At 60.6% G+C, this 56810-nt stretch carries 52 protein-coding genes and 8 tRNA genes (2 of these 60 running past the window's edge); 45 read left to right on the top strand and 15 right to left on the bottom strand.

Annotated features, from left to right (window positions below):
• The 3 genes from HCF10_RS21720 to HCF10_RS21710 all read right to left on the bottom strand — a co-directional run.
• Positions 1-219, bottom strand: partial view of a response regulator gene (locus tag HCF10_RS21720; RefSeq protein ID WP_131699747.1) — the 5' portion only. Its footprint begins 138 nt before the window's first position; the window shows 219 of its 357 coding nt (coding positions 1-219); the start codon lies at positions 217-219; its stop codon lies off the left edge, out of view.
• Positions 220-242: 23 nt separating this feature from the next.
• On the bottom strand, positions 243-1685 hold the full coding sequence (locus HCF10_RS21715) for an ATPase domain-containing protein (protein ID WP_131699746.1): 1443 nt from the start codon (positions 1683-1685) through the stop codon (positions 243-245).
• Positions 1686-1758: 73 nt separating this feature from the next.
• The gene (locus HCF10_RS21710) at positions 1759-3150 is read right to left on the bottom strand and encodes an aldehyde dehydrogenase family protein (RefSeq protein WP_167656369.1); all 1392 of its coding nucleotides are present in this window, start codon (positions 3148-3150) and stop codon (positions 1759-1761) included.
• A 103-nt stretch (positions 3151-3253) separates the two neighbouring features.
• Between HCF10_RS21710 and ptrR the strand changes: the two genes are divergently transcribed.
• Entirely contained in the window at positions 3254-4141 is an 888-nt protein-coding gene (gene ptrR, locus HCF10_RS21705) for a putrescine utilization regulator PtrR (protein ID WP_167656368.1), read from the top strand.
• 6 nt (positions 4142-4147) lie between these two features.
• Here the strand turns inward: ptrR and HCF10_RS21700 are convergent, their stop codons facing one another.
• Positions 4148-4357 (bottom strand): hypothetical protein, encoded by a 210-nt coding sequence (locus tag HCF10_RS21700; protein ID WP_074847327.1) that lies wholly within the window; start codon positions 4355-4357, stop codon positions 4148-4150.
• Between the two features lie 111 nt (positions 4358-4468).
• Positions 4469-5665: an amino acid aminotransferase gene (locus HCF10_RS21695; protein WP_167656367.1), complete on the bottom strand. Its 1197-nt coding sequence runs from the start codon at positions 5663-5665 to the stop codon at positions 4469-4471.
• Positions 5666-6007: 342 nt separating this feature from the next.
• On the opposite strand from HCF10_RS21695, the gene uvrB reads away from it, so the two are divergent.
• From uvrB to HCF10_RS21630, 13 genes are all read left to right on the top strand, one after another.
• The gene (uvrB, locus tag HCF10_RS21690; RefSeq protein ID WP_131699742.1) at positions 6008-8023 is read left to right on the top strand and encodes an excinuclease ABC subunit UvrB; all 2016 of its coding nucleotides are present in this window, start codon (positions 6008-6010) and stop codon (positions 8021-8023) included.
• Positions 8024-8222: 199 nt separating this feature from the next.
• Positions 8223-9704, top strand: coding sequence for a glutamate--tRNA ligase (gene gltX / locus HCF10_RS21685; RefSeq protein ID WP_046068947.1), 1482 nt, complete (start codon positions 8223-8225; stop codon positions 9702-9704).
• Positions 9705-9851: 147 nt separating this feature from the next.
• A tRNA-Ala gene (locus HCF10_RS21680) sits at positions 9852-9927 on the top strand.
• Positions 9928-10005: 78 nt separating this feature from the next.
• Positions 10006-10081, top strand: a tRNA-Glu gene (locus tag HCF10_RS21675).
• A gap of 50 nt (positions 10082-10131) precedes the next feature.
• A tRNA-Ala gene (locus tag HCF10_RS21670) sits at positions 10132-10207 on the top strand.
• An 80-nt stretch (positions 10208-10287) separates the two neighbouring features.
• A tRNA-Glu gene (locus HCF10_RS21665) sits at positions 10288-10363 on the top strand.
• Positions 10364-10544: 181 nt separating this feature from the next.
• On the top strand, positions 10545-11084 hold the full coding sequence (locus HCF10_RS21660; RefSeq protein WP_167656366.1) for a TetR/AcrR family transcriptional regulator: 540 nt from the start codon (positions 10545-10547) through the stop codon (positions 11082-11084).
• Positions 11085-11098: 14 nt separating this feature from the next.
• Positions 11099-11932, top strand: a complete 834-nt coding sequence (locus HCF10_RS21655; protein ID WP_131699740.1) for an alpha/beta hydrolase — start codon at positions 11099-11101, stop codon at positions 11930-11932.
• A 40-nt stretch (positions 11933-11972) separates the two neighbouring features.
• Entirely contained in the window at positions 11973-12407 is a 435-nt protein-coding gene (locus HCF10_RS21650) for an acyl-CoA thioesterase (RefSeq protein WP_042571801.1), read from the top strand.
• Between the two features lie 55 nt (positions 12408-12462).
• Positions 12463-13422, top strand: coding sequence for a tRNA dihydrouridine synthase (locus HCF10_RS21645; protein ID WP_131699739.1), 960 nt, complete (start codon positions 12463-12465; stop codon positions 13420-13422).
• 481 nt (positions 13423-13903) lie between these two features.
• A complete protein-coding gene (locus HCF10_RS21640; RefSeq protein WP_167656365.1) occupies positions 13904-15181 on the top strand; it encodes a hypothetical protein in 1278 nt (425 codons plus the stop codon).
• Between the two features lie 294 nt (positions 15182-15475).
• Positions 15476-16258, top strand: a complete 783-nt coding sequence (locus tag HCF10_RS21635) for a hypothetical protein (protein WP_443200916.1) — start codon at positions 15476-15478, stop codon at positions 16256-16258.
• Between the two features lie 87 nt (positions 16259-16345).
• Positions 16346-17602 (top strand): hypothetical protein, encoded by a 1257-nt coding sequence (locus tag HCF10_RS21630; RefSeq protein ID WP_167656363.1) that lies wholly within the window; start codon positions 16346-16348, stop codon positions 17600-17602.
• 3 nt (positions 17603-17605) lie between these two features.
• On the opposite strand, the gene HCF10_RS21625 is transcribed toward HCF10_RS21630, so the two are convergent.
• Together HCF10_RS21625 and HCF10_RS21620 are read right to left on the bottom strand one after the other, a co-directional pair.
• Positions 17606-20884 carry an EAL domain-containing protein gene (locus tag HCF10_RS21625; protein ID WP_167656362.1) on the bottom strand — a complete coding sequence of 1093 codons (3279 nt, stop codon included), beginning with the start codon at positions 20882-20884 and terminating at the stop codon, positions 17606-17608.
• A 66-nt stretch (positions 20885-20950) separates the two neighbouring features.
• The gene (locus HCF10_RS21620; RefSeq protein ID WP_131700512.1) at positions 20951-21841 is read right to left on the bottom strand and encodes a LysR family transcriptional regulator; all 891 of its coding nucleotides are present in this window, start codon (positions 21839-21841) and stop codon (positions 20951-20953) included.
• A gap of 140 nt (positions 21842-21981) precedes the next feature.
• Here HCF10_RS21620 and leuC point away from each other — a divergent pair, with 140 nt between their 5' ends.
• The 19 genes from leuC (at position 21982) to HCF10_RS21525 (ending at position 40829) form a co-directional block, all read left to right on the top strand.
• Entirely contained in the window at positions 21982-23400 is a 1419-nt protein-coding gene (leuC, locus tag HCF10_RS21615; RefSeq protein WP_090406677.1) for a 3-isopropylmalate dehydratase large subunit, read from the top strand.
• Between the two features lie 10 nt (positions 23401-23410).
• Positions 23411-24055, top strand: a complete 645-nt coding sequence (gene leuD / locus HCF10_RS21610; RefSeq protein WP_090406674.1) for a 3-isopropylmalate dehydratase small subunit — start codon at positions 23411-23413, stop codon at positions 24053-24055.
• A 126-nt stretch (positions 24056-24181) separates the two neighbouring features.
• The gene (locus HCF10_RS21605; protein WP_131700513.1) at positions 24182-24946 is read left to right on the top strand and encodes a class I SAM-dependent methyltransferase; all 765 of its coding nucleotides are present in this window, start codon (positions 24182-24184) and stop codon (positions 24944-24946) included.
• Between the two features lie 53 nt (positions 24947-24999).
• Positions 25000-26082, top strand: a complete 1083-nt coding sequence (leuB, locus tag HCF10_RS21600) for a 3-isopropylmalate dehydrogenase (protein WP_017530190.1) — start codon at positions 25000-25002, stop codon at positions 26080-26082.
• Positions 26083-26146: 64 nt separating this feature from the next.
• A complete protein-coding gene (gene asd, locus HCF10_RS21595; protein ID WP_027604071.1) occupies positions 26147-27259 on the top strand; it encodes an aspartate-semialdehyde dehydrogenase in 1113 nt (370 codons plus the stop codon).
• A gap of 250 nt (positions 27260-27509) precedes the next feature.
• Positions 27510-28520, top strand: coding sequence for an aspartate-semialdehyde dehydrogenase (locus HCF10_RS21590; RefSeq protein ID WP_145336303.1), 1011 nt, complete (start codon positions 27510-27512; stop codon positions 28518-28520).
• Between the two features lie 163 nt (positions 28521-28683).
• On the top strand, positions 28684-31245 hold the full coding sequence (locus tag HCF10_RS21585) for a FimV/HubP family polar landmark protein (RefSeq protein ID WP_167656361.1): 2562 nt from the start codon (positions 28684-28686) through the stop codon (positions 31243-31245).
• Between the two features lie 141 nt (positions 31246-31386).
• On the top strand, positions 31387-32211 hold the full coding sequence (gene truA, locus HCF10_RS21580) for a tRNA pseudouridine(38-40) synthase TruA (protein WP_131700548.1): 825 nt from the start codon (positions 31387-31389) through the stop codon (positions 32209-32211).
• A gap of 64 nt (positions 32212-32275) precedes the next feature.
• Entirely contained in the window at positions 32276-32908 is a 633-nt protein-coding gene (locus HCF10_RS21575) for a phosphoribosylanthranilate isomerase (protein WP_131700517.1), read from the top strand.
• Between the two features lie 243 nt (positions 32909-33151).
• Positions 33152-34072, top strand: coding sequence for an acetyl-CoA carboxylase, carboxyltransferase subunit beta (gene accD, locus HCF10_RS21570; RefSeq protein ID WP_027604076.1), 921 nt, complete (start codon positions 33152-33154; stop codon positions 34070-34072).
• On the top strand, positions 34069-35376 hold the full coding sequence (folC, locus tag HCF10_RS21565) for a bifunctional tetrahydrofolate synthase/dihydrofolate synthase (protein ID WP_167656360.1): 1308 nt from the start codon (positions 34069-34071) through the stop codon (positions 35374-35376). The genes accD and folC overlap by 4 nt, the downstream gene beginning before the upstream one ends.
• The gene (locus tag HCF10_RS21560; RefSeq protein ID WP_131700519.1) at positions 35360-36013 is read left to right on the top strand and encodes an SPOR domain-containing protein; all 654 of its coding nucleotides are present in this window, start codon (positions 35360-35362) and stop codon (positions 36011-36013) included. Before folC ends, HCF10_RS21560 begins: the two co-directional genes overlap by 17 nt.
• A gap of 161 nt (positions 36014-36174) precedes the next feature.
• Positions 36175-36732, top strand: coding sequence for a CvpA family protein (locus HCF10_RS21555; protein WP_003192538.1), 558 nt, complete (start codon positions 36175-36177; stop codon positions 36730-36732).
• Positions 36733-36773: 41 nt separating this feature from the next.
• Entirely contained in the window at positions 36774-38279 is a 1506-nt protein-coding gene (gene purF / locus HCF10_RS21550) for an amidophosphoribosyltransferase (RefSeq protein WP_027604079.1), read from the top strand.
• Positions 38280-38344: 65 nt separating this feature from the next.
• Complete coding sequence (locus HCF10_RS21545) at positions 38345-39556, top strand: O-succinylhomoserine sulfhydrylase (protein ID WP_131700520.1); 1212 nt, start codon at positions 38345-38347, stop codon at positions 39554-39556.
• Between the two features lie 11 nt (positions 39557-39567).
• Positions 39568-40332, top strand: coding sequence for an SDR family oxidoreductase (locus tag HCF10_RS21540; protein WP_167656359.1), 765 nt, complete (start codon positions 39568-39570; stop codon positions 40330-40332).
• A 107-nt stretch (positions 40333-40439) separates the two neighbouring features.
• Positions 40440-40515: transfer RNA gene (locus tag HCF10_RS21535), tRNA-Val, on the top strand.
• A 55-nt stretch (positions 40516-40570) separates the two neighbouring features.
• Positions 40571-40647 (top strand) — tRNA-Asp (locus HCF10_RS21530).
• 105 nt (positions 40648-40752) lie between these two features.
• A tRNA-Asp gene (locus HCF10_RS21525) sits at positions 40753-40829 on the top strand.
• A gap of 157 nt (positions 40830-40986) precedes the next feature.
• Here HCF10_RS21525 and HCF10_RS21520 read toward each other — a convergent pair.
• Positions 40987-42270 carry an NAD(P)/FAD-dependent oxidoreductase gene (locus HCF10_RS21520; protein WP_145336297.1) on the bottom strand — a complete coding sequence of 428 codons (1284 nt, stop codon included), beginning with the start codon at positions 42268-42270 and terminating at the stop codon, positions 40987-40989.
• A 184-nt stretch (positions 42271-42454) separates the two neighbouring features.
• Here HCF10_RS21520 and HCF10_RS21515 point away from each other — a divergent pair.
• Positions 42455-42531: transfer RNA gene (locus tag HCF10_RS21515), tRNA-Val, on the top strand.
• A gap of 163 nt (positions 42532-42694) precedes the next feature.
• Positions 42695-43129: a hypothetical protein gene (locus HCF10_RS21510; protein ID WP_131700523.1), complete on the top strand. Its 435-nt coding sequence runs from the start codon at positions 42695-42697 to the stop codon at positions 43127-43129.
• 30 nt (positions 43130-43159) lie between these two features.
• Here HCF10_RS21510 and HCF10_RS21505 read toward each other — a convergent pair whose 3' ends face one another.
• A complete protein-coding gene (locus HCF10_RS21505; RefSeq protein WP_167656358.1) occupies positions 43160-44590 on the bottom strand; it encodes a DHA2 family efflux MFS transporter permease subunit in 1431 nt (476 codons plus the stop codon).
• A 348-nt stretch (positions 44591-44938) separates the two neighbouring features.
• Between HCF10_RS21505 and HCF10_RS21500 the strand changes: the two genes are divergently transcribed.
• The 5 genes from HCF10_RS21500 (at position 44939) to HCF10_RS21480 (ending at position 48536) form a co-directional block, all read left to right on the top strand.
• On the top strand, positions 44939-45655 hold the full coding sequence (locus HCF10_RS21500; protein WP_131700525.1) for a DUF969 domain-containing protein: 717 nt from the start codon (positions 44939-44941) through the stop codon (positions 45653-45655).
• Positions 45652-46602, top strand: coding sequence for a DUF979 domain-containing protein (locus HCF10_RS21495; protein WP_065927250.1), 951 nt, complete (start codon positions 45652-45654; stop codon positions 46600-46602). Before HCF10_RS21500 ends, HCF10_RS21495 begins: the two co-directional genes overlap by 4 nt.
• Positions 46603-46609: 7 nt before the next feature.
• On the top strand, positions 46610-47215 hold the full coding sequence (pcp, locus tag HCF10_RS21490; RefSeq protein ID WP_167656357.1) for a pyroglutamyl-peptidase I: 606 nt from the start codon (positions 46610-46612) through the stop codon (positions 47213-47215).
• Positions 47216-47278: 63 nt separating this feature from the next.
• A complete protein-coding gene (locus tag HCF10_RS21485; protein WP_145336287.1) occupies positions 47279-47725 on the top strand; it encodes an anti-virulence regulator CigR family protein in 447 nt (148 codons plus the stop codon).
• Positions 47726-47858: 133 nt separating this feature from the next.
• Complete coding sequence (locus tag HCF10_RS21480) at positions 47859-48536, top strand: HAD-IA family hydrolase (protein WP_131700528.1); 678 nt, start codon at positions 47859-47861, stop codon at positions 48534-48536.
• 19 nt (positions 48537-48555) lie between these two features.
• Here the strand turns inward: HCF10_RS21480 and HCF10_RS21475 are convergent, their stop codons facing one another.
• From HCF10_RS21475 to csrA, 3 genes are all read right to left on the bottom strand, one after another.
• Complete coding sequence (locus HCF10_RS21475) at positions 48556-48852, bottom strand: hypothetical protein (protein WP_131700529.1); 297 nt, start codon at positions 48850-48852, stop codon at positions 48556-48558.
• A gap of 99 nt (positions 48853-48951) precedes the next feature.
• Positions 48952-49197, bottom strand: a complete 246-nt coding sequence (locus HCF10_RS21470) for a hypothetical protein (protein ID WP_167656356.1) — start codon at positions 49195-49197, stop codon at positions 48952-48954.
• Between the two features lie 212 nt (positions 49198-49409).
• The gene (csrA, locus tag HCF10_RS21465) at positions 49410-49604 is read right to left on the bottom strand and encodes a carbon storage regulator CsrA (protein WP_003192511.1); all 195 of its coding nucleotides are present in this window, start codon (positions 49602-49604) and stop codon (positions 49410-49412) included.
• A 263-nt stretch (positions 49605-49867) separates the two neighbouring features.
• Between csrA and HCF10_RS21460 the strand changes: the two genes are divergently transcribed.
• Entirely contained in the window at positions 49868-50233 is a 366-nt protein-coding gene (locus HCF10_RS21460; RefSeq protein ID WP_167656391.1) for an SPOR domain-containing protein, read from the top strand.
• 30 nt (positions 50234-50263) lie between these two features.
• Here the strand turns inward: HCF10_RS21460 and HCF10_RS21455 are convergent, their stop codons facing one another.
• From HCF10_RS21455 to HCF10_RS21445, 3 genes are all read right to left on the bottom strand, one after another.
• Complete coding sequence (locus tag HCF10_RS21455) at positions 50264-50953, bottom strand: endonuclease (protein ID WP_131700532.1); 690 nt, start codon at positions 50951-50953, stop codon at positions 50264-50266.
• A 4-nt stretch (positions 50954-50957) separates the two neighbouring features.
• Positions 50958-51209 (bottom strand): DUF1654 domain-containing protein, encoded by a 252-nt coding sequence (locus HCF10_RS21450; protein ID WP_178116737.1) that lies wholly within the window; start codon positions 51207-51209, stop codon positions 50958-50960.
• Positions 51210-51400: 191 nt separating this feature from the next.
• Entirely contained in the window at positions 51401-52489 is a 1089-nt protein-coding gene (locus HCF10_RS21445) for an asparaginase (RefSeq protein ID WP_131700534.1), read from the bottom strand.
• A 552-nt stretch (positions 52490-53041) separates the two neighbouring features.
• Here HCF10_RS21445 and HCF10_RS21440 point away from each other — a divergent pair.
• The 4 genes in view from HCF10_RS21440 to HCF10_RS21425 are tightly spaced (at most 57 nt apart) and all read left to right on the top strand, a layout consistent with a single transcriptional unit that may run on beyond the window.
• Positions 53042-54001: a sugar ABC transporter substrate-binding protein gene (locus HCF10_RS21440; RefSeq protein ID WP_131700535.1), complete on the top strand. Its 960-nt coding sequence runs from the start codon at positions 53042-53044 to the stop codon at positions 53999-54001.
• 57 nt (positions 54002-54058) lie between these two features.
• On the top strand, positions 54059-55612 hold the full coding sequence (locus HCF10_RS21435) for a sugar ABC transporter ATP-binding protein (protein WP_131700536.1): 1554 nt from the start codon (positions 54059-54061) through the stop codon (positions 55610-55612).
• Positions 55609-56586 carry an ABC transporter permease gene (locus HCF10_RS21430; protein ID WP_167656355.1) on the top strand — a complete coding sequence of 326 codons (978 nt, stop codon included), beginning with the start codon at positions 55609-55611 and terminating at the stop codon, positions 56584-56586. Before HCF10_RS21435 ends, HCF10_RS21430 begins: the two co-directional genes overlap by 4 nt.
• Positions 56587-56589: 3 nt before the next feature.
• A protein-coding gene (locus tag HCF10_RS21425; protein WP_167656354.1) for a LacI family DNA-binding transcriptional regulator crosses the window boundary here: on the top strand, positions 56590-56810 show its beginning. The gene runs 802 nt beyond the window's last position; only the first 221 of its 1023 coding nucleotides appear in the window; it begins with the start codon at positions 56590-56592; its stop codon lies off the right edge, out of view.

The raw sequence follows: 56810 nt of genomic DNA, 5'->3' as shown, positions 1-56810 counted from the left end.
GACGGTCGGCAGCGCGCGCACCGTTTCGGCGAACTCCTCACCGTCCATCACCGGCATCATGAAATCGGTGATGATCAGCGACGGCCGTTCTCGCTCCAGCACCTCCAGCGCCTTTTTCCCATTGCCAGCTGTGACGACCATGAACCCCTCATCTTCCAGTGCATAGGCAAGGATATCGGCGATCAAGTACTCGTCATCGACGACCAGGATGGTGGCCATGTCAATTCAACCTACCCAAAGACTTAAAAAGCTGAACCAGGCAGCGCTGAATTGGATGCAACTGAGGGGGCATTTCTTGAGACCTTTCTTAAGTCAACGGCTTGGTCACGGATCACCACCTCCAATAATGAGGGGTCATAAAAGCTGTCTCTGACCTTAAGAATGGAAAGCGTCCTTCTAAGTTCAGACTGAATCTCGAAGAAACGCATAAGCATGAGGTTGTCGGCAATGCTCGACAGTTCAGATGCGGGTGAAGTGACCTCCGCTCCGAACAGATCATGCATCTCCCACGTGGCAAACACCGTGACGCCCCTGGCGCGCAGTTCGTTCATCAGTGCGCTGTAGAAATCGGTGATCCGCGCCGGGTTGTTGGAGACGCGGGTCATGCCGCTCAAGCTGTCGATGAACAGGCGCTTGATGCCCTTTTCCTCGACCAGGCGCAGCAATCGCGCACCCAGCCCGTCCAGCAGGCCTTCGGTGGTGGGCTGCCAGGCGATGGTCAGTGCGCCACTGTCTTCCATCTCCTGGATATCGATGCCCAGGGATTGGCCTTTGAGCCGCAGGCGCTGAGGGCTTTCGTAGAAGCCGAAGTGCAGGCCGGGAGCGTCTACCGTCGATTCCGAGAGGAACTTGAGGCCCAGGGTGGTCTTGCCAATGCCCGACGGCCCCATGACCAGGGTCACGCTGGAACTGTGCAGCCCACCGCCGAGGATGCCGTCCAACGAGTCGATACCGCTGGCGATGCGCGTCAGGTCGGCACTGTCGGGCGCGGACGGCCGGCCATAGAGGCTTTCCAGGCGCGGATACACCACCAGGCCGTCGTCGTTGATTTCACACTCGTGCAGGCCGGTGAGCGCGCCGCTGCCGCGGGTCTTGCGCAACTGGATACGGCGCACAGAACGGGTGCCGAACAGTTCCTCGCCCATTTCGATCACGCCATCGACCATGGTGTGCTCGGGGCTGCCGTCATCCAGGCGTGAGCTGGTGAGGAACAGCACCGTGCAACCGGCGAAGGCGGCATGCCCTTGCAGTTCGGAAATGAATTTTTTCGTGTCGATCGGCGAGTCGGCCTTGGAACGCGCGTTCAACAAGCCGTCCACCACCATGACGGTGGCCCTCTGCCTGCTGATCTCACGCCTGAGCAGCTTGACCACTTCGTCGAGGCCTTCGTTTTCCAAGGTGTCGAAGGCGCTGACAAACTGGATTTCTGCGCCCACACGGGAGGCGTCAAAAAAGCTCAGGGTAGAGAGGAACTGGAAAAGGCGGTCGTGGGATTCCGCCAACAGCGTGGCAACCAGGACTCGGCCGCCATTACGCGCGTGATGAAACCCCAGCTGGTTGGCAAGGATGGTTTTACCTGAGCCGGGGCGGCCCTGAATGATATAGGACGCCCCAGACACCAGCCCGCCCTTGAGCAGAGCGTCCAGCCCTTCGATTCCGCTTTGAAGGCGATTTAGCTTTTCCACAGTGCGATCCTGACCCTAAAAACATGCTGTTAAGCCGAGTGGACAGAATGCTAACGCCATTTGTTCACTGCTGCTACTTGCGATCCAGCCACACGGTCTGTGCATTGCAGAATTCGCGTACGCCAAAATGCGACAACTCGCGCCCAAACCCGCTCTTCTTCACGCCGCCAAACGCCACCCGAGGGTCGGACACGCTGAACGCGTTGACGAAGATCCCGCCGGTTTCCAACTGGTTGGCGATGTTGCGGGCCTTGGCCGGGTCGGTGGTGAAGATGCTGGCGGTGAGGCCGAACTCGCTGTCATTGGCCAGGGCTACGGCATGGTCGGCGTCGCGAGCGGTGATGATCGAGGCCACGGGGCCAAACAGTTCCTGTTTGAATGAGGTCATCTGGTCGGTGACGTCGGCCAGTACGGTCGGCTCATAGTAGTTGGCGGCGCCGGCGACTTTGTGGCCACCCAGCAGCAGGGTGGCGCCTTCTTCCAGGGTGGCCTGGACCTGGCCGTGCAGCTCGTCGCGCAGGTCGAAGCGTGCCATCGGGCCGACGTAGGTGCTGGCCGAGGTAGGGTCGCCCATCACCAGCGCGCGGCTGGCTTCGACGAACTTGACGGTGAAGGCGTCCACCACACCGGCTTCGATGATCAGGCGCTTGGCGGCGGCGCAGACCTGGCCACTGTTCTGGAAACGACCGATCACGGCGGCCTGCACGGCGGCGTCGAGGTCGGCGTCGTTGAGCACGATAAACGGGTCGGAGCCACCCAGTTCCAGCACGCATTTTTTCAGCGCGGCGCCGGCCTGGGAACCGATGGCCATGCCGGCGCGTACGCTGCCGGTGAGGGTGACGGCGGCGATGCGCGGGTCGGCGATGGCCTTGGATACGCCGTCCTGGGTCACGTTGATGACTTCGAACAGGCCTTCAGCGAAACCGGCTTTCTGCAACGCCGCTTTCATCAGGTAGGCGCTGCCCATCACGTTCGGGGCGTGTTTGAGCACGTAGGTGTTGCCGGCGAGCAGGGTCGGCACGGCGCCGCGCAGCACTTGCCACACCGGGAAGTTCCACGGCATCACGGCGAGGATCGGGCCCAGCGGGCGGTATTCGATCTGGGCGCTGCCGTTGTCCACCAGAGTGGGTTCCGGGGCCAGCATGGCCGGGCCGTGGGCGGCGTACCACTCGCTGAGCTGGGCGCATTTTTCGATTTCGGCACGGGCCTGGGTGATGGGCTTGCCCATTTCCAGGGTGATCATCTGCGCCATCTCTTCGGCTTGATCGCGCAGGGCGCTGGCCAGGGCCAGCAGCAATTCGGCACGCTGGCTGACCGGCTGGCGGCGCCAGGTGCGGAAGGCTGCGGTAGCACGGTCGAGGGCGGCATCCAGCTGCGCGGCGGTTTCGTAGGGGTAGCTGCCGACGGTTTCGCCGGTGGCGGGGTTGATCGACAGGGCGTGGGTCTGGGGAGAAATAGCGTTCATGGCACCGTCCGGCTGAAGGAGTGGAATGGGGTCAGCCTACGGGGATGCATGTTTTCTGGAAACTGAATAATATTAAGCAATACATTCACGATTGGAGAATGATTTGGATCTGGTGCAGCTGGAAATCTTCAAGGCCGTTGCCGAGCAAGGCAGCATCAGCGCCGCCGCGCAGTTGATTCATCGGGTGCCGTCGAACCTGACCACGCGCATCAAGCAACTGGAGCAGGATTTGGGCGTGGAGTTGTTTATCCGCGAGAAGAGTCGCCTGCGGCTGTCGCCCGCCGGGTGGAATTTTCTCGGCTATGCGCGGCGTATTCTCGACCTGGTCCAGGAGGCCCGCGCGACGGTGGCGGGGGAGGAGCCCCAGGGCGCGTTTGCCCTCGGTTCACTGGAAAGCACGGCGGCGGTGCGGATCCCGGCGTTGCTCGCGGCATACAACCAGAAGCACACCAAGGTCGAACTGGACCTGAGCACCGGGCCATCGGGCACGATGATCGAGGGCGTGCTGTCGGGGCGGCTGGCGGCGGCGTTTGTCGATGGGCCGGTGTTGCATGCCACCCTGGAAGGCGTGGCAGTGTTTGAAGAGGAGATGGTGGTGATTGCGCCGCTGCACCACGCGCCGATCACGCGAGGGCAGGATGTGAACGGGGAGAGCATTTACACCTTTCGCTCCAACTGTTCCTACCGGCACCATTTCGAGCGCTGGTTCGCACAGGACGGCGCGGTGCCGGGGAGGATCTTCGAGATGGAGTCCTACCACGGCATGCTCGCCTGCGTCAGCGCCGGGGCCGGCCTGGCGCTGATGCCACGCAGCATGCTCGAAAGCATGCCGGGGTTTACCACGGTGAGCGTGTGGCCGCTGACGGACAGTTTTCGCACCTTGCATACCTGGCTGATCTGGCGCCGTGGCACGGTGTCGCAGAGTTTGAACAGCTTCGTCAAGCTACTGGAGGAGCGCGCTCTTCAAAACTCCGCGGCTCCCACATTTTGATCTCTATCAGCCGCCGAACTGGAAGGTGCCCATGGCCAATTTGGCCATGATCGCGGTCGCGCCCAACTGCACCAGCCACAACGCCAGGCCGCCCAGGAACACACCCAACGCCACTTGCAGCACCAGGCTTTTCTGGCGCTTGGCTTGTGGCGCGCGCGGGGTGAAGTGCTCCTGGTCGTCGGGGTCGGCGTGCAGGTTCAGGTCGTCGTTTTTCATAGGGCTCTCATAACAAAAGGGCAATCGCTGCTCAGTCTAGGGGAGCAGGGGCTTTTCCGACAGGCATTAAAAAGGGAAGCCACGGCTTCCCTTCGTATAACGCCGTCAGGCTTATAGAACCTGAACAATCGCCTTTGTTACCGCAGCAATGTTCGACTGGTTCAAGGCCGCCACACAGATACGCCCGGTATCCAGCGCGTAGATACCAAACTCGCTGCGCAGGCGGGTGACTTGCTCAACGGTCAGGCCGGAGTAGGAGAACATCCCACGCTGGCGACCGACGAAGCTGAAGTCGTGGCCAGGAGCAGCCTTGGCCAGCTCGGCAACCATCTGTTCACGCATGCCACGGATGCGCAGGCGCATCTCGGCCAGCTCGGCTTCCCACTGGGCGCGCAGCTCAGGGCTGTTCAGCACTGCGGCAACAATCGCTGCGCCATGGGTTGGCGGGTTGGAGTAGTTGGTGCGGATCACGCGCTTGACCTGGGACAGGATGCGCGCACTTTCTTCCTTGGAGTCGCCGACGATGGACAGTGCGCCCACACGCTCGCCGTACAGGGAGAACGACTTGGAGAACGAGCTGGAGACAAAGAAGGTCAGGCCCGATTCGGCGAACAGGCGCACGGCTGCGGCGTCTTCGTGGATACCGTCGCCAAAGCCCTGGTAGGCCATGTCGAGGAACGGCACCAGGTTCCTGGCCTTGACCACGTCCAGTACTTGTTGCCAGTCGGCCGGGCTCAGGTCGACGCCGGTCGGGTTATGGCAGCAGGCGTGCAGCACCACGATGGACTGGGGCGGCAGGGCGTTGAGGTCTTCGAGCAGGCCGGCGCGGTTCACGTCGTGGGTGGCGGCGTCGTAGTAGCGGTAGTTCTGCACCGGGAAGCCCGCGGTTTCGAACAGGGCGCGGTGGTTTTCCCAGCTTGGGTCGCTGATGGCGACGACGGCGTCGGGCAGCAGCTGCTTGAGGAAGTCAGCACCGATCTTCAGGGCGCCGGTGCCGCCAACGGCCTGCACGGTCACGACGCGGCCAGCTTCGAGCAGGGGCGATTCGGTGCCGAACAGCAGGGTTTGCACGGCCTTGTCGTAGGCCGCGATGCCGTCGATCGGCAAGTAGCCACGGGCGGCGTGTTGCGCCACGCGAATGGCTTCCGCTTCGGCAACGGCACGCAAGAGTGGAATCTTCCCCTCCTCGTTGCAATAAACGCCCACGCCAAGGTTGACCTTGGTGGTTCGTGTGTCGGCGTTGAATGCTTCGTTGAGGCCCAGGATTGGATCGCGTGGTGCCATTTCGACAGCGGAGAACAGGCTCATTTTGCGGCGGCTCTATGGGGGAAGGGAGGGACGTGTCGCGCTCCAGCCGAATGCACTAGAGCGGTGCACAAACGGGGAGCTAGTATAGAGGCCATCACGGCTGAGGGCGACAACCGAAACGGCTTTTCGGCCAAGTTTTTCGGTTTATTTGCCGACCGTTAGTCTTATTGCAACATTGGTCAATGACGGCAGGCGGGACGATTGCCTTGAAACCCGTCACATTCGCCACCACTTCTACAGCTATCATGGTTTTTTCCTACGACCCGCTCTGAAACTTCGCGGGTTGTGGTCTTTTTCGTCCCCGACGGGTTTACAGTCTGGGGTGACTTCAAGAGGTACGTTATGTCGGATTTCCAACTAGTCACCCGCTTTGAACCTGCCGGCGACCAGCCCGAGGCCATTCGCCAGATGGTCGAAGGCATCGAGGCCGGCCTGGCGCACCAGACGCTGCTCGGGGTGACCGGTTCGGGCAAGACGTTCAGCATCGCCAACGTGATTGCGCAGATCAACCGCCCCACGCTGGTGTTGGCCCCGAACAAGACCCTGGCCGCGCAGTTGTATGGCGAGTTCAAGGCGTTCTTCCCGAACAACGCGGTGGAGTACTTCGTTTCTTACTACGACTACTACCAGCCCGAAGCGTATGTGCCGTCCTCCGATACCTTTATCGAGAAGGATGCGTCGATCAACGACCATATCGAGCAGATGCGGCTGTCGGCGACCAAGGCATTGCTGGAGCGCAAGGACGCGATCATCGTCACCACGGTGTCGTGCATCTATGGCCTGGGCAGCCCGGAAACCTATTTGAAGATGGTGCTGCACGTCGACCGCGGCGACAAACTCGACCAGCGCGAGCTGCTGCGCCGCCTGACCAGCCTGCAGTACACGCGCAACGACATGGATTTTGCCCGCGCCACCTTCCGCGTGCGTGGCGATGTGATCGACATCTACCCGGCCGAATCCGACCTGGAGGCGATCCGCATCGAGCTGTTTGACGATGAAGTCGAGAGCCTGTCGGCCTTCGACCCGTTGACCGGCGAGGTGATCCGCAAGCTGCCGCGTTTCACCTTCTATCCGAAAAGCCACTATGTGACCCCGCGCGAAACCCTGATGGGCGCCATCGAGGGCATCAAGGTCGAGCTGGCCGAGCGCCTGGAGTACCTGCGCGCCAACAACAAGCTGGTGGAGGCCCAGCGCCTGGAGCAGCGCACGCGCTTTGACCTGGAGATGATTCTCGAGCTGGGCTACTGCAACGGCATCGAAAACTACTCGCGCTACCTCTCGGGCCGTGACTCCGGCGCGCCGCCGCCGACCCTCTACGACTACCTGCCCGACGACGCACTGCTGGTGATCGACGAATCCCACGTCAGCGTGCCGCAAGTGGGCGCCATGTATAAGGGCGACCGCTCGCGTAAGGAAACCCTGGTGGAGTACGGCTTCCGTCTGCCTTCGGCGCTGGACAACCGGCCGATGCGCTTCGACGAGTGGGAAGCCATCAGCCCGCAGACCATCTTTGTGTCGGCCACGCCGGGCAACTACGAGGCCGAGCATGCCGGCCGTGTGATCGAGCAACTGGTGCGGCCGACCGGTCTGGTCGATCCGGAAATCGAAATTCGCCCGGCGCTGACCCAGGTTGATGACCTGTTGTCGGAGATCCATAAGCGTGTGGCCCTGGAGGAGCGGGTGCTGGTCACCACACTGACCAAGCGCATGTCCGAAGACTTGACCGACTACCTCGCCGACCACGGCGTGCGGGTGCGCTACCTGCACTCGGACATCGACACCGTGGAGCGCGTGGAAATCATCCGCGACTTGCGCCTGGGCACCTTTGATGTGCTGGTGGGCATCAACCTGCTGCGCGAAGGCCTGGACATGCCGGAAGTGTCGCTGGTAGCGATCCTCGATGCGGACAAGGAGGGGTTCCTGCGCTCCGAACGCTCGCTGATCCAGACCATCGGCCGCGCAGCCCGAAACCTCAATGGCCGGGCGATTCTCTACGCGGATCGCATCACCGGCTCCATGGAACGGGCGATTGGCGAGACGCAACGCCGTCGCGACAAGCAAATTGCCTTCAACCTGGAAAACGGCATTACGCCTAAAGGCGTGTTCAAGGACGTTGCCGACATCATGGAAGGCGCCACCGTGCCGGGCTCGCGCAGCAAGAAGCGCAAGGGCATGGCCAAGGCTGCCGAGGAAAGCGCCAAGTACGAGAACGAACTGCGCTCGCCGAGTGAGATCACCAAGCGGATTCGCCAGTTGGAAGAGAAGATGTATCAGCTGGCGCGGGATCTGGAGTTTGAGGCGGCGGCGCAGACCCGCGATGAAATTGGCAAGTTGCGTGAGCGCCTGCTGGCGGTTTGATTGGCGGTGACTTGACCGGCCTCATCGGGGGCAAGCCCCCTCCCACACTTTGATTGGCGAACACCGTCAAATGTGGGAGGGGCGGTGCGACGATTCGACTTGCCCCCGATGGCTGCCCTCGGTTTTCCAGAAATCACCCAGGCTGTTACCATTCGCCCCTTGTTTCAATTTCAGTTACATCGCCCATTCGAGACCTGCCATGACCACCGTCCGCACGCGCATCGCGCCATCGCCTACTGGGGATCCCCACGTCGGCACTGCCTACATCGCCTTGTTCAACTACTGCTTTGCCAAGCAGCACGGCGGTGAATTCATCCTGCGGATCGAAGACACCGATCAACTGCGCTCCACCCGCGAGTCGGAACAGCAGATTTTCGATGCTTTGCGCTGGTTGGGCATCACCTGGGCCGAAGGCCCGGACGTCGGCGGTCCGCACGGCCCGTATCGCCAGAGCGAGCGCAGCGACATCTACAAGCAGTACACCCAGCAACTGGTCGACATGGGCCATGCGTTCCCATGCTTCTGCACCGCTGAAGAACTCGACCAGATGCGCGCCGAGCAACAGGCCCGTGGCGAAACCCCGCGCTACGATGGCCGCGCGTTGCTGCTGTCGAAAGAGGAAGTGGCTGCCCGCCTGGCCGCCGGTGAACCTCACGTTATCCGCATGAAAGTGCCGAGCGAAGGCGTGTGCGTGGTGCCGGACATGCTGCGCGGTGATGTCGAGATCCCGTGGGACCGCATGGACATGCAGGTGTTGATGAAGACCGATGGCCTGCCGACGTACTTCCTGGCCAACGTGGTCGACGACCACCTGATGGGCATCACCCACGTGCTGCGCGGCGAAGAGTGGCTGCCGTCGGCGCCGAAACTGATCCTGCTTTACGAGTACTTCGGTTGGGAACAGCCGCAGCTGTGCTACATGCCACTGCTGCGTAACCCGGACAAGAGCAAGCTGTCCAAGCGCAAGAACCCCACATCGGTGACGTTCTACGAGCGCATGGGCTTCATGCCGGAAGCGATGCTCAACTACCTGGGCCGCATGGGCTGGTCGATGCCGGACGAGCGCGAGAAGTTCTCGCTGCAGGAAATGGTCGACAACTTCGACCTGTCCCGCGTATCGCTGGGCGGGCCTATCTTCGATATCGAGAAACTGTCGTGGCTCAATGGCCAGTGGCTGCGTGATCTGCCGGTGGAAGAATTCGCCAGCCGCGTGCAGCAATGGGCGCTGAACCCTGAATACATGATGAAGATCGCGCCGTTGGTGCAGGGCAGGGTGGAGACGTTCAGCCAGGTCGCACCGTTGGCCAGCTTCTTCTTTGCCGGTGGCGTGAACCCGGATGCCAAGTTGTTCGAATCCAAGAAGCTCTCGGCTGACCAGGTTCGCCAACTGATGCAGTTGATCCTGTGGAAGCTGGAAAGCCTGCGCCAGTGGGAGAAGGATGCGATCACCGCGACGATCCAGGCGGTAGTTGAATCCCTGGAGCTGAAATTGCGCGATGCCATGCCGCTGATGTTTGCTGCGATCACCGGGCAGGCCAGTTCGGTCTCTGTGCTGGATGCGATGGAAATTCTTGGCCCGGACCTGACGCGTTTCCGCCTGCGCCAAGCCCTTGATTTGCTTGGTGGTGTATCGAAGAAAGAAAACAAAGAGTGGGAAAAGCTGTTGGGCGCTATCGCTTAAACAGTCCGTTGCAGCGACGAAACCCAGGTTTTCCGGGGTTTCGTCGGTAAGTGATTGTTATCCCGGCAAAAAACTTTGGAAAATGTTGAAAATAAATTTGACACGTTTCCAAACCGCCATTAAGATTCGCCCCGTCCTCACCGATGAGGGGCTATAGCTCAGCTGGGAGAGCGCTTGCATGGCATGCAAGAGGTCAACGGTTCGATCCCGTTTAGCTCCACCAATTTACAGGTTCAAGGTCTGGCCACACCGTCCTTGAGTCGATCAGCTCTCAGCGCTGATCAGGTGTACAGAAGGTTTTGTCCCCTTCGTCTAGTGGCCTAGGACACCGCCCTTTCACGGCGGTAACAGGGGTTCGAGTCCCCTAGGGGACGCCAGTTTCAACAAGCAGTTCGAAAGGTCTGCTGCGCCGCGAGGCGAAAAATCCGGGGCTATAGCTCAGCTGGGAGAGCGCTTGCATGGCATGCAAGAGGTCAACGGTTCGATCCCGTTTAGCTCCACCAATTTACAGGTTCAAGGTCCGGCCACACCGTCCTTGAATCAGATCAGTTCTCAGCACTGATCAGATGTATAGAAGGTTTGTGTCCCCTTCGTCTAGTGGCCTAGGACACCGCCCTTTCACGGCGGTAACAGGGGTTCGAGTCCCCTAGGGGACGCCACGATTACCCGCTTTGCGGGATTTTTAAGGGTCATTCAATTATTGAATGGCCCTTTTGTTTGTCTGGCGTTTGGCCAATTCTCTCTTCCATTCCCTTTTTTGTGCTGACCAGTGGTCATGTCTGTCGCTTGCTAAATATTATTATGGTAATAATATTTAACTCAGGAAAGTCGGAGGCAACGATGAGCGATAAAAAAGCGCAAACCCGCGAACGTATTCTGCAAGCCGCCAGCGCCGCGTTGATCCAGCGTGGTCCAGCCGAGCCTAGCGTGGGTGAAGTCATGGGCGCGGCGGGGCTGACCGTCGGTGGTTTTTACGCGCACTTTGAAAGCAAGGACGCCTTGATGCTGGAGGCCTTCACCCAGCTGTTGGCGCGCCGTCGTGCCGCTATCGACGATATGGACGCACAACTGACGGGAGAAGAGCGCAGAGGCCTGGTGGCGGCATTTTATCTGTCGCGCAAGCATCGCGATTCAACGGTTCAAGCATGCCCGATCCCAGCTACCGTGGGCGAGATGGCGCGGCTGCCGGACGCCTTTCGCGAAGTGCTGAACGAGCATTTGGAACTGATGGTTGCCCAGCTCGCCGCCAGTCCTGAAGACACCGACAAAGCCTTGGCTGATATGGCGTTGATGATCGGTGGACTGGCCTTGGCGCGTGCCCTGGGGCCGGGCGAGCTGTCGGACCGAGTGTTACGTGCGGCCAAGTCGGCTGTGCGCTAAAAGAGGGTGCGAGGATGGGCGCGTTAACCTGGCTTCGTCGCTTCAACGGCACCGTGGGACACCTGGCACCGCAAACCGTGGCCAATAAGATGCGGCGTGTCTTCATGACGCCACGCGACCTGCCGCCGCGTGACTGGGAACTGCCGCTGCTGGCGCAATCGGAACGCATTACCTTGCGTTTCGGCCTGTCCGCCCTGCGCTGGGGTCAAGGCCCTGCGGTGTTGTTGATGCACGGCTGGGAAGGTCGTCCAACCCAGTTCGCCAGCTTGATCACCGCGTTGATAGACAACGGATACTCCGTGATTGCCCTGGACGGCCCCGCCCATGGTCGTTCGCCGGGACGGGAGGCTCACGTGCTGCTGTTCGCCCGGGCCATGCTGGAGGCGGCTGCCGAACTGCCGCCGCTGCACGCTGTGATCGGCCATTCCATGGGCGGTGCCAGTGCGATGCTGGCAGTGCAGTTGGGGCTGCGTACCGAGGCGTTGGTGAGCATCGCCGCCCCGTCACGCTTCCTGGATGTGCTGCGCGGCTTTACCCATATGGTCGGTTTACCGGCGCGTGCACGCTCGGCATTTATCCAGGGGGTGGAGTTGACCTTCGGAATGCCGCTCAAACACCTGGATGTGGCCCATTACCAGATGAATATCCCTGGCCTGATCGTGCACGCCGAAGACGATACCTTCGTTCCGGTCAAGGCGTCTCAAGCCATCCACGAAGCCTGGTTCGACAGCCGCCTGCTGCGCCTGGAGCAGGGCGGGCACCAGAAAGTGCTGGCCGATCCCCGGGTGATCGAGGGCGTGCTGGCGTTGTTGGCGGGGCGCCGTCTACAGGACCGGCAAACCGCCTGATACACTGCCCCCCGCCGACATCAATCGACTGGAGCAAGGCATGGGCTGGGATTTGGCAACGCCGTTTATCATCGATCTGCAGGTCGCGCCTGAAGACATCGACGGCCTGGGGCACGCCAATAACGCGGTGTACGTGTCCTGGCTGGAGCGCTGCGCCTGGCGCCACTCCCAGCGCCTGGGGCTGGACCTCACCGAATACCGCCGCCTGGACCGTGCCATGGCGGTGGTGCGCCATGAAATCGATTACCTGGCGGCAGGCTACGAAGGCGACGAGCTGCAGTTGGCCACGTGGATCGTCGATTGGGATCAGCGCCTGAAGATGACCCGCCGTTTCCAGTTGGTACGCCCGCGTGATGGTGCGACCTTGCTGCGGGCGCACACCACCTTTGTCTGCATCGAATTGTCCACCGGCAAGCCCAAGCGCATGCCGGCCGAGTTTCTCGACGGTTATGGCCCCGCCCTGACAGGGGGTTAACGGTTGCCGCGGGAAACCCAGTAAACTGCGCCACGATTTTTGTTGAGTGTTTTCCATGCAAATTGCTTTGGCGCCCATGGAGGGGTTGGTCGACAACATCCTGCGGGACGTGTTGACCCGCGTGGGCGGTATCGACTGGTGCGTGACCGAGTTCATCCGCGTCAACGACCGCCTGCTCACCCCGGCGTATTTCCACAAGCTCGCCCCGGAACTGCTGCACGGCGCCCATACCGCAGCCGGTGTGCCGTTGCGCGTGCAATTGCTCGGTTCCGACCCGGTGTGCCTGGCGGAAAACGCCGCGTTGGCCTGCGAGCTGGGCTCCGAAGTCATCGACCTGAACTTCGGCTGCCCGGCCAAGACCGTCAATAAATCCCGTGGCGGTGCGGTGCTGCTCAAGGAGCCGGAGCTGCTCAATCGGATCGTCGAACACGTGCGTCGTGCCGTGCCTGCCCATATCCCGGTCACCGCCAAGATGCGCCTGGGCTTCGACAGCCCGGATGGCGCGCTGGTGTGTGCCACGGCACTGGCCGAAGGTGGTGCGGCGCATATCGTGGTGCATGCGCGTACCAAGACCGATGGCTACAAACCGCCAGCCCACTGGGAGTGGATTCCGCGTGTACAGGATGTGGTCAAGGTGCCGGTGTTCGCCAATGGCGATATCTGGAGCGTAGAAGACTGGCGGCGCTGTCGGGAGATCAGTGGTGTCGAAGACATCATGCTCGGTCGTGGCTTGGTGGCGCGCCCAGACCTGGCCCGGCAAATCGCCGCCGCACGTGCAGGTGGAGAGGTGGTGGAAATGACCTGGGCTCAACTGCAGCCTATGCTTCAGGGCTTCTGGACCCAGTGCGTGGCGCAGTTGACTGATCGTCAGGCGCCTGGTCGCTTGAAGCAGTGGCTGGCGATGCTAACGCGCAATTACCCGGAAGCGGTGGAACTGTTTACCGCTCTGCGCCGGGAAACCGAATTGGACCACGTCAGTCGTTTATTAGGGATGAGTCCTTTGGGCGCGGCCTGACACTGGAAACTGTCTGCCTGTATTTCAAGCGAATGCTCCTTATCGAAAGATACGGAGCATTTTGCATTTTAAGGTATTTAAACGTTACTACTGAATCACTCTGTAAGTTCCTGTCATTTTTTTAGCGGGGCGGGCTGGTCGTGCTGATGGTATTCCTGTGCGCGTGAACTAGCACAAACATTGATTTAATGGGGCGGCTAATGATTTCGCTTAATGACATGCGCGGCGGTTTATTAGTGCTTGTGTCTACCGGCAATGCGCGCATGCGGGTTGAATCGCGGCTTTCTGGGGATAGCGATGAGGCAAAGTCCGAAAGTTTGGTTTCCTTTCCTTATGTGAACCGCGATTTCTGGAACTTGATGGCGTCAGATTCCACGAATGAAGGGACTGAGATGCAACACTGTTGTTTTCGGCCTCCATAAATCCTGTCGCTGTCCTATGTGCTCATGCTCATGGCGGCGCTGACTAAGGAATATTGATAATGTCTTTCTCGATTGATAGTTCGCCTTTTGTGAAGTTTGATGCAACACCCAATGATTCGCAGGTACCAGTACTTTCTAAAACGGGGGGCTCACCCGGTACCGCCACTAATGATTCAAAAGTTATTCCGCCCACTATTCAGCAAGACCTCTCCCGAGGTTCGCAGGGCGAGATGATGATTAGCGCAGGGGCGCTGTCTAAGTTGTTTGACATGCTTGAACAAGTTTTCAGGGCCATGCGGGAAATGGTAACGGGGAAAAATATAACTCCTGACCTGAAGACCAGCTCTGATACGTCGGCCAAGGTTAACTCGGGTACAGACCCTCAGAAAAAAAACAGCACGGACTCAAGCCCGTTGCCGAAGGTGGCGCCGAACGCCGCGGATCAGGCGAAAGTGCAGCCAGACGCCAGCCCGTTGCCGAAAGTGGCGCCGAACGCCGCGAATCAGCCGAAAGTGCAGCCAGACGCCAGCCTGTTGCCGAAAGTGGTGCCGAACGCCGCGGATCAGCCGAAAGTTCAGCCAGACGCCAACCCGTTGCCGAAGGTGGCGCCGAACGCCGCGGATCAGCCGAAAGTTCAGCCAGGCGTAAACCCGTTACCCAAGACCGCGCCAAATGGGGACGATCAGATGAAGGTCAAGATCAAAACGGATGATGGCGTGTTTCAGGTGATACCGCCTAAACCGACCCCTCGTTATCTGCCTCCAGTTCCCCAACCTGGCATCCACGTCACCAACGATGCGAATGCGCAGGTGAAGGTGGAAGTCAATGTCGGCCATTGCCACTGTCCAGATACCAGGGCCGAGCACGACAAAGGCAGGCAAACCACGGTGACACCGCAGCCCAAGCCTGACGCTACGCCGCAAACCACGGTAACGCCGCAGCCCAAGCCCGACGCTACGCCGCAAACCACGGTGACGCCGCAGCCCAAGCCCGACGCTACGCCGCAAACCACGGTAACGCCGCAACCCAAGCCCGACGCTACACCGCAAACCACGGTGAAACCGCAGCCCAAGCCCGACGCTACGCCGCCAACCACGGTAACGCCGCAGCCCAAGCCCGAGGCTACGCCGCAAACCACGGTAAAACCGCAGCCCAAGCCCGACGTTACGCCGCAAACCACGGTGAAACCGCAGCCCAAGCTCGAGGACACACCGCAGCCGCCGGTTAACCCAGTCGTGCCAAAGCCTGCACCTGATGTGACTAGCCCGGGCCCAGCCGAATCTCACGCAGATATCAAAGGTTGGAGCTTTATCAATCGTCGCCGCGCAAGGACCTGATGCCTGGCGTCGTATTTCGACCTCTTCGATAAAAACAGCGTTCTCCGGACGTAATCTTCGGAGAATCGCTAAGAATGTAGAGAGACAATCATGTCATGCTACCCAATTAATAATATTGCTCGCACAGTGGATGTGCGTCAGGTGTTGCATAGGGAGTTACCGACCGCTATCAATGAAACTGTGCTGCCTTCCAAGCCGGAAAGTGCTGGCTTTAGAGCAGGCTCCGTATCTACGCCTGTAAGTGTTCGGCCAAATAGCGTTGCGATAGGAGATCACTTAGCTCCGATTGCAAACTTGATCACGTTGTTCAACTCATTAGTCACTCAATTGATTAACCTGGTCTCGGTTAAACCGGATAAGAGTGATCGCGATGTTGCGCCGAAACCGGAAGTCACCCCTCCATTTGTACCTGCACCGATACCTGCACCGATACCTGCACCAATACCTGCACCGGAACCGAGACGAAATGTCCCGGCCCATATTCCGAACTTGTCCGATAAGCGTAATGGCGCCAAGCCCGACAATATCTGGAGTGGCTTCCGCCAAGGGCCGGATGGTAACTGTGTCACGGTATCGGCCATCAAGGCGGCGATGTACAAGTTTGGCCAAAGCCCCACGGATATTTATAAGGAGGTACTTAGAGTCGGCGATGGCTATCGGATAACGATGCGCGATGACTATGTCCTTACCCTGAGCGACCAGGAGTTGCGAATAGGCGCGGCCGGTTCGAAATTCATCGGCCCTGATAAAGGCATGCTCAAGGATGCGCAATTCCTGTTCGCCGTGAGTGCCAAGCGCGCACAACTGGAAAATAACGACGGCCGGGCTCGCCGCAGTTTTCAGGCTGGCGTGAGCAGCTTGAACGATGGTGAGGATGAGCGTGGCCCCGGTGAAGGCTTCGAGCGCTTGGGTTTGAGAAAATACATGAGGACGGTCAGCGTGCGAGACCTCGCCAACGGTCAGTTGGGCATGTGTAACCGATCCCTTCATTCAGTGGCTGTGATCAATGGTCGCGAGGAGTTATACGGGCGACCAGGTGGCGCGCCGACACACGGGCAGGCCATCGCACTGGTTTGAGCGGCGCGTACTTGTTTCCTGGTCAAGGGATGCAGCCAGGGTTTCTGGCTGCATATTTTCCAGCAGTCCTGCTTTAGGAGCAGATCCATGAACGCTTCTGTTGATGGCCGTGGCACCGGCATGGCGATTCGCTTGCCTGAGCACCTTTCAAGTATGTCCAGCATGAAGCCCGGCGCGAAAGGGGATGACCCTGTGAGTGCACTTCATGGCGCCGAGCGTCGATTCGGCGAAAACGTTGACTGCAGTACTCACGTGGCCGTTATCAAAATGATGATGATGACCCTCGGCTCGCGTCCCACCGATGTTTTCAACGAAGTAACCCCTGTGGGTGAAGGATATGCCGTCACCATGAAGGATCAACACAGGGTGTATGTGTCCCAGGCAGAGCTTGAGCGGGTCACACAGGCTTCAGGGGTCACGGGGCCGGACCCTGACGTGGTCAGGCATGCCAACTTCATGTTGGCGGCCTTTATAAAGCGCAAGCAAAAGTCGGGTGGTTACTCGACGTTTGAGGCGGCCCTTGCAAAGAGCCTTGAGGGCGAGACAAGCAAGCGTTGTCTGGAGGGAATGGGCGTGTACGGGCTGTCGCGGTGGGTGGCCGCCCGCGACTTGGCTGACAGGAATTCGGCCTGGGTGCGTCAAACCCATGACTTTGGCGCTGAGCTCGTGGTGGGCGGAGCCAATCACAACCACGGCGAAGGCTACGGGTATGTGCTGTTTGATGATCGTCAGACGCCACCGCAGCGTGACGGGGTGCTGGCTCAAGTGTCGGAAAGCATCCGGCATGCCGATATCTGGGGCGGTTTTTATCAAGGGGTGGAGGGCAATTGTGTGACGGTGTCGGCGATCAAGGCGGCCATCACCCGTTTCCCCGAAGGCATCTACACAGCCATCCACAGAACGCCGACCGGCTGCGAAGTGAGCATGCGCGATGGCTTCCGGCTGCGCTTGACCCATGAGGAGCTGAGGCAGGCAACCGCTGCGTCGAACTTCTATGGCAGCGACCCGGTACTGCTGGACTATGCCAATTTCCTCTACGCCTGCAGCGCCAAGCGGGCGCAGTTGGAGAACAACGATTTCCGGGCGGGGAGAAGCTTTGCGGTGGCCCTGGAAACCCTCAACGATGGCGAATACCCAGGCGAGGCGCTCCAGCGCCTGGGCCTATTCGGTTACATCCGTAACAGCACTATCGAGGAGTTGGTCAACGGTGCAATCGGTACGATTGCAGACGGTTGGCATTCTGTGGCGGTTATCGGTGGGGCGCTGGACCTGTATGGGCAAAAGTACAACTTGAACGCGTCGTCCTGGAAGAGCAGAGCGCTCACCGCGTTAAAGCTGGTGTAAGGACTAGCCCAACAACCGCCGAAACCCCTCGATCGGCAGCGGTCGACTGTGCAAATACCCCTGGAACAAATGGCACCCCAGTTTTTGCAGGAACGCGAGTTGTTCCGGGGTTTCCACGCCTTCGGCGATCACCGCCAGGTTCAGGCTGCGGGCCATGGCCACGATGGCGCGGATGATTTCGGCGTCGTTGGGGTCATGGGTCGCGTCGCGTACAAAGGACTGGTCGATCTTCAGCGCATCCACCGGCAGGCGCTTGAGGTATGTCAGCGATGAGTAACCGGTACCGAAGTCATCCATGGCAAAACTGACGCCGAGCTTTTTCAGGCGGCGCATCTTGGCCACGGTGTCGTCCAGGTTTTGAATCACGATGCCTTCGGTGATTTCCAGTTTCAGCAGGTTGCAGGGCAGTTGATGCCGCTTGAGGCTGCGCTCCACCCGTTCCACAAAGTCGTTCTGGCGAAACTGCCGGGGGCTGATGTTCACGCACAAGCTGAAATTCAGCGGGTCCACCAAACCGTCAGCAATAAGTTGTGCAAAGGCGGCGCAGGCCTCGTCGAGGATCCAGGTACCCACTTCGAGGATCAGGCCGCTGTCTTCCAGGACCTTGATAAATTCGGACGGCGACTGCGCGCCCAGTTGCGGATGTTGCCAACGCACCAGGGCCTCGGCGCCGACGATCTTGTTGCCTCGCGCATCCACCTGGGGTTGGTAATGCACGCTGAACTCGCCGCGTGACAGGGCCAGTCGCAGGTCGGTTTCCATGCGCAGGCGCTCGCTGGCAGCTTTTTGCATGCTGTTGTGGAACATCTGCGTGGTATTGCGCCCCGAATCCTTGGCTCGGTACAGGGCGATGTCCGCGCGCTTGAGCAGGTCCGCCGGGGTCGTGCCATGGTCAGGAATCAACGCCACGCCGATGCTCGGGGTGACCTGCAGGCGATGGCCGTCGAGGAACATCGGCTCCGAAAGCAGTTCGCGCAGGGTATCGGCCAGTTCCTGCACCTGGGCGCTGACTTGCGTGCGCGTGCCGTCCAGGCCGCTGAGCAGTACCACGAACTCATCGCCGCCCAGGCGTGCCACCGTGTCCTCCAGGCGCACACTGGCCTCCAGGCGCGCGGTGACGATTTTCAAAACAGTGTCGCCCACCGGGTGGCCGAGGGAGTCGTTGATGTGCTTGAAATGGTCGAGGTCAAGAAACAGCAACGCGCCGCGCAGGTTATGGCGCTTGAGCAAGGCAATCTGCTGGCTCAGTCGATCCATCAGCAGTGCACGGTTAGGCAGGTTGGTCAGCGGGTCGTGATACGCCAGGTGACGGATCTGCGCCTGGGCGTTTTTCAGCAGGCTCACGTCCCGTGCGGTCAGCAGCAGGCACGGGGTTTCATTGAGGGTGATCGGCTCGACCGACACTTCAACCGCCAATACGTCGCCGCGCTTGTTGTGCCAGAGCATTTCCAGGTGAGGGATACGCCCCTTGATCTGTAATTCGGCCAACAAGGCCGCACGCTGGTTTTCATCGGCCCAGATGCCGATCTGGTACAGCGTCAGGCCGATGGCTTCTTCGGCGCGATAGCCGGTGAGGCGGCAGAAGCCGTCGTTGACCTCGACATAACGGCCGGTATCGCGTTCGGTGATGGAGATGGCGTCGGGGCTGGAATGGAAGGCCTTGGCGAACTTCTCTTCGCTGGCCTTCAGCGCGGCCTCAGAGCGTTGTTGCTGGGTGATGTCGCGCAACGTGGTGACGATGCACGGCTGGTCGCCCACCTTGATCAAGCGGCTGGAAATCATGCAGGTCAGGGGGTGGCCGTTCTTGTGATGCACCACGACGGCTACATTGCTCAGTGTCTGATCGCGAATGACCTGTTCGATACGTTGCAGGCGTTTGCTTGATTCGTCCCACAGGCCAATCTGCTCGGCGCTCTTGTCGATCACCTCGGCCGCTGTCCAGCCAAAGGTCTGGGTAAAGGCGGGGTTGATCTCGATGAACGCGCCGCTGTCCAGGCCGGTGACGCAGATGGGATCAGGGCTGGCCTGGAACAGGCTGGCGAATTTTTCTTCCGAGGCGGTCAGGCGTTGTTCGCGCTCCACTTGGTCGGTGATGTCCAGCAGGGTGCCGGCCATGCGCAACGGCGCCCCTTGTTCGCCGCGGTAGAGGCGGGCGCGGCTTTCCAGGTAGCGCGAGCTGCCGTCTTCCAGTTGTACGCGGTAAGTCAGTTGATAATTGCCGGCCGGGCCTTCGCGCAGGGTGCGATAAGCGTTGCGCATGTTCTCGCGCTCTTGCTTGGGCATGCCCTCGAAAAAAGCTTCGAACGATTCATGGAAGGATTCGGGCGGCAGGCCGTGCAGTTGCGCGGCGCGGGCCGAACCGTAGAGCATACCGGTGGGAATATGCCAGTCCCAGGTGCCCAGTTGCGCCGAGTCCAGGGCCAGGTCCAGGCGCTCCTGGCTGTCCTTCAGGGCGCTTTCGGCGTTTTTGCGCTCGGTGGTGTCGAGAAAGGTGCTGATCAAGTAGGCCTCTCCCTCCAGCTCGACCTTTTGTGCACTGAGGGTGCCATCGTGGATCTGGCCGTTGCTGGCGCAGAACTGCACTTCCATGGTGATGGGTTCGCCTTTGCGCTGGGTGGCCTGGACCAGCTGCGCGCGTTGTTCGGGGTGGCACCACAGGCCCAGGTCCAGGGTGGTGCGGCCAATGGCATCAGCCACCGGCCAGCCGAAGAGCATCTCGAAATACTGGTTGGCTTCGCTGATCAGGCCGTCGCGCTGACGGGTCAACAACACCATATTCGGGCACAGGTGAAACAGCGTGGCGAAGCGTTTTTCGGAATGGCTGAGGGCGTGCTCCCGCTCGCGTTGGCGAGTGGTCTCGCGGATCACGCCGATCATGCGGCGCCGGCCGGCCTTGTCCGGTGCCAGGCTGCCATTGATTTCCAGCCAGTGATGCGTACCGTCCGGCCATTGAATTCGATGGTGCATGGCCTGCTCGAACGGCTCGCCGGCCAGCACTGCATGAAAGGCGCGTACCACCTGGGATCGATCCGACGGCGCCAGCAGGTCGAGGTAATCCAGGTCCTTGGGCAGCGGTTGGCGTGGGTCGAAGCCGAACAGCGCCTGGGTGCCCCGTGACCAGCTGATACGGCCCGTGTCGATTTCCCAGCACCACGCGCCCAGCCGGGCAGCATTCAGGGCTGCCAGCAGTTGCGGGGCACTGTCCCAGCTTTGTTCCGCCTGTTGAGGGTCCAGGGCGTAAATGCGGGGCAGGGGAGGTAGAGGGTCGACAGGGTTGCGCATTATCAAAGGGCCTTGGCTCAATGGGCAAACAGCGCGGTTTTATTCACAACCTGGGGCCGCACAGCGTCATACCGGTATCACTGGCAGATCCACCTGTGCATCCAACAGGCTCATGAACGCCCGCGCAGCGTTCGACAGCGTCCTTTCGGTGTGCACGATATAGCCTAGCTGGCGACTGAGTTGTATGCCCGGCAAAGCGATACTCGCCACCTGATCGTCCAGCATGGTGCGCGGCAAGACGCTCCAGGCCAGGCCGATCGAGACCATCATCTTGATGGTTTCCAGATAGTTAGTGCTCATCGCGATGTTCGGCGTAAGGCCCTGGGCCTCGAACAGTCGGCTGACAATATGGTGGGTAAAGGTATTACCGCCAGGGAAAACCGCCGGGTGGCCGGCAATATCGGCCAGGCTGACGTCGCGGTTGCCGGTGAGGCTGTGCTCCGGCGCCACCACGAAATCCAGCGGGTCGTCCCACACCGGGGTGGCGCGTACCAGGTGATGGGGGGCGGGCGCCAGGGTGATCACTGCCACTTCGGCCCGGCCGTGGAGGATTTCTTCGTAGGCCACTTCCGAATCGAGAAACTGAATATCCAAGGCCACGTTCGGGTATTCCCGGGTGAAGGTACGCAGGATCGGTGGCAAACGATGCAGGCCGATATGGTGGCTGGTGGCTAAAGTGAGGCGGCCGCTGACTTCTCCGGTGAGATTGGTGAGGGCGCGGCGGGTGTCGTCCAGCACGTTAAGGATCTGATAAGCGCGCGGCAGCAGGGCCCGACCGGCTTCGGTCAAGCCGACTTCACGGCCCAGGCGATCAAACAGTCGCACCTTCAATTGCTGTTCCAGGCCGGCGATGCGCTTGCTGATGGCCGGTTGGGTCAGGTACAGGCGTTCACCGGCGCCGGAGAAACTGCCGGTCTCGGCGATGGCAATAAAGGCATTGAGGTTGGCCAGGTCCATGGTGGTATTCCAGTTGGTAATCCAAAGCATAAAAAATATGAATTTGAGTTATTTAATGTAGCGCCATACCATCAGCCTCACAAGCCAAAGGGTTATTGAAAAGCCCGGCGCATAGAAATACCGCTGATGAGGACCGACTGATGGCCGGCAAAACGCTTTACGACAAGCTTTGGGATTCCCATGAAGTGAAACGGCGCGACGATGGCTCGTCGCTGATCTATATCGACCGTCACATCATCCATGAAGTGACCTCGCCACAAGCGTTCGAAGGCCTGCGGCTGGCCGGGCGCAAGCCTTGGCGCGTCGACTCGATCATCGCCACCCCGGACCACAACGTGCCGACCACTCCGGAGCGCAAGGGCGGGATCGACGCCATTGTAGACACCGTGTCGCGTTTGCAGGTCCAGACTCTCGACGACTACTGCGACGAATATGGCATCACTGAGTTCAAGATGAATGACGTGCGTCAAGGCATCGTGCATGTCATCGGCCCGGAGCAGGGCGCCACCTTGCCGGGCATGACCGTCGTCTGCGGCGACTCCCACACCTCCACCCACGGCGCGTTCGGCGCCCTGGCCCACGGCATCGGCACCTCGGAGGTGGAGCATGTGTTCGCCACCCAGTGCCTGGTCGCCAAGAAAATGAAGAACATGCTGGTGCGCGTCGAAGGCCAATTGCCGTTTGGCGTGACCGCCAAGGACATCGTGCTCGCCGTGATCGGCAAGATCGGCACCGCCGGCGGTAACGGCCATGCCATCGAGTTCGCCGGCAGTGCCATTCGCGACCTGTCCATCGAAGGCCGCATGACCATCTGCAACATGTCCATCGAGGCCGGTGCCCGCGTGGGCATGGTGGCGGCGGACGAGAAAACCGTTGAATACGTCAAAGGCCGTCCTTTCGCCCCGGCGGGCGCCGATTGGGACGCCGCGGTTGAAGCTTGGAAAGACCTGGTGTCCGACGCCGATGCGGTGTTTGACACCGTGGTTGAACTCGACGCTGCCCAGATCAAGCCGCAAGTCAGCTGGGGCACTTCGCCGGAAATGGTTCTGGCCGTCGACCAGAACGTGCCGGACCCGGCGCAGGAAGCCGACCTGGTCAAGCGCGGTTCCATCGAGCGCGCCTTGAAGTACATGGGCTTGAAAGCCAACCAGGCGATCACCGACATCCAGTTGGATCGCGTGTTTATCGGTTCCTGCACCAACTCGCGGATCGAAGACCTGCGCGCTGCGGCGGTGATCGCCAAAGGCCGCAAAGTTGCCTCGACCATCAAGCAGGCCATTGTGGTCCCGGGCTCAGGCCTGGTTAAAGCCCAGGCTGAAGCCGAAGGCCTGGACAAGATCTTCCTCGAAGCCGGTTTTGAATGGCGTGAGCCGGGCTGCTCAATGTGCCTGGCGATGAACCCGGACCGCCTGGAGTCGGGCGAGCATTGCGCGTCGACCTCCAACCGTAACTTCGAGGGGCGTCAGGGCGCCGGTGGCCGTACCCACCTGGTGAGCCCGGCCATGGCCGCCGCCGCTGCCGTCAACGGTCGTTTCATCGACGTTCGCGAATTGATCTGAGGAAAACCCGATGAGAGCTTTTACCCAACACACCGGTTTGGTCGCGCCGTTGGACCGTGCCAACGTCGACACCGACCAGATCATCCCCAAGCAGTTCCTGAAGTCGATCAAGCGCACCGGTTTCGGCCCCAACCTGTTCGACGAGTGGCGCTACCTGGACGTGGGCTACGCCTACCAGGACAACTCCAAGCGCCCGCTGAACAAGGACTTTGTGCTCAACGCCGAGCGCTACCAAGGCGCCAGCGTGTTGCTGGCCCGGGAAAACTTCGGTTGCGGTTCCAGCCGCGAGCACGCGCCGTGGGCCCTGGAAGAATATGGCTTTCGCAGCATCATCGCGCCGAGCTATGCCGACATCTTCTTTAACAACAGCTTCAAGAACGGCCTGTTGCCGATCATCTTGAGCGATGCGGAAGTGGATGAGCTGTTCAAGGCGGTGGAAGCCGATGTGGGTTACCAACTGACCATCGACCTGGCCGCGCAAACCGTGACCCGTCCGGACGGCAAGGTGTATCACTTTGAAGTGGACGCCTTCCGCAAGCACTGCCTGATCAACGGCCTGGACGATATCGGCCTGACCTTGCAGGACGGCGATGCGATTGCCGCGTTTGAAGCCAGGCACCGGGCGAGCCAGCCCTGGTTGTTTCGTGACGCCTAAATTGATGTAGGCAGGACCGCCGCTATCGGGGGCAAGCCCCCTCTCACAGGGGGAACGCATTCCAAATGTGGGAGGGGGCTTGCCCCCGATGAGGCCAGTGTTAACAACACACCCAGGGGAAACACCATGACCAGCACCGCCCACACCCAAGTCGTGCAAAAACAATTCGGCGAACAGGCGTCTGCCTACCTGAGCAGTGCCGTGCACGCCCAAGGCACCGAATTCGCGCTGCTTCAGGCTGAACTGGCCGGGCAGGGCTCTGCGCGACTGCTGGACCTGGGCTGCGGTGCCGGCCATGTGAGTTTCCATGTGGCGCCGCTGGTCAAGGAAGTGGTGGCCTACGACCTGTCCGAGCAGATGCTCGACGTGGTTGCTGCCGCCGCCAAGGATCGTGGCTTGGGCAACATCACCACCGTGCACGGCGCCGCCGAGCGCCTGCCGTTCGCCGATGGCGAATTCGACTTCGTGTTCAGCCGTTATTCGGCGCACCATTGGAGCGACCTCGGCCTGGCCCTGCGCGAAGTGCGCCGGGTGCTCAAACCGGGCGGCGTGGCGGCGTTTGTGGATGTCTTGTCACCGGGCAGCCCGCTGTTGGACACTTACCTGCAAACCGTCGAAGTGCTGCGCGATACCAGCCACGTGCGCGATTATTCCGCCGGGGAGTGGATGCAACAGCTCAGCGAGTCCGGTCTGCACGTGCGCACTAGCAGCCGCCAACGCTTGCGCCTGGAATACACCTCCTGGGTCGAGCGCATGCGCACGCCAGAGGTATTGCGCGCTGCAATCCTTGAGCTGCAGAAGGCCATGGGCCAGGAAGTGCGCGATTATTACGAAATTCAGGCCGACGGCACTTTCAGCACCGACGTACTGGTGGTCTTCGCCGAACGCTGATCGATTTTTCCCGACCTGCCCACGGGCGGGTCGCTTGATGAAATGAGGAACGCATGAGCAAGCAGATTCTGATTCTCCCTGGCGACGGTATTGGTCCGGAAATCATGGCCGAAGCGGTCAAGGTGCTGGAACTGGCCAACTCCAAGTACAGCCTGGGCTTCGAGCTGAGCCACGACGTGATCGGCGGCGCGGCCATCGATAAGCACGGCGTGCCCCTGGCCGATGAAACCCTGGACCGCGCCCGTGCGGCCGATGCCGTGCTGCTCGGCGCCGTGGGTGGCCCGAAATGGGACAAGATCGAACGTGACATCCGCCCTGAGCGCGGCCTGCTGAAAATCCGCGCGCAACTGGGCCTGTTCGGCAACCTGCGCCCGGCGATCCTCTACCCGCAACTGGCCGACGCGTCGAGCCTCAAGCCGGAAGTGGTGGCGGGCCTGGACATCCTGATCGTGCGTGAACTGACCGGCGGTATCTACTTCGGCTCGCCACGCGGCGTGCGTGAGCTGGAGAATGGTGAGCGCCAGGCCTACGACACCCTGCCGTACAGCGAGAGTGAAATCCGCCGTATCGCCCGCGTCGGTTTCGACATGGCCCGTGTGCGTGGCAAGAAGGTCTGCTCGGTGGACAAGGCCAACGTCCTGGCCTCCAGCCAACTGTGGCGCGAAATCGTCGAAGAGGTGGCCAAGGACTACCCGGACGTCGAACTGAGCCACATGTACGTCGACAACGCCGCCATGCAACTGGTACGTGCGCCGAAGCAGTTCGACGTGATCGTCACCGACAACCTGTTCGGCGACATCCTGTCCGACCAGGCCTCGATGCTCACCGGTTCCATCGGCATGCTGCCGTCGGCGTCCCTGGATACCAATAACAAGGGCATGTACGAGCCTTGCCACGGCTCGGCGCCGGACATCGCGGGCCAGGGCATTGCCAACCCGCTGGCGACCATCCTGTCGGTCTCGATGATGCTGCGTTACAGCTTTAACCTGAGCGACGCTGCGGACGCGATCGAGAAAGCCGTGAGCCTGGTGCTGGACCAGGGCTTGCGCACCGGCGACATCTGGTCGCAGGGTTGCACCAAGGTGGGTACGCAAGAAATGGGCGACGCAGTAGTCGCCGCGCTGCGGAATCTGTAATCTCTCGGGCCCGCTTGCAGTTGTTGCTGCAAGGCGGCCCACTTTTTAACAAGGTGTAGTTGCGATGAAACGTGTAGGTCTGATCGGTTGGCGCGGTATGGTCGGTTCCGTGCTCATGCAGCGGATGCTGGAAGAGCAGGATTTCGATCTTATTGAGCCGGTGTTTTTCACCACTTCGAATGTAGGTGGCCAAGGGCCGTCCGTGGGCAAGGATATTGCCCCGCTCAAGGACGCCTACAGCATTGAAGAGCTGAAAACCCTCGACGTGATCCTGACCTGCCAGGGTGGCGACTACACCAGCGAAGTCTTCCCCAAGCTGCGTGAAGCCGGCTGGCAGGGTTACTGGATCGACGCCGCCTCGAGCCTGCGCATGCAGGACGACGCCGTCATCATCCTCGACCCGGTCAACCGCAAGGTCATCGACCAGCAACTGGATGCCGGCACCAAGAATTATGTGGGCGGCAACTGCACCGTCAGCCTGATGCTGATGGGCCTGGGTGGCCTGTTCGAAGCCGGCCTGGTCGAGTGGATGAGCGCCATGACCTACCAGGCGGCGTCCGGTGCCGGCGCGCAGAACATGCGTGAGCTGATCAAGCAGATGGGCGCGACCCACGCCGCTGTCGCCGATCAACTGGCCGACCCGGCCAGCGCGATCCTCGACATCGACCGCCGTGTGGCCGAAGCCATGCGCAGCGATGCCTACCCGACCGAGAACTTCGGTGTGCCATTGGCCGGCAGCCTGATTCCGTGGATCGACAAAGAGCTGCCGAACGGCCAGAGCCGCGAAGAGTGGAAGGCCCAGGCCGAGACCAACAAAATCCTCGGCCGGTTCAAGAGCCCGATCCCGGTGGATGGCATCTGCGTGCGCATCGGCGCCATGCGCTGCCACAGCCAGGCGCTGACCATCAAGCTGAACAAAGACGTGCCGATCGCCGATATCGAAGGGCTGATCAGCCAGCACAACCCCTGGGTCAAGCTGGTGCCGAACAACCGCGACATCAGCATGCAGGAGCTGAGCCCGACCAAGGTCACCGGCACCCTGAATGTACCGGTGGGCCGTCTGCGCAAGCTGAACATGGGCACTCAGTACCTGGGCGCGTTCACCGTCGGCGACCAACTGCTGTGGGGCGCGGCCGAGCCGCTGCGTCGCATGCTGCGGATTCTGCTGGAGCGTTGATCGCGTAAGGCGATAAGAGAAACCCGCGCTCTGGTGACAGGCGCGGGTTTTTTATTGTTCTTTCGGGCGCTATCGGGGGCAAGCCCCCTCCCACATTCGACCGAATTTCAACGTTGAAATGCTGTTCACTGCGGGAGGGAGCTTGCCCCCGATAGCGCCATCAGCCACTCGATCAGCCCCAGGCTAATTGCCTCCCCCCCAGCCACCCGGTAAAGTGCCGCTCCCCCCGCCATGCCCGAGGTAGCCCCCCATGACCCAGACCTTTGAAATTGCCGTGATCGGTGCCACTGGTACGGTCGGCGAAACCCTGGTGCAGATTCTCGAAGAGCTGGAATTCCCGGTGGGCACCCTGTACCTGCTGGCGGGCAGTAACTCTGCTGGCGCCTCGGTGCCGTTTCGCGGCAAGAACGTACGGGTCAAGGAGGTCGACGAATTCGATTTCAGCAAGGCGCAATTGGCCTTCTTCGCTGCAGGCCCTGCGGTCACCCTGAGCTTCGCGCCGCGTGCCACGGCGGCGGGTTGCGCGGTGATCGACTTGTCGGGAGCCTTGCCCGCCGAGCAGGCGCCTCAGGTGGTGCCGGAAGCCAATGCCCACGTCCTTGAGGGGTTGAAAAAGCCGTTCCAGCTAGGCAGTCCGAGCCCGTCCGCCACTAACCTGGCGGTGGTGCTGGCGCCGTTGCGCGGCTTGCTGGACATCCGGCGTGTCGCCGTCACTGCCAGCCTGGCGGTGTCTGCCCAAGGCCGCGAAGCCGTCAGCGAATTGGCACGTCAGACCGCCGAGCTCCTGAACGTGCGCCCCCTGGAACCGAAGTTCTTTGACCGGCAAATGGCCTTCAACCTGTTGGCACAAGTCGGCACGCCAGACGCCCAAGGTCATACCGCCTTGGAAAAACGCCTGGTTCACGAACTGCGCGCAGTCCTGGAATTACCTTTGCTAAAGATTTCCGCAACGTGCGTTCAAGCCCCGGTGTTTTTTGGCGATAGCCTGACTGTGTCACTGCAGTTGGGCGCGGCGGTCGATCTCGCCGCCGTCAACCGGGCATTGGAGGCCGCGCCGGGTATCGAACTGGTAGAAGAAGGTGATTACCCTACAGCCGTGGGCGACGCAGTGGGCCAGGATGTGGTTTATGTAGGCCGGGTGCGCGCGGGGGTGGATGACCCGGCTGAACTAAATCTGTGGCTGACGTCAGATAACGTACGCAAGGGCGCAGCCCTTAACGCCGTGCAACTGGCGCAGTTGTTGATAAAACGCCTTGCGTAAAAGATACTTGGCGGCAATTTGTAGATTGATTCTAACCAGGCGCTATGCTTGGCCCCAAGCAGGAACAATTGCGCGTCGGTGACCTATCGGCTCGCCATGCCTTATGGCAAGCGGTTACCAACCTTCTCGCAGGCCGGGGAGTGTTCAAACAAAGGATGAGGCTATGGTTCAAGTTCGCAAACTGGTGTTAGCAATAGCGGCCGCCTCGGCGCTGTCCTCCGGTATGGCGCAGGCGCTGCAGCTGGGGGAGATGACCCTAAAGTCGACGTTGAACCAGCCGTTGTCGGTGGAAATCGAATTGCTCGATGTCGGTGGCCTCACGGCGTCCGAGATCACCCCGAGCCTGGCCTCATCCCAAGCGTTCGTGGACGCGGGCGTCGATCGCCGGGCGTTTCTCGATGACCTGACGTTTACCCCGGTCATCAATCCCAGTGGTCGCAGCGTGGTGCGCGTCACCTCCAGCAAGCCGCTGCCGAATTCCTACGTACGTTTCCTGCTGCAGGTGCAATGGCCCAATGGCCGCCTGATGCGCGACTACAGCGTGTTGCTCGACCCGAGCAAGTTTGACCAGCCCGCTTCGAGTGCCGCAGCACCTGCTCCGCGCTTGGGAGCGTCTGCCAATGCTGCGCCCGCTGTGAGCAAGCCGGTTCAGCACACCACCACCTCCCGCGACACCCTGTGGGAAATTGCGCAGAAGCACCGCAATGGCGGCTCGGTGCAGCAGACCATGCTGGCCATTCAGGCACTCAACCCCGGCGCCTTTATCGATGGCAATATCAACCGCCTGAAAACCGGCCAGGTGCTGCGCCTGCCGGACACCGTACAAAGCACTGCGTTACCGCAACCTCAAGCAATCGCCGAAGTGACGGCGCAAAATGCCGCCTGGCGCCAGGGTCGGCGCGCGGCTGCCAATCAGGTAGCCGGCAAGCAGCAACTGGACGCCACCAAGCGCGCCCAGGCCGGCAATGCGCCGTCGACCACCAATGCCAAGGACAACCTGAGCCTGGTCTCGGCTGAAGCGGCCAAGAAGGGCGGCAAAGGCAAGGCCGGTGACAGCCAGGTCCTGAGCGACAAGCTGGCGATGACCCAGGAGCAACTGGACACCACTCGCCGCGATAACGAAGAACTCAAGAGCCGTGCGGCAGATTTGCAAAGTCAGTTGGATAAACTGCAAAAGTTGATTCAACTGAAAAACGATCAACTGGCCCGTTTGCAGGCAGACAAAGGCGACCCGGCGGTACCGGCGACGGCAGCGATGCCCGCACAGCTGACAAGCGACCCGGCCGCCACGCCGGCAGCACCCGCTGCACAGGCCGCCGCGCCAACGCCAACCCCGGCTGCGTCGGCACCTGAGGCGGCTAAACCAGCCGCCGCACCTGATACCACCGAAGGCAAGTTCAATGATCTGCTGACCAACCCGGTTGTCCTCAGTGTGATCGGTGGCGCGGCTGGCCTGGTACTGTTGCTGCTCCTGCTGCTGTGGGCGCGCCATCGCAACGCCCGCCGTGAAGAGGAAAAGCACTTGCGCATGGCGCGGGCGCTGGCTGAAGAGCCGGAATTTACCTCGAACATCGAACAGGACCTGCCGTCGGACAGTTTCGAAGGCCTCGAAGTGCCGCCGCCGAACGTCAAGCTGGCAGCCGCTCCGGCCCCTGCTCAAGTGGTTGCGCCAGCGGTGGCGGTTCCGACGGTTGCCTCCGTGCTCGCACCGCTTGCCGCTGCCGTGGCCCCGCAAAACGCCAACGATGCCCTGGCGCAAGCCCAGTCCCATATCGACCGTGGTCATTTGAACCAGGCCGCCGATGTGCTGGAACAAGCGATCAAGCACGAGCCCAAGCGCAGCGACCTGCGGTTGAAGCTGATGGAAGTCTACGGCCTGCAAAGCGACAAGGACGGTTTCGTCACCCAGGAGCGTCAACTGGTGGCCAATGGTGAGAACCATGCCCAGGTCGAGCAGCTCAAGTCGCGCTTTCCTGCTATGGCCGTATTGGCCGCGGGCGTCAGTGCCGCAGTTGCCGCGGCCGCGCTTGATGCTCAGTACGTCAAGGAGTTGCTGGAAGACAAGCCGGCGGCCCCGGCCACCGAGCCCGGCGCACTCGACACCGATTTCGATTTGAGCCTGGATGACCTGGAAGCGGCTTCCCCGGCCAACCTGGACGACGAGCAGACGTTTGCCGCGCTCCTGGAGCAGCAATCGGCGCCCAAGGCCGGCGAGGAAAACCTGTCGGACTTTGACCTCGACCTACAACTGAATACCCCGGCGTCCGAGCAATCCGACGACGACTTCCTTTCCGGTCTTGAGGATCAGATGAAGGATGCGCCGGCGGTCGAGCCGCCGACGCTGACCCCGTCGGCGCCGGATGACTTCGATTTGCCGGAGGATTTCGACCTGTCCCTGGCGGACGAACCAGACGCAGTCGCCAAGCCTGATGCCTTCGCTTCGGAACTGGACGATGTCAACGCCGAACTCGATCGCCTGTCCCAGAGTCTGGAAAATCCGCCCATCGAACCTTCTTTTACCGCTGAAGACGCAGCGTTGGGCGATGATGAACCGGAGTTCGACTTCCTGTCCGGCACGAATGAAGTCGCCACCAAGCTCGACCTCGCCCAAGCCTATATCGACATGGGGGATGCCGACGGCGCGCGGGACATTCTCTCCGAAGTGCTCACTGAAGGTGATGAGGCGCAGCGCGGCGAGGCCAAGGAAATGCTCGGCAAAATCTGAGGGGTGATGCAGGTCCAGTGTGGGAGAGATCAATCCCTAACAAAAGCGCACGCCACGCAGCTGCCGCATTTATAATGGCCGCCTTCGCGCAACTCATCAGGCTCTCAGTTCTTGGCAAATATAGATAACCCGGCCGCCGAAATGGCGGCCGCTGGCTTTTACCGCATCGCTCTCGGCGTGGAATACAAAGGCTCGCGCTATCGCGGCTGGCAGCGCCAGGCGTCAGGCGTGCTGACGGTGCAGGAAACCCTGGAGAAGGCCTTGTCCAAGGTCGCCGATTCGCCCGTATCGCTGATGTGCGCCGGACGTACCGATGCCGGCGTGCACGCCTGCGGCCAGGTGGTGCACTTCGACACTCAGGCTGAACGCACGATGAAGGCATGGGTGATGGGCGCCAATATCAATTTGCCCCATGACGTCAGCGTCAGTTGGGCCAAGGTCATGCCTGCGCACTTTCATGCGCGCTTCAAGGCCATTGCCCGGCGTTATCGCTATGTGATCTATAACGACCAGATCCGTCCCGCGCACCTCAACGAAGAAATCACCTGGAACCACCGTCCGCTGGATGCCGAACGCATGGCCGAGGCTGCGCAGCACCTGGTGGGTGTGCATGATTTCAGCGCATTCCGTGCCGGCCAGTGCCAGGCCAAGTCGCCGATCAAGGAAGTCCATCACCTGCGGGTGACCCGCCACGGCAAGATGATCGTGCTGGACATCCGCGCCGGCGCCTTCCTGCACCACATGGTGCGCAACATTGCCGGTGTTTTGATGACCATAGGCACTGGCGAACGGCCGGTGGAGTGGGCCAGGGAAGTGCTGGAAAGCCGCATCCGCCGCACGGGCGGCGTCACGGCGCATCCGTTTGGCTTGTACCTGGTGGATGTGGAGTACCGCGACGAGTTCGAGCTGCCGCAACGCTTCATCGGGCCACACTTCCTCACAGGGTTCAGCGAACTTGACGGCTGACGCCCGGAAAAGCTTTTGTTACCATCCGGGACTTTCTCGGTCCAACCCCTGAGGTTTCTACGATATGTCTGCCGTTCGCAGCAAGATTTGCGGGATTACCCGCATAGAAGACGCGCTGGCGGCAGTCGAGGCGGGGGCGGATGCCATTGGTCTGGTGTTTTATGCCAGGAGCCCACGGGCGGTGAATGTGTTGCAGGCGCGGGCAATCATCGCTGCGTTGCCGCCGTTCGTGACCACCGTGGGCTTGTTCGTCAACGCCAGCCGCTGCGAGCTCAATGAAACCCTGGATGCCGTACAGTTGGATATGCTCCAATTTCACGGCGACGAAACCCCGGATGAATGTGAAAGCTACCAGCGCCCGTATATCAAGGCGTTGCGAGTCAAGGCGGGTGACGACATCGCGCGTGCCTGCGCTGCCTATTCCGGCGCGCGTGGCATTCTGTTGGACACGTATGTCGAAGGCGTACCGGGTGGGACCGGCGAAGCGTTTGATTGGTCGCTGATCCCCGAGGGGCTGAGCAAGCCGATCATCCTCGCCGGTGGGCTCAATCCCGCGAATGTCGCGGCGGCTATCGAGCAGGTTCGACCGTATGCCGTGGATGTCAGCGGTGGGGTAGAGCAAGGTAAGGGCATTAAGGATCACAGCAGGATTCGCGCATTCATGCAGGCCGTGCGCAACAGCAGTGGCGGGATGTGACGGCTGGCAGTCTGCCGCCGTCCATAACTACCACTGTGTAAAACAGCCCGGTGCCGCCTGAGGGAGGCTCGGAAATGAAGTGGCAACCTGCACTGGCAGGCTGTCTGGAAGGCTGAGGATGCAGGCTGGAAATGGCAGGTCGAACGTCTGACCCCGTCCAGCCTGTGTCATCGCCACATATGAATTTAGCTCAAGGGCATACGCGGGGCTGTGTTCAAGCCACCGGTACTGGAGAAAGAAAGCATGAGCAACTGGTTAGTAGACAAACTGATCCCTTCGATCATGCGTTCCGAGGTGAAAAAAAGCTCGGTTCCTGAAGGTCTGTGGCACAAGTGCCCATCCTGCGACGCGGTGCTGTACCGCCCCGAGCTGGAAAAGACCCTGGATGTTTGCCCCAAGTGCAACCACCACATGCGTATCGGCGCCCGCGCCCGCATCGACATCTTCCTCGACGCCGACGGCCGTAACGAGCTGGGCGCCGACCTGGAGCCGGTTGACCGTCTCAAGTTCCGCGACGGCAAGAAGTACAAGGACCGCCTGACCGCTGCGCAAAAGCAGACCGGTGAGAAGGACGCGCTGATTTCCGTCAGTGGCAAGCTGCTGGGGATGCCGGTGGTGGTGTCGGCGTTCGAGTTCTCCTTCATGGGTGGCTCCATGGGGGCCATCGTCGGCGAACGCTTCGTGCGCGCCGCCAACTACGCCCTGGAAAACCGTTGCCCGATGATCTGCTTCGCCGCCTCCGGTGGTGCGCGGATGCAGGAAGCGTTGATCTCCCTGATGCAAATGGCCAAGACCTCCGCGGTGCTGGCGCGTCTGCGCGAAGAAGGCATTCCGTTCATCTCCGTGCTGACCGACCCAGTCTACGGCGGCGTTTCCGCCAGCCTGGCGATGCTCGGCGACGTGATCGTCGGTGAGCCAAAAGCCCTGATCGGCTTTGCCGGCCCGCGCGTGATCGAGCAGACCGTGCGCGAGAAACTGCCGGAAGGCTTCCAGCGCAGCGAGTTCCTGCTGGAGCACGGCGCAATCGACCTGATCATCCCGCGCGGTGAACTGCGTCCACGCCTGGGTAGCCTGCTGGCGCAGATGATGGGCCTGCCGACACCTGTTTACGTCGCGCCTAAAGTCGAGCCGATCGTTGTACCCCCGGTGCCTGCGAACCTATGACCCAACGTACCCTGGGCGAATGGCTCGCCTACCTTGAGCAGTTGCATCCGTCCGCCATCGACATGGGCCTGGAGCGCTCGCAACAGGTAGCGGCCCGCCTTGGGTTGGGCCGGCCGGCACCGCGAGTGATCACGGTGACCGGCACCAATGGCAAAGGCTCTACCTGCGCCTTTGTTGCCGCGCTGCTGCAAGCCCAAGGGCTGAAAGTTGGCGTGTACAGCTCGCCGCACCTGCTGCGTTACAACGAGCGGGTGCAACTCAATGGCGTCGAAGCCACTGATGAGCAACTCTGCGAAGCCTTCGCTGCACTCGATGCCGGGCGAGGCGAGATTTCCCTGACTTACTTCGAAATGGGCACCCTGGCGGCGTTCTGGCTGTTCGAGCGTGCGCAACTGGATGTGGTTGTATTGGAAGTGGGCCTGGGCGGACGCCTGGACACCGTCAACGTGGTGGATGCCGACCTGGCGCTGGTCACCAGTATTGGCGTGGACCATGCCGACTACCTGGGGGATACCCGCGAGTCCGTGGCTTATGAAAAGGCCGGGATTTTCCGCCAGGGTAAGCCTGCGCTGTGCGGTGATCTGGATCCGCCGCAGCCCTTGCTGGACAAGGTGCGTGAGCTGGATTGCCCATTCTTCCTGCGTGGCCGCGAATTCAATCTTGATATCGGTGACCGGCACTGGCAGTGGCGCGGGCGGGATGCGCGTGGGCTGGCTGTAGAGCTGCGCGATCTGCCCTTGCTGAATCTGCCGATGGAAAACGCCGCGCTCGCGCTGCAAGCCTATCTGTTGCTGGACCTGCCTTGGCATGCTGAGCAGATTGCTGCGACGTTGCTGGCGACTCGCGTGGTGGGGCGTCTGGACCGTCGCGGGTTCGACTGGCACGGTAAGCGCCTGAACCTGCTGCTGGATGTGGGGCATAATCCCCATGCAGCGCAGTACCTGGCAAAACGCCTGGCGCGCACGCCGCCGGTGGGGCGTCGCCTTGCTGTATTCGGTTTGCTCGCCGATAAGGACTTGGAGGGCGTGGTTGCGCCGTTGCTGGACAGCGTCCAGGCATGGGCGGTCGCGCCGCTGGACACGCCCCGTAGTCGTCCGGCCCATGAGCTTGAGATCGCGTTACAGAACCTTGGTGCGCCCGTGGCGTCGTATGCAGGCGTGACTGCTGCCCTGGAGGCTCAGTGCGCGGTGGCGACGGCCGAGGACGAGATTCTGTTGTTCGGATCATTTTATTGTGTTGCCGAGGCGCTTGAGTGGTTGGCCCGGCGCTCCACGGAGGAAGCTGCACATGGCATTACTGGATAGCGCATACAAGCAGCGAATGGTTGGAGCCCTCGTGCTGGTGGCATTGGCGGTGATTTTCCTGCCGATGCTGTTTTCCCGTCAGGACGAGCAGCGCCAAGTGGTCGTCGAGGCCCCGGCTGCGCCCCAGGCCCCGGCGGTACCGCAAGTGCAGGTTGAACCGGTGGTAGTACCGGAGCCGCAGGCATTGCCGGAAGAAGAGCCCGTGCCGACTGATGATGAGGTGGCCGCGCAACAGGCGCCGTCGATGCCGGTTCAGCCAAGCGTCCCGGTGGTCAAGCCGACACCTGCTCCGGCGGTCGCCGCCAAGCCTGCGACGCCTGCGCCCAAGCCTGTAGCGCCGCAGCCTGCTGCGCCGGGCAAGCCGGATGTGGGTCAGAGCCGTATCGATCCGAATGGTTTGCCGATCAGTTGGTCGATCCAGGTGGCCAGCCTGGGCAATCGCGAAGGCGCTGACGCCTTGCAGAAGAAGCTGCGTGCCCAGGGTTACAACGCCTACATCCGTAGCGCCGACGGCAAGAATCGGGTGTTTATCGGGCCGCTGATCGAGCGCGCAGAGGCCGACCGGCTGCGGGATTTGCTGGACCGTCAGCAGAACCTGAAAGGCTTCGTGACCCGTTTCCAGCCTGAGCGCGGCTGAGCCCGCATCGATTCCAGCCTGGAATGCAATCAAATGTGGCGGGGTTGAAATCGGGCCGGCCCGCCACAAACTATTGATTTGCAAAGCAGCCGCAATCACAGCTTACCGACAGCCCGACGCTCTGCTAAAATGCGCCGCCTTATCCGTCCGTAGGCTCAAACGTGCCATTTACCTGGGTTGACTGGGCGATCGTTGCAATCGTCGCCATCTCCGCTTTGATCAGTCTAAGCCGCGGCTTCGTAAAAGAAGCACTGTCGTTGCTGACCTGGATCATCGCAGGAGTCGTAGCCTGGATGTTCGGCGGTTCATTGTCGGTCTACCTGGCCGGATACATCGAGACACCTTCGGCTCGTGTCATCGCGGGCTGCGCCATCATGTTCATCGCCACGCTGCTGGTGGGGGCAATGGTCAATTATCTTATTGGCGAGTTGATACGTGTCACCGGCCTCTCCGGGACCGATCGATTTCTCGGCATGGCCTTCGGCGCTGCGCGTGGCGCGTTGCTGGTGGTCGTGGCGGTCGGGCTGTTGAGCCTGGGGCCGGTACAGCAGGATTCGTGGTGGCAGGAGTCGGTACTCGTGCCAAAATTTCTATTGGTTGCAGATTGGTCCAAGAACCTCATATTGGGGTGGAGCAGTCAGTGGCTGGCCAGCGGAATCAGCGTACCCGCTGATCTTCCGTTCAAGGAACACCTCTTGCCGGCCAAAACGCCGCAGTAAGCTGTGTTCAGTCAAGATTCATTAAGTAGGGGTTGCGTCGCATGTGTGGCATCGTCGGTATCGTCGGTAAGTCGAACGTCAATCAGGCGCTGTATGACGCGCTAACCGTCCTCCAGCACCGCGGCCAGGACGCTGCCGGTATTGTGACCAGCCACGACGGCCGGTTATTCCTGCGCAAGGACAATGGCCTGGTACGTGACGTGTTCCATCAACGTCACATGCAGCGCCTCGTCGGGCACATGGGCATTGGCCATGTGCGTTACCCGACCGCCGGTAGCTCGACTTCGGCCGAAGCTCAGCCGTTCTACGTCAACTCGCCTTACGGCATTACCCTGGCGCATAACGGTAACCTGACCAACGTTGAGCAACTGGCCAAGGAGATTTACGAATCTGACCTGCGCCACGTCAACACCAGTTCCGACTCGGAAGTGCTGCTCAACGTGTTCGCCCACGAGCTGGCCCAGCGCGGCAAGCTGCAGCCGACCGAAGAAGACGTGTTCGCCGCCGTGATCGACGTGCACAACCGTTGTGTCGGCGGTTATGCCGTCGTTGCGATGATCACCGGCTACGGCATCGTGGGCTTCCGTGACCCGCACGGTATTCGCCCAATCGTGTTCGGCCAGCGTCACACCGATGAAGGCGTCGAGTACATGATCGCGTCCGAAAGCGTATCCCTGGACGTGCTGGGCTTCACCCTGATTCGCGACCTCGCGCCGGGCGAAGCGGTGTACATCACCGAAGACGGCAAGCTGCACACCCGGCAGTGCGCCGTCGCGCCGAAACTCACCCCGTGCATCTTCGAACACGTCTACCTGGCGCGTCCGGATTCGATCATCGACGGCGTTTCGGTATACAAGGCGCGCCTGCGCATGGGTGAGAAGCTGGCCGACAAGATCCTGCGCGAGCGTCCCGAGCACGATATAGACGTGGTGATCCCGATCCCGGACACCAGCCGTACCGCTGCGCTGGAGTTGGCCAACCACTTGGGCGTCAAGTTCCGCGAAGGCTTCGTGAAGAACCGTTACATCGGTCGCACTTTCATCATGCCGGGCCAGGCTGCGCGCAAGAAGTCGGTGCGCCAGAAACTCAACGCCATCGAGCTGGAGTTCCGCGGCAAGAACGTGATGCTGGTGGACGACTCCATCGTACGCGGCACCACCTGCAAGCAAATTATCCAGATGGCTCGCGAAGCCGGTGCGAAGAACGTGTACTTCTGTTCCGCAGCGCCTGCCGTGCGTTACCCGAACGTGTACGGTATCGACATGCCGAGCGCCCACGAACTGATCGCCCACAACCGCACGACCCAGGACGTGGCCGACCTGATCGGCGCGGATTGGCTGATCTACCAGGACCTGCCGGACCTGATCGAAGCGGTCGGCGGTGGCAAGATCAAGATCGAGCAGTTCGACTGCGCCGTGTTCGACGGCAAGTATGTGACCGGCGATGTCGACGAGGCCTACCTGAACAAGATCGAGCAGGCGCGTAACGACTCGTCGAAGATCAAGACCCAGGCGGTCAGCGCGATCATCGATCTGTACAACAACTGAGTAGACACCGGCCCTGAGGGGCCGGTTTTGTATCTTAAATAAAGAATTGAGTAAGGAGTCGCAGCATGAGTCAGGAATGGGATGCCGGTCGCTTGGACAGCGACCTCGATGGCGTAGCTTTCGATACCCTGGCTGTGCGCGCCGGCCAGCACCGCACCCCGGAAGGTGAACACGGTGACCCGATGTTCTTCACTTCCAGCTACGTATTCCGCACTGCTGCTGACGCCGCTGCGCGCTTTGCTGGTGAAGTGCCGGGTAACGTTTATTCGCGTTACACCAACCCGACTGTGCGTGCGTTCGAAGAGCGTATTGCGGCGCTGGAGGGTGCGGAGCAGGCGGTGGCGACGGCCACCGGCATGGCGGCTATCCTGGCGGTGGTAATGAGCCTGTGCAGTGCCGGCGACCACGTGCTGGTGTCGCGCAGTGTGTTCGGTTCGACCATCAGCCTGTTCGAGAAATACTTCAAGCGCTTCGGGATCGAAGTGGACTACGTGCCCCTGGCGGATCTGTCCGGTTGGGATGCGGCGATCAAGTCCAACACCAAATTGCTGTTCGTCGAGTCGCCGTCCAATCCGCTGGCCGAGCTGGTGGATATCGCCGCATTGTCCGAAGTGGCCCACGCCAAGGGCGCAATGCTGGTGGTCGATAACTGCTTCTGCACGCCTGCCTTGCAGCAGCCCCTGAAGCTGGGCGCGGACATTGTGGTGCATTCGGCCACCAAGTTTATCGATGGCCAGGGCCGTTGCATGGGCGGCGTGGTTGCCGGTCGCTGCGAGCAGATGAAGGAAGTGGTGGGCTTCCTGCGCACCGCCGGCCCGACCCTGAGCCCGTTCAACGCCTGGATCTTCCTCAAGGGCCTGGAAACCCTCAGCCTGCGTATGAAGGCCCATTGCGCCAACGCTCAGGCCCTGGCCGAGTGGCTGGAGAAGCAGGACGGCATCGAGAAAGTGCATTACGCCGGCCTCAAGAGCCATCCGCAACACGCGTTGGCCCAGCGCCAGCAGCGTGGATTTGGCGCCGTGGTGAGCTTCGAAGTGAAGGGCGGCAAAGAGGGCGCCTGGCGCTTTATCGATGCGACGCGCCTGATCTCCATCACAGCCAACCTGGGTGACAGCAAGACCACCATTACCCATCCGAGCACCACGTCCCACGGACGCCTGGCGCCGCAGGAGCGTGAAGCGGCCGGTATCCGGGACAGCCTGATCCGCGTTGCGGTAGGCCTGGAAGACGTCGCTGATCTGCAGGCTGACCTGGCCCGCGGGCTGGCTGCCTTGTGATCGAGTGGTCCATGGAGGCTGCAGTGGCCAGTAATGGGCGCGTCGCCCTGGTGACGGGCGCGGCGCGGGGCATTGGCCTCGGGATTGCCGCGTGGTTGATCAGCGAAGGCTGGCAGGTGGTCTTGACCGACCTGGACCGCGAGCGCGGTTCCAAGGTGTCCAAGGTGCTGGGCGACAACGCCTGGTTTATCACCATGGACGTGGCTGACGAGAAGCAGGTGGCCCAAGGGGTCGCCGAAGTCCTGGGGCAATTCGGGCGCCTGGACGCATTGGTCTGTAACGCTGCGGTGGCCCACCCGCACAATATCACCCTGGAAAGCCTTGACCTGGCTTACTGGAACCGCGTGCTGGCCGTTAACCTCAGTGGGCCGATGTTGCTGGCCAAGCATTGTGCGCCATACCTGCGTGCCCACGGCGGCGCCATCGTCAACCTGGCGTCGACCCGGGCCCGCCAGTCGGAGCCGGATACCGAGGCCTATGCGGCGAGCAAGGGTGGCTTATTGGCCCTTACTCACGCCTTGGCGATGAGTCTCGGGCCGGAAGTGCGGGTGAATGCGGTCAGCCCTGGCTGGATCGATGCCCGTGATCCTGCCGCGCGGCGTGCCGAGCCTTTGACCGATGCCGATCATGCCCAGCACCCGGCGGGCAGGGTGGGTACGGTGGAGGACGTGGCGGCGATGGTGGCGTGGCTGCTGTCGCGCCAGGCCGGGTTTGTCACGGGGCAAGAGTTTGTGGTGGACGGTGGCATGAGCAAGAAGATGATTTACAGCGAGTAGGGCAGGTAGCCGTCTTGAAGCAATTTTGTCTTTTTCAGAAAAACTTCAAGCAGGCTATTGACTTAGGTCCGCTACCTGCGTAAATTTCGCGGCCTCAACGAAGCAAAGGGTGATTAGCTCAGCTGGGAGAGCATCTGCCTTACAAGCAGAGGGTCGGCGGTTCGATCCCGTCATCACCCACCACTTCTTGAGAGTTTTACCTTCGGGTGAGACGCAACGTTAAAGGTTGCACCGACGCGCAGCGGTAGTTCAGTCGGTTAGAATACCGGCCTGTCACGCCGGGGGTCGCGGGTTCGAGTCCCGTCCGCTGCGCCATATTTTCCAGGTTCGATTTATCGGGCTTGAGGTTGAACAGCCAAGGCTGGTCGATCAGATGTTCAAAGACGGTTGAGGCGGTTTGCTCGGCCGGTCAAGCGATACGCAGCGGTAGTTCAGTCGGTTAGAATACCGGCCTGTCACGCCGGGGGTCGCGGGTTCGAGTCCCGTCCGCTGCGCCATATCTGCTTCAAGGCCCACTGAACGCCTTGAAGCACAAAGAAAGCCACTGGCTACTTTGATCCGATAGCAAAGACCCTGGTCGAAAGACCGGGGTTTTTTGTGTCTGCGATTCGGCAATTTTTTGCGGGAGCCGGCGAACCGGCGCCCATTGATTTGTCAGAAACCCAGCTTATCTCGCAGCCCGTAATACCAGGCCCCCAGTGCCGCAAACGGTGTGCGCAACAGTTGCCCGCCCGGAAATGGGTAGTGCGGCAGGTCGGCAAAAGCATCAAAGCGCTCTGCCTGGCCTCTCAGCGCTTCCGCCAGTACCTTGCCCGCCAGGTGGGTGTACGTCACGCCATGGCCGCTGCAGCCCTGTGAGTAGTAGATGTTGTCGCCCAGGCGGCCGACCTGCGGCAAGCGCGACAGGGTCAGCAGGAAGTTGCCGGTCCAGGCGTAGTCGATCTTTACATCCTTGAGTTGCGGGAAGGCCTTGAGCATCTTCGGGCGGATGATTGCTTCGATGTTCGCCGGGTCGCGCGCGCCATACACCACGCCACCGCCGAAGATCAGGCGCTTGTCACGGGTGAGGCGATAGTAGTCGAGCAGGTAGTTGCAGTCCTCTACGCAGTAGTCCTGCGGCAGGAGGGTCTTGGCCAGTTCATCCCCGAGTGGCGCCGTCGTGATCACCTGAGTGCCACAGGGCATCGACTTGGCCGCCAACTCCGGCACCAGGTTGCCCAGGTAGGCATTGCCCGCGACGATGATGAACTTGGCCCTGACCTTGCCTTCGGCCGTGTGGACCACCGGGTTGGCACCCCGCTCGATGCGCACCGCCGCCGATTGTTCGTAGATCGTACCGCCCAGTGACTCCACGGCTGCGGCTTCACCCAGTGCCAGGTTGAGTGGGTGGATGTGGCCGCCACTCATGTCCAGCAGGCCGCCGACATAGTTGTCACAGGCCACTACCTCGCGAATGCGACGCTCGTCCAGCAACTCCAACTGTGTATGGCCGTAGCGCTCCCACAAGCGTTTTTGCGACTCCAGATGGCCCATGTGCTTGCTGTTGAGTGCCGCGAACACGCCGCCGTCCTTCAGGTCGCACTGGATCTGGTATTTGGCGACCCGCTCGCGAATGATCCTGCCGCCTTCGAACGCCATCTGCCCCAGCAGCTGCGCCTGCTGGGGGCCGACACTGCGCTCGATCACATCAATGTCACGGCTGTAGCTATTGACGATCTGCCCGCCATTGCGGCCCGACGCGCCAAAACCCACTTTTGCGGCTTCCAGTACCGTGACGCGAAAACCGTTCTCCAGCAGAAACAGCGCGCTGGACAGGCCGGTATAGCCGGCGCCAATCACGCACACATCGGTTTCGACGTCGCCTTGCAGCCTTGGGCGCGGCGGAACGGCATTTGCTGAAGCGGCGTAATACGACTGGGGGTAGGGGGTGTTCGCCATCCTGGAACCTCTGTTTTATATTTTTTACGAGTGCCCCGATCCTACCTGAGTTGAAAATTGCCTGCCAGCCACCCAAAAAAGCGCGGTGCCCCGGCTGCAAATAAATAATTCGCATATTCATAGGCTTAGCTGCAAAAAAGATGTTGACACCCCTTCGGAATTCCGTAGAATGCCGCCTCACAGCAGGCACGTAGCTCAGTTGGTTAGAGCACCACCTTGACATGGTGGGGGTCGTTGGTTCGAGTCCAATCGCGCCTACCAAACAAAATCCGCTCTGCTGGGCGGTCTAGAAGGGCTCACCGAAAGGTGGGCCCTTTTTTGTTCGTGCGATTTATTACTACCCGAAAATCTTCCCACCCCCACCTAAAGTAATCGACACCCAGGCCGATAGTGCTCGCAAACCTCTTACTCTCGGACATCTGGCATGCTTATCAACATCAGCACTACCGCCTCCGTAGCAAGCACTCCAAGCACTGTCAGCTCGACGGCTACCGAAACCAAGGAAAGCACAAGCAGCGCAGGCGGCATGACCGTCAACATGCACGCTGATTCCAATGGTGCGGCAGGTGTAGGTGGTGGTGGTCAAGCCTCCTCGCTCTCGAAGGAGTCCGATACCGTCAAAGAGTTGAAGAAGCAGATCGAGCAGTTGCAAAAGCAGCTTCAAGCGCAGCAGCAAGCCTTGCAGAAAGCTCAGTCCAGCAATCAGAGTGCAGAAGCCAAAGCGGCGGCAGTGGCGGCGGCGCAGATGCAGATCGCTGGCACTGCGGCGGCGTTGCAGACAGTGACTTCCGCGCTGTTGCAGGCGGTCATTGATGAGGGCAACAGCACGTCGGGTTCGATGGTCAGTACCACCGCCTGATAGTTGCAAAAGTGTGTTGAACCTCAGCCTTCACTGTCGATTCAACACACTTTCTCCCGCTCCCACCGGCAAGCGATATACATCCACCAGCGCCCACACTCCCAGCAGCGCCACTCCGACGAACGCCACGCGAAAATCCCCGACCTGCGCGTGCATCTCATGCCCTTGCACACTCATGGATGCCCGTAGCAGCAGCGCCGCCACCGTTACGCCCATCCCCATGGCCAGCTGGAATGACATGCTGAACAGCGCCGACGCCTCACTCATGCGCGGCTTGGGCACATCCGCGAAGCCGATCGAGTTGTAGCAGGTGAACTGCATCGAGCGTGACAGACCTCCCACAAACAACACGGCCGCGATCAGTACAAATGGGGTCTGCGCCGTGAAAAGCGTGCAAGCGGCTATCGACAGCACGCCGATCACCCCGTTCACCAGCAAGACCTGGCGAAACCCATAGCGGCGCATGATGGCCGTGGTGAACGGTTTCATCGCCAGATTGCCAGCGAATACCGCCAGCACCAGCAAGCCTGCGTCCACCGGGGGCAAGCCAAAGGCGACTTGAAACAGCAGCGGCAGCAGGAACGGCAGGGCGCTGATGGCCAGGCGAAACAGCGAGCCGCCGTAGATGCTCACACGAAATGTATCGATGGACAGGGTCTCGAGCGGCAATAAGGGGGCGCTCGAATGGCGGCAATGGCGCAGAGCCCACACTGCCAGCGCGATGCCTGCCGCGACCAGCACGGCGCCTGGAATAAGCCGCGCACCGTTCGGGTTACCCAGCCATTCCAGCCTGCCCAGCAGGGCCACGCAGGCGCCTGCCAGCAGCAAAAAGCCCTTGGCATCGAACTGGCGAACCCTGGCTTCGCGGCCTTCCGGTACCAGCCACAGTGCGGCGGCCAGTGCCAACGCACCCAGCGGCAGATTCACGTAGAAGATCCATGGCCATGATGCATGAGTCACGATCAAGCCGCCGACCAGCGGCCCCAGAATCGGCGCGACCAGGCCGGGCCAGGTAATGATCGCGATCATTTTCACCAAGTCTTTCTTATCCGTATTGCGCAACACCGCTAAGCGCCCCACGGGCACCATCAATGCGCCGCCGATGCCTTGCAGGACTCGGGTGAACACGAACATCTCAATACTGTGGCTCAGCCCGCAGAGCAACGAGGCGAGGGTGAACAGGATGATTGCGCCAGCGAATACCCGGCGCGCACCAAAGCGGTCGGCGACCCAGCTGGACAGCGGTATGAAGATCGCCACGGCGAGGATATAGGCGGTGATGCCGATGTTCATGTCGACCGGCGTCACCCCGAAGGCGGTCGCCATGGTCGGTAGCGCGGTGGCGATGACCGTGGCGTCGAGGTTCTCCATGAAGAAGGTCACGGCGACCACCAGGGCAATCAGGCGGGTTTGTAGACTGAGGCGGTTTTGCGCGGCGGAATCTGGAGTGGGTGAGCTCACCGGTGCTGCCCTTTTTCAGTGAACGGTTTGACGAAGAAGGCCGATCAACTGCCAGATGCGCCGCGCCCGATAAACGGGCGGCGTTAAGATGAGCGAATCCTTCGTGGTCTGTCCACATCTTGTTACTCGTGCGCCCCTCGATTGCCCACAAAATTTATTGGTTTGCAGCAACAATTTTTCTTGTTGGACACCTCCCGCTCCCAGGCAGCACAGTTGCCGCCACTGACGCTCGCCCTGACGGGTCAACAATAAAAAACCGAGCCGACTGCACGCCACTTCCTGCTGTGAACCCTTTGTTCACATCCTGCTGTAATGGCGCCGCAGCGCGCACTTAAGGACCTCTCCGCCATGCAAACTGTTGTGAACTTATGGCCGTTGATCGGCGTACTTGTGATCGTGGTTGGCTTTGTTTTGCGTTTCAATCCGCTGTTGGTGGTCACCGCCGCGGCTATCGCCACCGGGCTCGCTGCCCACTTCCCCCTGGAGAAAATCCTCGCCACTATGGGTGATGGTTTCCTACAGACTCGCGCCCTGCAATTGATCCTGTTGTTGCCTCTCGCAGTCATCGGTTTGCTGGAGCGCCACGGCTTGCGCGTGCACGCGCAGAACTGGATTGCGCGGTTTGAGCGCGCCACGGTCGGACGCCTGCTGATCATCTATCTGTTTGTGCGCGAATCCACCGCAGCCATGGGCTTGACCAGCCTCGGCGGGCACCCGCAGATGGTGCGCCCGCTGCTGGCACCGATGGCCGAAGGCGCGGCGGAAAAGCGCTACGGCAAACTGCCTGACAAACTGCGTCACAAGGTGTTGGCCATGTGCGCTGCCACCGATAACGTCGGCCTGTTTTTTGGTGAGGACATCTTCGTCGCCTTTGGTGCGATTGCGTTGATGCATACCTTCCTGCTGGGTTCGGGGATCGACGTAGAGCCGCTGCACATTGCGGTGTGGGGCATTCCTACGGCGATCTGCGCCTTTATCATTCACGCGATCCGACTTCATCGGTTTGACCGAAGACTTACCCGCGAGATGACGACCGCCGTGACCCCAGTGGAGGCCGCGCAATGATCATCTCCATCCAATACCTGTACTGGCTCGCCGGGGTCCTGCTGCTGATCACCGCCGGCATGATTCTGTTGGATCGGACCCATCCCAAGCGCTGGTCCAGCGCACTGTTCTGGCTGCTGTTCGCCATCCCGTTCCTGGTGGGGGAGCGCCTGCCCTCGGTGGTTGTCGGTGCGGGGGTGGTGGTGATGGCACTGATTGCCGGTCTGGGCGGCGTCGGCCGTGGCACCCATGCTGAGTTGCATGACAAGGCTTCGCGCGCCAGTGCCGGTCGCCTCGGGCATAAACTGTTTATCCCGGCGCTGGCGATCCCCCTGACCACGGTGATTGGTTCGGTCTTGCTCAAGCACACCGAGATTGGCGGGGTACCGCTGCTGGATCCGAAAAACACCACCTTCGTCTCCCTCGGTATCGGCTGCCTGATCGCCCTCGGGCTGGCCTGCTGGCTGACCCGTGATACCCCGGTGCAAGCCTTGCGCGAATCCCGACGACTCACCGAGGCCTTGGGCTGGGCCATGGTACTGCCGCAGATGCTGGCGATGCTTGGCCTGCTCTTCAATGAAGCAGGTGTCGGCACGGCTGTCGCCCATGTCACCACCACCTACATCAACCTGGATTTCAAGTTGGTGGCGGTCATGGTGTACGTGTTGGGCATGGCGCTGTTTACGGTGATCATGGGCAATGGCTTCGCGGCATTCCCGGTGATGACCGGGGGCGTCGGCGTGCCGGTGCTGGTGGGTATCTATGGCGGTAACCCGGCGGTGATGGCCGCCATCGGTATGTTCTCTGGCTACTGCGGTACGCTGATGACGCCGATGGCGGCCAACTTCAATATCGTGCCGGCGGCGTTGCTGGAGTTGCCGGACAAGAACGCGGTGATCAAGGCGCAACTGCCGACCGCGTTGATGATGCTGGTGGTCAATATTGTCCTGCTTTATGTGTTGATGTGAGGCCAAGATGCGAACTGTATTGCTGACGGGGTTCGAGCCCTTTGATCAAGACCTGGTGAATCCTTCTTGGGAAGCGGTGCGCCAGTTGGATGGCGTGCAACTCGACGATGATGTGCGGATTGTTGCGCGCCGATTGCCCTGTGCGTTTGCCACGGCGGGTGAGTGCCTGCTCCAACTGATCAGTGAACTGCGCCCGGCAATGGGCATCGCCACTGGGTTGGCCCCCGGGCGCAGCGAAATATCCATCGAGCGGGTGGCGATCAACGTCAACGATGCGCGCATCCCCGATAATCGGGGGGAGCAGCCCATCGACACGGCGGTCGTGGTCGGCGGCCCTGCGGCCTACTTCTCGACGCTGCCGATCAAGGCCATGGCCAGGGCGGTGCGCGAGGCGGGGATTGCGGTTTCGGTATCGCAGACGGCGGGCACCTTTGTGTGCAACCAGGTGTTCTACCGCTTGCAACACGAACTCGCGGGCTCGGGTGTACGCAGTGGTTTTATCCACGTGCCGAGCCAGCTTGGAGCGGGCCTGGTCGATGGGCTGCGCATCGCGGTGTCGACGGCATGGAATACCCCGGTGGACGTGGTGGAGGTCGGCGGTCAGGTGAGTTGACTTCTTACGTGATGCGGTAAGCTCGACTACAGTTCAGCTACATTCCTGTGTTGGATAATCGTCATGATCAAGTGCTCGAAATTCGTATCTGTTGCGCTTACGCTTGTGTTGTTTGCCGCTGGCGGTACGGCTTTGGCTGATCCAGGCAATGGCAAGGGGCAAGGCAACGATAAAGGCAATGGTCACGGCGGGCAGGGGCATGACAAGCCCAAGGGCAAAGGTGCAGCAGGCAGTCATGGCCCCAGCGTCGACCGTGGCAGCGTGCTGAATGTGTTGGGCGGTTATCGCGACTACTGGAGCCCAGGGCCTGCCTTGCCGCCTGGTATCCAGAAGAACCTGGCACGCGGCAAGCCGCTGCCGCCGGGCATTGCCAAGAAACTGGACGGGCGTTTGTTGGGCCGTTTGCCCCATTACGATGGGTACGAGTGGCAGCAGGCGGGTACCGACTTGATACTGGTGGCCATCGCGACGGGCATCATCTACGAAGTCCTCAATGGCGCCCTCGATTGAGCTGACGCTGTCACCAGCATGGTTCTCGGCGCCGCCGTGTTCTTGCCGGCGTCGGTGGCGTTTACAAGCCGCCAGGTGATCCGTAGATTGCATTGCGCCGATTATTCGTTTCAGCCCACTAGGAAACCCCGCAGTGTCCATCCGAGGTTCAGCCGTATTTGCCCGCCCTTACCGCGCCTTTCTGTTCGATATGGATGGGACTTTGCTCAATTCGATTGCCGCCGCCGAGCGGGTATGGAGTATCTGGGCTGAACGCCATGGGTTGGAGGTGGCGACGTTTCTGACCACCATCCATGGCGCCCGGGCAATCGACACCATCACGCGCCAGGCTTTGCCCGGCGTCGACCCAGAGGTTGAAGCACAGTGGATTACCGAGGCTGAAATCAATGACGTGGAAGGCGTCGTTGCGATTGCCGGTGCTGTCGAGTTTCTGAACCGCTTGCCCGGTGATCAGTGGGCGCTGGTCACCTCTGCACCCAGGGAGCTGGCGTTGCGTCGACTGCAAGCGGCGGGCATTGCACCGCCAGCGGTGCTGGTCACGGCTGAAGACGTGGCTATCGGTAAGCCTGACCCTGCCTGTTATGCGCTCGGTGCGCAGCGCCTGGGGGTGTCGGTGCAGGACTGCCTGGTGTTTGAGGATGCGACGGTGGGTATTCGTGCGGGGGAGGCGGCTGGAGCGGATGTGATGGTCGTGACCTCGACGCACCTCAAGCCCATGGCGACGGAGCATCCTTCGATCGATGGGTATGAACAGCTGCAGGTGCAACGCAGCGCCGATGGCTTGTTGTACTTGGCGCGCGCGAGGGGCTGACGCAGCAAGGCCGAGACGGCTAACGGCCTCGGTCTGCTTCGCGGGTGGCTGGATCAGGCGGCGCCTGCATTCGATCACTGCGCATGCCTTGGCGTGACAGCACCATCTCCCTGAGAATCTCGTTGGCGAGCCGGGCAATCGCTTCGGCACCGCGATAATGCGCGCGCACGATTCCGGTGATTGCGAAGTGATCGGTTTCCGGACCGCTGAGCACGGCCGAGAGGGTGCCGTCGGCGTGCAGCGTACAGGTGACCGTGTAGCTGGGCAGGCGGGCTGCCAATTCAGATTCGATTTGGGTTTTAGTGAGCGTGTCCATCTGTACCGGCACCTTTTACTGACTGTGCAAACACACCCAAGAATAGGTCCTGCTGCGAGGCTGTAAATACCAGCGATCTGATAGTGAATTACGGGGACGTCAGTGTGCGGTTTTGCGCACGATTCGCTGGCACAACTTGCGCTGCACGGCCATCTGGATAGGCTTGAGACAGAACATGAACAGGTAGCCAAACAGCAGCAATACCAGGTCCAGCCGCGAGCGAGGGGCCTGGGCGCCTTCTATTTCAAGCTTCAGGCCATATTCCAAACCGACAAAGACCAGCCCTGTCAGCAGGGCGATCATCCAGGATCTGGAGAAAAATGGCTGGGTATTGCCTGGCAGCATCGACGTGCTCCCAATTGCACACTGATGGCGAGATATCAGTCAGGGGATTCGGTTGCAGAGGGTGTAATAAGTTCCAAGCGTGAAGATAGTTTCATCTTGATTCATGGATGAGCATGCGGCAAAAAACGGTTCGCGCAACAAAGACAAAAGCAGTCCGAGGAGGTTTTCGCCAGCCGTTACAGTGAACGAAAGGGCTGGCTACTGAGGGCGCTTCAAGGCGTCTGGTTTTTGTCCGGAGCGGTCAGGCCGGCCTGGATGCGCTGGTAAATCTCCTCGCGATGCACGGCAACATCCTTGGGGGCGTTGATGCCGATTCGTACTTGCTGGCCGCTGACGCCCAGGATGGTGATCGTAATGTCATCACCGATGTTTATGCTTTCACCGACTTTGCGGGTGAGTATAAGCATGGACTTCTCCTTGATTACTTTTAAGGACACATGTTTCAGACAGGGCAGGTGTCGTATGTGTGTAGCTTACTGCTAAGCGCGTCCCTGTGACTGCCTCTTTTAGGACGCATAGAGGCGACATTAATTCCCATGGCGGCATCATACAGGTCTGGGATACATCATTCGCATTGTTTAAGCCAACGTTTATGACGGCCAGAATAGACAGTGAATGATAAAGTCGCTTCTTTATCCGTTGAAGGAGCAGGGCAGTGCGTAAAGTAACGATGGCAATTGCGGTGTTGGCCTTGGCCGGTTGCGGTGAAGGCAAAAGCGTCGATGCTCCCAATGCCAAGCCTGCCGTGACCGAAAGCCAGCCACAAACCGGCGCGATTGCCGCCCAGGAATGGGACCTGCGCGTTGGCCCGCCAGACCATAAGTTGCAGGCAATCACGGACCTGACCGCCTGGTTGCTCGAACACGGGTTCAGTTTTTATATCGTGAAGGTCGACGGCAAGGACGAAGTGCTGCTGGGGCCATTTGCAACCAGGGCCGAGGCCGAAGCCAAGCAGACACTGCTCAACGAGAAGATGGCACGGGCCAAGAAAACCGACACGGTGTCCGAGATCATCGAGCACAAGGCCGCGCAGTAACCGCTGGTTGGGCGGCAGGGCCGCCCATGTTCAACCGCAGGCTTTCAGGTTAACCGGGCCGACAAACTCATTGCCGCGGCCCATCACGCACGCCACCGTCTGGTTACGCTGGCGCTCCCAGGCTTGTACCGGATAGGTCTTGTTCCAAGCTTCGTACAGCTGGCGATCCTGTTTTGACAGGCGCAAGCCGTACTGCTTGCTCATGTAAAAATAAGTGCGTGCGATCATCCCGCGAATGGACGGGCGCGGCATGACCTTCTTGGCCTTGAAATCCACCTGGGTCAGGCATGAACCGTACTGCCCGCTTTGCACCGGCAGCCAGCCAAAACTGAAGTTACTTCGATCTCCATTGACCTCGCCGATGCTCGGCACCAGGTTGTGCAAATCCGCTTCGGCGCGCTTGAACACGTCGTCATTGCGCGTGCAGTTCTTGCGTCCACCGTTCTGCCAGCACTGGCGCTGATGTCCGATCTGCCAGGCCGGAACAATGTGCTCCCACTCGATGCGCGCGGCACGGTTGGCGTTTTTGCGTGGGATGTAGCCGCAGGCTTTCAAGTCAACGCGGTTGCCGGTGTATTTGCAGCCGCAATAGAACTCGGTGGATTGTGGCGAGTAGAGCTTCCAGGCGATTTTTTTGGCTTCGCTGAAGGTTCGGGGTGCCTGTGCATGGGCAGTGACAGCAAAAAGCAGGCAGCACAGAGCAATAAAACGGGCACTCATTGAATCAATCTTCCTTCGGCACAACCCAGAAAATCTGCACGCCGCCGTCATCCCGATAGGCGAGGGTAACGTTGTCGTTCTCCGCGATTTCCTCCAGCAAGCGCTGCCACTCGTCTTCTGGCTCGTCCGGCAAGCGGAAGATCAAGGCTGCCTTGGCTTTTTGGGCGCTGGTGGAGTTGATGATCTTTTGCACACGAATGGCCAGGCGTTCGTAGGCATCAGGTGGGGTTAATGCTGCTGAGGAGGGCTTTGCCACGGAGTGTTCCTTAGTAAGCTGTACGTGCATACAGTATTTAACTGTAGGCAATTTCGCAACTGCTTAAAATTTAATAAGTTCGTCTTACGGCGGTTTAGGTGATTTGGTGTAGGGCGGGGAGGTGTTGGTTGCGGGATTTACACATGAAGTAGAGGCGGGTAAACCCGCCTCTACAGAGATGTCATCAGGAATCAATATTCCCAGAACATCCGCTGCAGTTCTTTGCTGTCCTGGGTCTTGGTCAGTGCGACCATCGCCAGAATCCGGGCTTTCTGCGGGTTCAGGTCAAGAGCGGCGACCCAGTCGTACTTGTCGTCCGGCTGTTCGGCATTACGCAACACCATGCCCCCGGCGTTCACGTGGGAAGAACGGATGATCTGCACACCTTGCTTGCGCAACTCCACCAGCGCAGGGACCACTTTGGACGACACCGAACCATTGCCGGTGCCGGCGTGGATGATGGCTTTGGCGCCAGCCTGGGCCAGTGCCTTGTAGGCGGTGTCGCTCACGTTGCCGTAGCCGTAGGCGATTTCAACATCGGGCAAGCTCTTGATGTTCTTGATGTCGAATTCCGAGTCCATGGTGTGACGCTTGGCCGGCAGGCGGAACCAGTAGGACTTGCCTTCAACGACCATCCCCAGCGGCCCCCATGGGCTCTTGAAGGCTTCGGTCTTGATATTGATCATTTTGCTGACGTCGCGACCCGATTGGATCTCGTCATTCATAGTCACCAGTACGCCTTTGCCGCGTGCGTCCTTGCTGCCGGCCACGGCTACCGCGTTGTACAGGTTGAGCATGCCGTCAGCCGACATGGCGGTGCCTGGGCGCATGGAGCCGACCACCACGATAGGCTTGTCGGTTTTTTCCACCAGGTTCAGGAAGTAGGCGGTCTCTTCCAGGGTGTCGGTACCGTGGGTGATCACTATGCCGTCCACGTCCTTGCTGTCGGCCAGTTCGGCGACGCGGCGACCCAGTTGCAGCAAGTTTTCGTTGTTGATGCTTTCGGACGCAATTTGCATCACTTGCTCGCCACGCACATTGGCGATCTGGCTAAGCTCAGGAACACCGGCAATCAATTGCTCGATACCGACTTTGGCGGCCTGGTACGTCGCACTGTTGGCGGCGCTGGCGCCCGCGCCGGCAATGGTACCGCCGGTGGCGAGGATGACCACGTTGGACAATTTGGTCTTGGATTCAACGTCCTTTGCCTGGGCGGCAACGGGGAACAGCAGCAGAAGGGCCAACGCCCCCGGGACAAAGTTCTTCAATGCAGATTTCATTATTTTTCTCTCTGGTTTTTGATGAGTGCTGTAGCAGGTTCATCTAGAACACCTGGGCAGTGCTGAATGCCGCCAGGCGCTGTGTAGGAGCAGGATCTGTACCATGCTGAATATGTTTGCGTATATAAATTAAACTGTTGATATGTATTGGTTTTTATCTGTTTTGTGATGGTTTTTAGATCACTGGATGTCCGGCTTTCCGAACAACCTGGGGTGTGGCGTTCGGTTGTCCGAAAGTTATGACGAAAGAATCCTGTGTCTTGCGCCAAAACCTGTCGTTTCAGAGAACGACCGAACGCGGCAGATGTTTAAGAGCGGCTCTCGGAGGACGCGAGAGCCGGGGCTAGAGGCCTTGCATGAAAGGCCATATTCTAGCGTTGACAAATCTCGACAAGGTTCTCATAGTTTGTTAACGCAAACGTTTGCGAGATGTTTCATGGGGCTCTCACTGAGTCTCCTGTCAGCTCGTATCAGCCCCCCGGGTGGGAGGGCGCCCGAAGCACACTTCGGTGCAAGCGTTGCCCACAATAATCATAAGATCGGAGTGAACCCATGAAGCTGCCATTCGCTGGACGTCTTCTTGCTGTCGCTGTGCTTGCTGCCGCATCCGCCGCCTTACCTTTCTCCTCTGCATTCGCTGATGACGCTGCCGCCAAACCCAAGGTCGGCCTGGTGATGAAATCCCTCGCCAACGAATTTTTCGTGACCATGCAGGACGGTGCCAAGGCGTACCAGAAAGACCATGCCGCCGATTTCGACATGATCACCAACGGCATCAAGGACGAAACCGATACCAGCGCGCAAATCGGTATCGTCAAGCAGATGATCCTGGCCAAGGTCAATGCCATCGTTATCGCGCCCGCTGATTCCAAGGCACTGGTAAAAGTGCTGGAGGATGCCTCTAAAGCCGGGATCAAGATCGTCAACATCGATAACCGCCTGGATCCGGGCGTGCTGAAAAGCAAAAACCTCGATATTCCCTTTGTCGGTCCCGACAACCGCAAAGGCGCCAAACTGGTGGGCGACTACCTGGCCAAGCAACTGGCTGCCGGCGACAAGGTTGGCATCATCGAAGGTGTACCGACCACCACCAACGCCCAGCAGCGCACCGCGGGCTTCAAGGATGCGATGGACGCTGCCGGTATGAAGATCGTTTCCACCCAATCCGGCAACTGGGAAATTGACCAGGGCCAGAAAGTGGCCTCGGCCATGCTGAGCGAACACCCGGACCTCAAGGCGTTGCTGGCCGGTAACGACAACATGGCCCTGGGCGCCGTCTCCGCCGTACGTGCAGCAGGCAAGGCCGGTAAGGTCCTGGTGGTGGGTTATGACAACATCGACGCCATCAAGCCGATGCTGCAGGACGGTCGTGTGCTGGCGACCGCCGACCAGGCGGCGGCGCAGCAAGCGGTGTTCGGTATCCAGAACGCCCTCAAGCTGGTCAAGGGTGAGAAAGTCGATGCCAAGGACGGCATGATCGAAACCCCGGTCGAACTCGTCCTCAAGAAGTAATCCTGGCAGCACCCAACAGCGTCCGTCCGCCCTGGGCGGACGCCTGGAGATTTTCCTATGTCATCTTCCGCCCCGAACGCTGTCCTCTCGGTCAGCGGTATCGGTAAGACCTATGCCCAACCGGTTCTGTCCGACATCACCCTCACGCTTAACCGTGGTGAAGTGCTGGCGTTGACCGGTGAAAACGGCGCGGGCAAAAGTACCTTGTCGAAGATTGTCGGCGGGCTGGTCACGCCGACTACTGGGCACATGCAATTCAAGGGGCAGGATTACCGTCCGGCCAGCCGCACCCAGGCTGAATCGTTGGGCGTGCGCATGGTCATGCAGGAACTCAATCTGCTTCCGACGCTGACCGTGGCCGAAAACCTGTTCCTGGATAACCTGCCGAGCCATTGTGGCTGGATCAGCCGCAAGCAATTGCGCAAAGCCGCGATCGAGGCCATGGCCCAGGTCGGTCTCGACGCCATCGATCCGGACACCCTGGTCGGCAGCCTCGGCATCGGCCATCAGCAGATGGTCGAGATCGCCCGCAACCTGATCGGTGACTGCCATGTGCTGATCCTCGATGAGCCCACCGCGATGCTCACGGCCCGCGAAGTCGAGATGCTGTTTGAGCAAATCACCCGCCTGCAGGCTCGGGGCGTGGCGATCATTTATATTTCGCATCGGCTCGAAGAGTTGGCCCGTGTCGCCCAGCGCATTGCGGTATTGCGCGACGGCAAGCTGGTCTGTGTCGAGCCGATGGCCAATTACAACAGCGAACAACTGGTCACCTTGATGGTCGGCCGGGAGCTGGGTGAACACATCGACCTGGGGCCGCGCAGCATCGGCGGCCCGGCCCTGACCGTAAAGGGCCTGACGCGCTCGGACAAGGTCCGCGATGTATCGTTTGAAGTGCGTGCCGGTGAGATCTATGGCATCTCCGGCCTGATCGGCGCCGGTCGTACAGAGTTACTACGCCTTATCTTCGGTGCCGACCTGGCCGACAGCGGCACTGTGGCCCTGGGTTCGCCGGCCCAGGTGGTGAGTATCCGCTCGCCAGTGGATGCAGTCAGTCATGGTATTGCTCTGATTACCGAGGATCGCAAGGGCGAAGGGCTGCTGCTGACCCAGTCGATCAGTGCGAATATCGCGCTGGGCAACATGCCGGAAATTTCCGGCGCCGGGGTGGTGAATACGCGAGATGAGACGGCATTGGCCAAGCGCCAGATCGACGCCATGCGGATCCGCAGCTCCAGCCCGGCGCAATTGGTGTCCGAACTGTCCGGTGGTAACCAACAGAAAGTGGTGATCGGCCGCTGGCTGGAGCGCGACTGCTCGGTGATGCTGTTCGACGAGCCTACTCGCGGCATCGACGTCGGTGCCAAGTTCGACATTTATGCCTTACTGGGTGAATTGACTCGCCAGGGCAAGGCGCTGGTGGTGGTATCCAGTGACCTGCGTGAGCTCATGCTGATCTGTGACCGCATCGGCGTGCTGTCCGCCGGGCGCTTGATCGAGACCTTCGAGCGCGACAGCTGGACCCAGGACGAATTGCTCGCTGCCGCCTTTGCCGGCTATCAGAAACGTGATGCGCTGCTCAACGACGCAGTGCTTAGGGATACCCCATGAAACTAACAACTTCCCCCGGTAAAACCGGCGGCAACTTCTACGGCCTGGGCACCTACCTGGGGCTGGCCGGTGCATTGCTGGCGATGATCGCGCTGTTTTCGGTGCTCAGTGATCACTTCCTGTCCTATGACACGTTCAGCACTCTGGCTAACCAGATTCCTGACCTGATGGTGCTGGCTGTGGGCATGACCTTCATCCTGATCATCGGCGGTATCGACCTGTCGGTGGGCTCGGTGCTGGCGTTGGCGGCATCGGCCGTCAGCGTGGCGATTCTCGGTTGGGGCTGGAGTGTCTTACCGGCTGCCTTGCTCGGCATGGGTTGCGCCGCGTTGGCCGGCACTATCACCGGTTCGATCACGGTGGCCTGGCGCATACCATCGTTTATCGTGTCCCTCGGTGTGTTGGAAATGGCCCGTGGCGTGGCGTACCAGATGTCCGGTTCGCGTACGGCTTACATCGGCGATTCGTTTGCCTGGCTCTCCAACCCGATCGCCTTCGGTATTTCGCCGTCGTTTATCATCGCTTTGCTGGTGATCATTGCCGCCCAACTGGTATTGACCCGCACCGTATTCGGTCGTTACCTGATCGGTATCGGCACCAACGAAGAAGCTGTACGCCTGGCCGGGATCAATCCCAAGCCGTACAAGATTCTGGTGTTCAGTCTCATGGGCCTGCTGGCCGGTGTGGCGGCGTTGTTCCAGATTTCGCGCCTGGAAGCGGCAGACCCGAATGCCGGTTCGGGCCTGGAACTGCAAGTGATCGCCGCAGTGGTGATCGGCGGCACCAGCCTCATGGGCGGACGTGGCTCGGTGATCAGCACCTTCTTCGGCGTGCTGATTATTTCGGTATTGGCCGCCGGCCTGGCGCAAATCGGTGCCACGGAGCCCACCAAGCGCATCATCACCGGTGCCGTGATCGTGATCGCTGTGGTCCTGGATACTTACCGCAGCCGCCGCGCCAGTCGGCGAGGCTGAACCATGGCAACGATCAAGGATGTGGCCGCGATTGCAGGTATTTCCTACACCACCGTGTCCCATGTGGTGAACAAGACGCGCCCGGTGAGCGAGCCGGTACGGATCAAGGTTGAAGCGGCGATCAAGCAGCTCGACTACGTGCCCAGCGCCGTCGCGCGTTCGCTCAAGGCTAAGACCACGGCCACCATAGGATTGCTGGTGCCCAACAGCCTCAACCCGTATTT

The organism is Pseudomonas sp. B14(2022), assembly GCF_012030485.1.
Lineage (GTDB): Bacteria > Pseudomonadota > Gammaproteobacteria > Pseudomonadales > Pseudomonadaceae > Aquipseudomonas.
The sequence above is the reverse complement of the archived record's forward strand: the minus strand, read 5'-3'. Positions and strand labels throughout refer to the sequence as shown.

Coding starts and splice junctions, on each gene's coding strand:
- HCF10_RS21710 (WP_167656369.1), bottom strand. CDS start 3,150: ATGAACGCTATTTCTCCCCAGACCCACGCCCTGTCGATCAACCCCGCC.
- HCF10_RS21700 (WP_074847327.1), bottom strand. CDS start 4,357: ATGAAAAACGACGACCTGAACCTGCACGCCGACCCCGACGACCAGGAG.
- HCF10_RS21695 (WP_167656367.1), bottom strand. CDS start 5,665: ATGAGCCTGTTCTCCGCTGTCGAAATGGCACCACGCGATCCAATCCTG.
- uvrB (WP_131699742.1), top strand. CDS start 6,008: ATGTCGGATTTCCAACTAGTCACCCGCTTTGAACCTGCCGGCGACCAG.
- gltX (WP_046068947.1), top strand. CDS start 8,223: ATGACCACCGTCCGCACGCGCATCGCGCCATCGCCTACTGGGGATCCC.
- HCF10_RS21660 (WP_167656366.1), top strand. CDS start 10,545: ATGAGCGATAAAAAAGCGCAAACCCGCGAACGTATTCTGCAAGCCGCC.
- HCF10_RS21655 (WP_131699740.1), top strand. CDS start 11,099: ATGGGCGCGTTAACCTGGCTTCGTCGCTTCAACGGCACCGTGGGACAC.
- HCF10_RS21650 (WP_042571801.1), top strand. CDS start 11,973: ATGGGCTGGGATTTGGCAACGCCGTTTATCATCGATCTGCAGGTCGCG.
- HCF10_RS21645 (WP_131699739.1), top strand. CDS start 12,463: ATGCAAATTGCTTTGGCGCCCATGGAGGGGTTGGTCGACAACATCCTG.
- HCF10_RS21640 (WP_167656365.1), top strand. CDS start 13,904: ATGTCTTTCTCGATTGATAGTTCGCCTTTTGTGAAGTTTGATGCAACA.
- HCF10_RS21630 (WP_167656363.1), top strand. CDS start 16,346: ATGAACGCTTCTGTTGATGGCCGTGGCACCGGCATGGCGATTCGCTTG.
- HCF10_RS21625 (WP_167656362.1), bottom strand. CDS start 20,884: ATGCGCAACCCTGTCGACCCTCTACCTCCCCTGCCCCGCATTTACGCC.
- HCF10_RS21620 (WP_131700512.1), bottom strand. CDS start 21,841: ATGGACCTGGCCAACCTCAATGCCTTTATTGCCATCGCCGAGACCGGC.
- leuC (WP_090406677.1), top strand. CDS start 21,982: ATGGCCGGCAAAACGCTTTACGACAAGCTTTGGGATTCCCATGAAGTG.
- leuD (WP_090406674.1), top strand. CDS start 23,411: ATGAGAGCTTTTACCCAACACACCGGTTTGGTCGCGCCGTTGGACCGT.
- HCF10_RS21605 (WP_131700513.1), top strand. CDS start 24,182: ATGACCAGCACCGCCCACACCCAAGTCGTGCAAAAACAATTCGGCGAA.
- leuB (WP_017530190.1), top strand. CDS start 25,000: ATGAGCAAGCAGATTCTGATTCTCCCTGGCGACGGTATTGGTCCGGAA.
- asd (WP_027604071.1), top strand. CDS start 26,147: ATGAAACGTGTAGGTCTGATCGGTTGGCGCGGTATGGTCGGTTCCGTG.
- HCF10_RS21590 (WP_145336303.1), top strand. CDS start 27,510: ATGACCCAGACCTTTGAAATTGCCGTGATCGGTGCCACTGGTACGGTC.
- HCF10_RS21585 (WP_167656361.1), top strand. CDS start 28,684: ATGGTTCAAGTTCGCAAACTGGTGTTAGCAATAGCGGCCGCCTCGGCG.
- truA (WP_131700548.1), top strand. CDS start 31,387: ATGGCGGCCGCTGGCTTTTACCGCATCGCTCTCGGCGTGGAATACAAA.
- HCF10_RS21575 (WP_131700517.1), top strand. CDS start 32,276: ATGTCTGCCGTTCGCAGCAAGATTTGCGGGATTACCCGCATAGAAGAC.
- accD (WP_027604076.1), top strand. CDS start 33,152: ATGAGCAACTGGTTAGTAGACAAACTGATCCCTTCGATCATGCGTTCC.
- folC (WP_167656360.1), top strand. CDS start 34,069: ATGACCCAACGTACCCTGGGCGAATGGCTCGCCTACCTTGAGCAGTTG.
- HCF10_RS21560 (WP_131700519.1), top strand. CDS start 35,360: ATGGCATTACTGGATAGCGCATACAAGCAGCGAATGGTTGGAGCCCTC.
- purF (WP_027604079.1), top strand. CDS start 36,774: ATGTGTGGCATCGTCGGTATCGTCGGTAAGTCGAACGTCAATCAGGCG.
- HCF10_RS21545 (WP_131700520.1), top strand. CDS start 38,345: ATGAGTCAGGAATGGGATGCCGGTCGCTTGGACAGCGACCTCGATGGC.
- HCF10_RS21540 (WP_167656359.1), top strand. CDS start 39,568: ATGGAGGCTGCAGTGGCCAGTAATGGGCGCGTCGCCCTGGTGACGGGC.
- HCF10_RS21520 (WP_145336297.1), bottom strand. CDS start 42,270: ATGGCGAACACCCCCTACCCCCAGTCGTATTACGCCGCTTCAGCAAAT.
- HCF10_RS21510 (WP_131700523.1), top strand. CDS start 42,695: ATGCTTATCAACATCAGCACTACCGCCTCCGTAGCAAGCACTCCAAGC.
- HCF10_RS21500 (WP_131700525.1), top strand. CDS start 44,939: ATGCAAACTGTTGTGAACTTATGGCCGTTGATCGGCGTACTTGTGATC.
- HCF10_RS21495 (WP_065927250.1), top strand. CDS start 45,652: ATGATCATCTCCATCCAATACCTGTACTGGCTCGCCGGGGTCCTGCTG.
- pcp (WP_167656357.1), top strand. CDS start 46,610: ATGCGAACTGTATTGCTGACGGGGTTCGAGCCCTTTGATCAAGACCTG.
- HCF10_RS21485 (WP_145336287.1), top strand. CDS start 47,279: ATGATCAAGTGCTCGAAATTCGTATCTGTTGCGCTTACGCTTGTGTTG.
- HCF10_RS21475 (WP_131700529.1), bottom strand. CDS start 48,852: ATGGACACGCTCACTAAAACCCAAATCGAATCTGAATTGGCAGCCCGC.
- HCF10_RS21470 (WP_167656356.1), bottom strand. CDS start 49,197: ATGCTGCCAGGCAATACCCAGCCATTTTTCTCCAGATCCTGGATGATC.
- csrA (WP_003192511.1), bottom strand. CDS start 49,604: ATGCTTATACTCACCCGCAAAGTCGGTGAAAGCATAAACATCGGTGAT.
- HCF10_RS21460 (WP_167656391.1), top strand. CDS start 49,868: ATGGCAATTGCGGTGTTGGCCTTGGCCGGTTGCGGTGAAGGCAAAAGC.
- HCF10_RS21455 (WP_131700532.1), bottom strand. CDS start 50,953: ATGAGTGCCCGTTTTATTGCTCTGTGCTGCCTGCTTTTTGCTGTCACT.
- HCF10_RS21445 (WP_131700534.1), bottom strand. CDS start 52,489: ATGAAATCTGCATTGAAGAACTTTGTCCCGGGGGCGTTGGCCCTTCTG.
- HCF10_RS21440 (WP_131700535.1), top strand. CDS start 53,042: ATGAAGCTGCCATTCGCTGGACGTCTTCTTGCTGTCGCTGTGCTTGCT.
- HCF10_RS21435 (WP_131700536.1), top strand. CDS start 54,059: ATGTCATCTTCCGCCCCGAACGCTGTCCTCTCGGTCAGCGGTATCGGT.
- HCF10_RS21430 (WP_167656355.1), top strand. CDS start 55,609: ATGAAACTAACAACTTCCCCCGGTAAAACCGGCGGCAACTTCTACGGC.